Source organism: Chloroflexota bacterium (genome assembly GCA_035652535.1).
Taxonomy (GTDB): domain Bacteria; phylum Chloroflexota; class UBA6077; order UBA6077; family SHYK01; genus DASRDP01.
The window spans coordinates 57,672-114,067 of sequence record DASRDP010000082.1; the positions used below are offsets into that span (position 1 = coordinate 57,672).

At 67.2% G+C, this 56,396-nt stretch carries 57 protein-coding genes and 1 pseudogene (2 of these 58 cut by a window edge); 21 read left to right on the forward strand and 37 right to left on the reverse strand.

The window, feature by feature from the left end:
* On the reverse strand, positions 1-1,552 hold the 5' portion of the coding sequence (locus tag VFC51_09000) for a sulfatase (GenBank protein ID HZT07154.1). The gene continues 500 nt to the left of window position 1, outside the view; only the first 1,552 of its 2,052 coding nucleotides appear in the window; its start codon is at positions 1,550-1,552; its stop codon lies off the left edge, out of view.
* A 260-nt stretch (positions 1,553-1,812) separates the two neighbouring features.
* Between VFC51_09000 and VFC51_09005 the strand changes: the two genes are divergently transcribed.
* Positions 1,813-2,550: a M23 family metallopeptidase gene (locus tag VFC51_09005; GenBank protein ID HZT07155.1), complete on the forward strand. Its 738-nt coding sequence runs from the start codon at positions 1,813-1,815 to the stop codon at positions 2,548-2,550.
* 52 nt (positions 2,551-2,602) lie between these two features.
* Here VFC51_09005 and VFC51_09010 read toward each other — a convergent pair whose 3' ends face one another.
* Positions 2,603-4,072, reverse strand: coding sequence for a HAMP domain-containing sensor histidine kinase (locus tag VFC51_09010; protein HZT07156.1), 1,470 nt, complete (start codon positions 4,070-4,072; stop codon positions 2,603-2,605).
* Positions 4,073-4,074: 2 nt separating this feature from the next.
* Positions 4,075-4,752, reverse strand: a complete 678-nt coding sequence (locus VFC51_09015; GenBank protein HZT07157.1) for a response regulator transcription factor — start codon at positions 4,750-4,752, stop codon at positions 4,075-4,077.
* A 26-nt stretch (positions 4,753-4,778) separates the two neighbouring features.
* On the opposite strand from VFC51_09015, the gene VFC51_09020 reads away from it, so the two are divergent.
* Complete coding sequence (locus tag VFC51_09020; protein HZT07158.1) at positions 4,779-5,522, forward strand: hypothetical protein; 744 nt, start codon at positions 4,779-4,781, stop codon at positions 5,520-5,522.
* A gap of 7 nt (positions 5,523-5,529) precedes the next feature.
* Here VFC51_09020 and VFC51_09025 read toward each other — a convergent pair whose 3' ends face one another.
* From VFC51_09025 to VFC51_09060, 8 genes are all read right to left on the reverse strand, one after another.
* Positions 5,530-5,946: a M67 family metallopeptidase gene (locus VFC51_09025; protein HZT07159.1), complete on the reverse strand. Its 417-nt coding sequence runs from the start codon at positions 5,944-5,946 to the stop codon at positions 5,530-5,532.
* An 8-nt stretch (positions 5,947-5,954) separates the two neighbouring features.
* The gene (locus VFC51_09030) at positions 5,955-6,875 is read right to left on the reverse strand and encodes a cysteine synthase family protein (GenBank protein ID HZT07160.1); all 921 of its coding nucleotides are present in this window, start codon (positions 6,873-6,875) and stop codon (positions 5,955-5,957) included.
* Between the two features lie 33 nt (positions 6,876-6,908).
* Entirely contained in the window at positions 6,909-7,187 is a 279-nt protein-coding gene (locus VFC51_09035; GenBank protein HZT07161.1) for a ubiquitin-like small modifier protein 1, read from the reverse strand.
* A 99-nt stretch (positions 7,188-7,286) separates the two neighbouring features.
* Entirely contained in the window at positions 7,287-8,132 is an 846-nt protein-coding gene (gene moeB, locus VFC51_09040; GenBank protein ID HZT07162.1) for a molybdopterin-synthase adenylyltransferase MoeB, read from the reverse strand.
* A 43-nt stretch (positions 8,133-8,175) separates the two neighbouring features.
* Positions 8,176-9,081, reverse strand: coding sequence for a cysteine synthase A (gene cysK / locus VFC51_09045; protein ID HZT07163.1), 906 nt, complete (start codon positions 9,079-9,081; stop codon positions 8,176-8,178).
* A gap of 143 nt (positions 9,082-9,224) precedes the next feature.
* Complete coding sequence (locus VFC51_09050) at positions 9,225-9,662, reverse strand: RrF2 family transcriptional regulator (protein HZT07164.1); 438 nt, start codon at positions 9,660-9,662, stop codon at positions 9,225-9,227.
* An 89-nt stretch (positions 9,663-9,751) separates the two neighbouring features.
* Positions 9,752-10,873: a tripartite tricarboxylate transporter substrate-binding protein gene (locus VFC51_09055; protein HZT07165.1), complete on the reverse strand. Its 1,122-nt coding sequence runs from the start codon at positions 10,871-10,873 to the stop codon at positions 9,752-9,754.
* Between the two features lie 30 nt (positions 10,874-10,903).
* On the reverse strand, positions 10,904-11,956 hold the full coding sequence (locus tag VFC51_09060; protein HZT07166.1) for an amidohydrolase family protein: 1,053 nt from the start codon (positions 11,954-11,956) through the stop codon (positions 10,904-10,906).
* 17 nt (positions 11,957-11,973) lie between these two features.
* Here VFC51_09060 and VFC51_09065 point away from each other — a divergent pair, with 17 nt between their 5' ends.
* Positions 11,974-12,426, forward strand: coding sequence for a hypothetical protein (locus tag VFC51_09065; GenBank protein ID HZT07167.1), 453 nt, complete (start codon positions 11,974-11,976; stop codon positions 12,424-12,426).
* A gap of 332 nt (positions 12,427-12,758) precedes the next feature.
* Here VFC51_09065 and map read toward each other — a convergent pair whose 3' ends face one another.
* Positions 12,759-13,556, reverse strand: a complete 798-nt coding sequence (gene map / locus VFC51_09070; protein HZT07168.1) for a type I methionyl aminopeptidase — start codon at positions 13,554-13,556, stop codon at positions 12,759-12,761.
* 95 nt (positions 13,557-13,651) lie between these two features.
* Here map and coaE point away from each other — a divergent pair, with 95 nt between their 5' ends.
* From coaE to VFC51_09085, 3 genes are all read left to right on the forward strand, one after another.
* On the forward strand, positions 13,652-14,254 hold the full coding sequence (gene coaE, locus VFC51_09075) for a dephospho-CoA kinase (protein HZT07169.1): 603 nt from the start codon (positions 13,652-13,654) through the stop codon (positions 14,252-14,254).
* 75 nt (positions 14,255-14,329) lie between these two features.
* Complete coding sequence (locus tag VFC51_09080; protein ID HZT07170.1) at positions 14,330-15,556, forward strand: C45 family peptidase; 1,227 nt, start codon at positions 14,330-14,332, stop codon at positions 15,554-15,556.
* Positions 15,557-15,628: 72 nt separating this feature from the next.
* Entirely contained in the window at positions 15,629-16,678 is a 1,050-nt protein-coding gene (locus VFC51_09085; GenBank protein ID HZT07171.1) for a Gfo/Idh/MocA family oxidoreductase, read from the forward strand.
* Here VFC51_09085 and VFC51_09090 read toward each other — a convergent pair.
* The 3 genes from VFC51_09090 to VFC51_09100 form a co-directional block, all read right to left on the reverse strand.
* Positions 16,611-17,849: an FIST N-terminal domain-containing protein gene (locus tag VFC51_09090; GenBank protein ID HZT07172.1), complete on the reverse strand. Its 1,239-nt coding sequence runs from the start codon at positions 17,847-17,849 to the stop codon at positions 16,611-16,613. The two genes, VFC51_09085 and VFC51_09090, sit on opposite strands and share 68 nt — an antisense overlap.
* Before the next feature lie 146 nt (positions 17,850-17,995).
* A complete protein-coding gene (locus tag VFC51_09095) occupies positions 17,996-19,084 on the reverse strand; it encodes an AI-2E family transporter (GenBank protein ID HZT07173.1) in 1,089 nt (362 codons plus the stop codon).
* 192 nt (positions 19,085-19,276) lie between these two features.
* Positions 19,277-21,682, reverse strand: coding sequence for a glycosyl hydrolase family 65 protein (locus VFC51_09100; GenBank protein ID HZT07174.1), 2,406 nt, complete (start codon positions 21,680-21,682; stop codon positions 19,277-19,279).
* A gap of 352 nt (positions 21,683-22,034) precedes the next feature.
* On the opposite strand from VFC51_09100, the gene VFC51_09105 reads away from it, so the two are divergent.
* Together VFC51_09105 and VFC51_09110 are read left to right on the forward strand one after the other, a co-directional pair.
* Positions 22,035-22,616: a sigma-70 family RNA polymerase sigma factor gene (locus tag VFC51_09105; GenBank protein ID HZT07175.1), complete on the forward strand. Its 582-nt coding sequence runs from the start codon at positions 22,035-22,037 to the stop codon at positions 22,614-22,616.
* Between the two features lie 81 nt (positions 22,617-22,697).
* Complete coding sequence (locus tag VFC51_09110) at positions 22,698-23,480, forward strand: zf-HC2 domain-containing protein (GenBank protein ID HZT07176.1); 783 nt, start codon at positions 22,698-22,700, stop codon at positions 23,478-23,480.
* Between the two features lie 9 nt (positions 23,481-23,489).
* Here the strand turns inward: VFC51_09110 and VFC51_09115 are convergent, their stop codons facing one another.
* The 3 genes from VFC51_09115 to VFC51_09125 form a co-directional block, all read right to left on the reverse strand.
* On the reverse strand, positions 23,490-24,668 hold the full coding sequence (locus tag VFC51_09115; GenBank protein ID HZT07177.1) for an aromatic ring-hydroxylating dioxygenase subunit alpha: 1,179 nt from the start codon (positions 24,666-24,668) through the stop codon (positions 23,490-23,492).
* Positions 24,669-24,733: 65 nt separating this feature from the next.
* On the reverse strand, positions 24,734-25,402 hold the full coding sequence (locus tag VFC51_09120; protein ID HZT07178.1) for a hypothetical protein: 669 nt from the start codon (positions 25,400-25,402) through the stop codon (positions 24,734-24,736).
* An 8-nt stretch (positions 25,403-25,410) separates the two neighbouring features.
* Positions 25,411-26,436: a hypothetical protein gene (locus VFC51_09125; GenBank protein HZT07179.1), complete on the reverse strand. Its 1,026-nt coding sequence runs from the start codon at positions 26,434-26,436 to the stop codon at positions 25,411-25,413.
* 101 nt (positions 26,437-26,537) lie between these two features.
* Here VFC51_09125 and rfbC point away from each other — a divergent pair, with 101 nt between their 5' ends.
* Together rfbC and VFC51_09135 are read left to right on the forward strand one after the other, a co-directional pair.
* Entirely contained in the window at positions 26,538-27,101 is a 564-nt protein-coding gene (rfbC, locus tag VFC51_09130; protein ID HZT07180.1) for a dTDP-4-dehydrorhamnose 3,5-epimerase, read from the forward strand.
* A 29-nt stretch (positions 27,102-27,130) separates the two neighbouring features.
* Positions 27,131-27,238, forward strand: a pseudogene (locus tag VFC51_09135) (ribbon-helix-helix domain-containing protein).
* A gap of 201 nt (positions 27,239-27,439) precedes the next feature.
* Here the strand turns inward: VFC51_09135 and VFC51_09140 are convergent.
* From VFC51_09140 to VFC51_09175, 8 genes are read right to left on the reverse strand one after another with little or no spacing between them, the layout of a single operon-like run.
* The gene (locus tag VFC51_09140; protein HZT07181.1) at positions 27,440-28,822 is read right to left on the reverse strand and encodes a cobyrinate a,c-diamide synthase; all 1,383 of its coding nucleotides are present in this window, start codon (positions 28,820-28,822) and stop codon (positions 27,440-27,442) included.
* Positions 28,819-30,696, reverse strand: coding sequence for a precorrin-3B C(17)-methyltransferase (gene cobJ, locus VFC51_09145; GenBank protein HZT07182.1), 1,878 nt, complete (start codon positions 30,694-30,696; stop codon positions 28,819-28,821). Before cobJ ends, VFC51_09140 begins: the two co-directional genes overlap by 4 nt.
* A complete protein-coding gene (gene cobM, locus VFC51_09150; GenBank protein ID HZT07183.1) occupies positions 30,671-31,519 on the reverse strand; it encodes a precorrin-4 C(11)-methyltransferase in 849 nt (282 codons plus the stop codon). The genes cobJ and cobM overlap by 26 nt, the downstream gene beginning before the upstream one ends.
* A 7-nt stretch (positions 31,520-31,526) precedes the next feature.
* On the reverse strand, positions 31,527-32,249 hold the full coding sequence (gene cobI / locus VFC51_09155; protein HZT07184.1) for a precorrin-2 C(20)-methyltransferase: 723 nt from the start codon (positions 32,247-32,249) through the stop codon (positions 31,527-31,529).
* The gene (cbiE, locus tag VFC51_09160; protein HZT07185.1) at positions 32,246-33,526 is read right to left on the reverse strand and encodes a precorrin-6y C5,15-methyltransferase (decarboxylating) subunit CbiE; all 1,281 of its coding nucleotides are present in this window, start codon (positions 33,524-33,526) and stop codon (positions 32,246-32,248) included. The genes cobI and cbiE overlap by 4 nt, the downstream gene beginning before the upstream one ends.
* On the reverse strand, positions 33,519-34,664 hold the full coding sequence (locus tag VFC51_09165) for a cobalt-precorrin-5B (C(1))-methyltransferase (protein HZT07186.1): 1,146 nt from the start codon (positions 34,662-34,664) through the stop codon (positions 33,519-33,521). Before VFC51_09165 ends, cbiE begins: the two co-directional genes overlap by 8 nt.
* Before the next feature lie 60 nt (positions 34,665-34,724).
* Entirely contained in the window at positions 34,725-35,312 is a 588-nt protein-coding gene (locus VFC51_09170; protein ID HZT07187.1) for a precorrin-8X methylmutase, read from the reverse strand.
* Positions 35,230-36,171, reverse strand: coding sequence for a sirohydrochlorin chelatase (locus VFC51_09175; protein ID HZT07188.1), 942 nt, complete (start codon positions 36,169-36,171; stop codon positions 35,230-35,232). Before VFC51_09175 ends, VFC51_09170 begins: the two co-directional genes overlap by 83 nt.
* Positions 36,172-36,281: 110 nt before the next feature.
* Between VFC51_09175 and VFC51_09180 the strand changes: the two genes are divergently transcribed.
* From VFC51_09180 to VFC51_09190, 3 genes are all read left to right on the forward strand, one after another.
* Positions 36,282-37,136 (forward strand): metal ABC transporter ATP-binding protein, encoded by an 855-nt coding sequence (locus VFC51_09180; protein HZT07189.1) that lies wholly within the window; start codon positions 36,282-36,284, stop codon positions 37,134-37,136.
* Positions 37,133-38,002 carry a metal ABC transporter permease gene (locus tag VFC51_09185; protein HZT07190.1) on the forward strand — a complete coding sequence of 290 codons (870 nt, stop codon included), beginning with the start codon at positions 37,133-37,135 and terminating at the stop codon, positions 38,000-38,002. The genes VFC51_09180 and VFC51_09185 overlap by 4 nt, the downstream gene beginning before the upstream one ends.
* Before the next feature lie 77 nt (positions 38,003-38,079).
* The gene (locus VFC51_09190) at positions 38,080-38,505 is read left to right on the forward strand and encodes a DCC1-like thiol-disulfide oxidoreductase family protein (GenBank protein ID HZT07191.1); all 426 of its coding nucleotides are present in this window, start codon (positions 38,080-38,082) and stop codon (positions 38,503-38,505) included.
* Positions 38,506-38,531: 26 nt separating this feature from the next.
* Here the strand turns inward: VFC51_09190 and VFC51_09195 are convergent, their stop codons facing one another.
* Entirely contained in the window at positions 38,532-38,945 is a 414-nt protein-coding gene (locus VFC51_09195; protein ID HZT07192.1) for a response regulator, read from the reverse strand.
* A 307-nt stretch (positions 38,946-39,252) separates the two neighbouring features.
* Between VFC51_09195 and VFC51_09200 the strand changes: the two genes are divergently transcribed.
* Positions 39,253-40,125 (forward strand): metal ABC transporter substrate-binding protein, encoded by an 873-nt coding sequence (locus VFC51_09200; protein ID HZT07193.1) that lies wholly within the window; start codon positions 39,253-39,255, stop codon positions 40,123-40,125.
* Positions 40,126-40,138: 13 nt separating this feature from the next.
* Here VFC51_09200 and VFC51_09205 read toward each other — a convergent pair whose 3' ends face one another.
* Entirely contained in the window at positions 40,139-40,555 is a 417-nt protein-coding gene (locus VFC51_09205; GenBank protein ID HZT07194.1) for a Fur family transcriptional regulator, read from the reverse strand.
* Positions 40,556-40,688: 133 nt separating this feature from the next.
* Between VFC51_09205 and VFC51_09210 the strand changes: the two genes are divergently transcribed.
* Together VFC51_09210 and VFC51_09215 are read left to right on the forward strand one after the other, a co-directional pair.
* Positions 40,689-41,165 (forward strand): Crp/Fnr family transcriptional regulator, encoded by a 477-nt coding sequence (locus tag VFC51_09210; GenBank protein ID HZT07195.1) that lies wholly within the window; start codon positions 40,689-40,691, stop codon positions 41,163-41,165.
* Between the two features lie 128 nt (positions 41,166-41,293).
* Positions 41,294-41,803, forward strand: a complete 510-nt coding sequence (locus tag VFC51_09215) for an FKBP-type peptidyl-prolyl cis-trans isomerase (protein HZT07196.1) — start codon at positions 41,294-41,296, stop codon at positions 41,801-41,803.
* Here the strand turns inward: VFC51_09215 and VFC51_09220 are convergent.
* From VFC51_09220 to VFC51_09235, 4 genes are all read right to left on the reverse strand, one after another.
* On the reverse strand, positions 41,800-42,048 hold the full coding sequence (locus VFC51_09220) for a hypothetical protein (protein ID HZT07197.1): 249 nt from the start codon (positions 42,046-42,048) through the stop codon (positions 41,800-41,802). The two genes, VFC51_09215 and VFC51_09220, sit on opposite strands and share 4 nt — an antisense overlap.
* Positions 42,045-43,772, reverse strand: a complete 1,728-nt coding sequence (locus VFC51_09225) for an ABC transporter substrate-binding protein (GenBank protein ID HZT07198.1) — start codon at positions 43,770-43,772, stop codon at positions 42,045-42,047. Before VFC51_09225 ends, VFC51_09220 begins: the two co-directional genes overlap by 4 nt.
* A 179-nt stretch (positions 43,773-43,951) precedes the next feature.
* On the reverse strand, positions 43,952-44,413 hold the full coding sequence (bcp, locus tag VFC51_09230) for a thioredoxin-dependent thiol peroxidase (protein ID HZT07199.1): 462 nt from the start codon (positions 44,411-44,413) through the stop codon (positions 43,952-43,954).
* Between the two features lie 196 nt (positions 44,414-44,609).
* On the reverse strand, positions 44,610-45,890 hold the full coding sequence (locus VFC51_09235) for an MFS transporter (protein ID HZT07200.1): 1,281 nt from the start codon (positions 45,888-45,890) through the stop codon (positions 44,610-44,612).
* A gap of 485 nt (positions 45,891-46,375) precedes the next feature.
* On the opposite strand from VFC51_09235, the gene VFC51_09240 reads away from it, so the two are divergent.
* A complete protein-coding gene (locus VFC51_09240; protein ID HZT07201.1) occupies positions 46,376-47,980 on the forward strand; it encodes a peptide ABC transporter substrate-binding protein in 1,605 nt (534 codons plus the stop codon).
* Positions 47,981-48,059: 79 nt separating this feature from the next.
* Positions 48,060-48,899 (forward strand): glycosyltransferase family 2 protein, encoded by an 840-nt coding sequence (locus VFC51_09245; GenBank protein HZT07202.1) that lies wholly within the window; start codon positions 48,060-48,062, stop codon positions 48,897-48,899.
* Between the two features lie 72 nt (positions 48,900-48,971).
* Here the strand turns inward: VFC51_09245 and VFC51_09250 are convergent, their stop codons facing one another.
* Positions 48,972-49,802, reverse strand: coding sequence for a DUF1828 domain-containing protein (locus VFC51_09250; protein ID HZT07203.1), 831 nt, complete (start codon positions 49,800-49,802; stop codon positions 48,972-48,974).
* Complete coding sequence (locus VFC51_09255; protein ID HZT07204.1) at positions 49,799-50,116, reverse strand: hypothetical protein; 318 nt, start codon at positions 50,114-50,116, stop codon at positions 49,799-49,801. The genes VFC51_09250 and VFC51_09255 overlap by 4 nt, the downstream gene beginning before the upstream one ends.
* Before the next feature lie 565 nt (positions 50,117-50,681).
* On the opposite strand from VFC51_09255, the gene VFC51_09260 reads away from it, so the two are divergent.
* Positions 50,682-51,131, forward strand: coding sequence for a cupin domain-containing protein (locus VFC51_09260; GenBank protein ID HZT07205.1), 450 nt, complete (start codon positions 50,682-50,684; stop codon positions 51,129-51,131).
* 111 nt (positions 51,132-51,242) lie between these two features.
* Here the strand turns inward: VFC51_09260 and VFC51_09265 are convergent, their stop codons facing one another.
* The gene (locus VFC51_09265) at positions 51,243-52,295 is read right to left on the reverse strand and encodes an amidohydrolase family protein (protein ID HZT07206.1); all 1,053 of its coding nucleotides are present in this window, start codon (positions 52,293-52,295) and stop codon (positions 51,243-51,245) included.
* Between the two features lie 131 nt (positions 52,296-52,426).
* On the opposite strand from VFC51_09265, the gene VFC51_09270 reads away from it, so the two are divergent.
* Positions 52,427-53,254, forward strand: coding sequence for a 50S ribosomal protein L11 methyltransferase (locus VFC51_09270; protein ID HZT07207.1), 828 nt, complete (start codon positions 52,427-52,429; stop codon positions 53,252-53,254).
* Positions 53,255-53,292: 38 nt separating this feature from the next.
* On the opposite strand, the gene VFC51_09275 is transcribed toward VFC51_09270, so the two are convergent.
* Positions 53,293-54,675, reverse strand: a complete 1,383-nt coding sequence (locus VFC51_09275; protein ID HZT07208.1) for a cytochrome P450 — start codon at positions 54,673-54,675, stop codon at positions 53,293-53,295.
* 84 nt (positions 54,676-54,759) lie between these two features.
* On the opposite strand from VFC51_09275, the gene VFC51_09280 reads away from it, so the two are divergent.
* Positions 54,760-55,560 carry an SDR family oxidoreductase gene (locus VFC51_09280; protein HZT07209.1) on the forward strand — a complete coding sequence of 267 codons (801 nt, stop codon included), beginning with the start codon at positions 54,760-54,762 and terminating at the stop codon, positions 55,558-55,560.
* Here VFC51_09280 and VFC51_09285 read toward each other — a convergent pair.
* On the reverse strand, positions 55,557-56,396 hold the 3' portion of the coding sequence (locus VFC51_09285) for an MFS transporter (GenBank protein ID HZT07210.1). It continues 507 nt past the right edge of the window; the window shows 840 of its 1,347 coding nt (coding positions 508-1,347); the start codon falls outside the window, past its right edge — the gene reads right to left on this strand; its stop codon occupies positions 55,557-55,559. The two genes, VFC51_09280 and VFC51_09285, sit on opposite strands and share 4 nt — an antisense overlap.

Sequence of the window (56,396 nt, forward strand, 5' to 3'; positions counted from 1 at the left end):
GCTCGCCAAGGCTCTCGCCGTGGTCCGCGGTCACCACGACGATGGTGTTGTCCAGCATGCCCTGGCGGCCCATGTACCCCAGCACCTGGCCGATGTAGTGGTCGGTGTAGCTCACCTCGGACGCGTACATGGCTCGCAGAAACTCGACGTCGCGCGGCGTCGGATTGAATACGCCCGCGCGCATCTCGTACACGAACCCCATCCCACCATCGTAGGGGCCGTCGTAATCGCGACCGCCGTCGTAGAGCTGGTCCCAGGGCTCGGGTGCGGTCCACGGATAGTGCGGGTCGAAAAAGTGGACCCAAAGGAAGAAGTGTTCGTCGCCGTGGCTCTTCAGCCAACTGATCGTCGCCGAAGCGGAGAGGTCCGCGCGCCCATCGATCTCCGCCTCCGTTCCCTGGCGCATCCCTAGCACCGACTCGACGGCCCCACCCAGGGCGACCTGCTCGGTCACGCGCCGATATACGCCCGCCAGCGCGGCCGTCGCCGGGTTCTTCATCGCCTCCGGCTCGTTCAAGACGAAGGCCTCGTACGTCTCGAAGCCCTGCTGAAATCCGGAAAAAGCGGGCTCGAGACTCGTCCATGGGAGCACGGCGGCTGTAGTGAATCCGTGGCGTTTCAGCTCTTTCGCCAGCGTATCGAACGAGTCCGAGAGGCGGTCCACCATGTGCCGGCGGACGCCGTTGACGGCGGGGTAGGTCGACGTCATGAGCGACGCGAGCGCGGGGTTCGTCTGCGGCTGCTCCGTGTACGTCGTACACGAGACCACCGAGTAGCTGGCGAGCATGTCCAGCCAGGGTGTCCGCATCTCGTCGTTTCCGCAGAAGCCCAGATGATCGGCGCGAAGGGCGTCCACCGTGATCAACAGCACATTCGGCTCCGTCTGCGGGCGGGCGCCTCGCCGAACGAAGCGCATGGCGAGGGCGTTGGTGAGATCCACGGACGGATCGACCTGGAGAGCGTCGACGTCGGCCGGCTGCATTGCGTCGACGGTTTCGTCGCGCATGCTGGCGCTTTCGCGCGCCTCCAGCACGACCTGAACGGGGAACACGGCGCCCAGCACGATGGTGCCGACAATCCCGAGCGTTGCCACGCGCCGAACGGAGGATAGCAACGCGGTGGCGTAGCCCCGGGCGAGCCACTGGACCACGGCACCGAACCCGAGCGAGATGACCAGAATGAGGAAGAGCTGCGGCAGCGGAATGCCGGCGCTTCGGTCCGCGCCGTTCGCGCGAAACGCCCAGACACTGCCGACGGCGAACATCGTCGTCACCGCGGCGGCGCTCACGAAGAGCGCGTCTCCCGTTCGGGCGCTGACTTGTCGGCGCATGAGCCGGAGTACGACCGCGAGCGCCGACGCGATGACCGCCGTAATCCCTGCGCATGCCAGGCCATTGACGACGATTGCATACAGGGCCGCCTCATTCAGAGCAGCGCGCGCGGACGGCGCGTCGCGGATGATGGAAAGCGCCTCGATTCCCCCAGCCAGAAGCCCCCCGATGAGCCCCAGGAGGAGGCCGCGAGTGAATCCGATCCAAATTGTTCGCAGCACGTGACTACCGATTGTCCGTATCATGAGCGCGCGCAAGACGCGCCCATGGCGGGAGCCGTATTGCCATAACCCTACCAGACCTGATTAAGAACGGATTAAGCTTCGTTAATCTTGCGCCACGGCCCGTATCGAGGGCGCGAGCCCGCCGTGCGCTCGCCCGGTTCAGCGCGCTCGTCGCGACGGTAGGATTCGCGGCCACGTCTTCTGGGTCCCGTCCGCTCGTTGTGCGGGGTATGCTCCCGGCCGCTTCGCACGGGCCGGTGTCCGTTGCGGCCGGCCTTGCCGCCACTCCCGCGCCCGAGCCGTCGCCCGCCGCCGGAGCGCCGCTCACCGGCTACCACCTCCCCTGGCGCGCCGGAGACACCGCCATCGTGACCCAGATCGACAATGCGAGCACCGACCACGTCGATCAGGTCGACTTCATCCTGGACGACGGGGACGTGTACGCGGCGAAGCCGGGGACCGTGGTGTACGTGAAGCAGAGCAGCAACGCTGGATGTCAATATCCACCGCGCCTCTCTGAGTGCTGGCGCAAAGCCAATGCCATCGTCATCAAGCACGGCCCCAACGAGTACTCGTGGTACGTGCACATCGCGTACCGAAGCGCGACCGTCTCGGTGGGGCAGGACGTCGGGTACGGGACGCCGATCGCCAGGCAGGGATCGACCGGCTACACCTGCAATGCGGACTGTAGCGGCCCTGGCCCTCACCTGCACTTCATGGTGTCGAGGGCGCACGATGTGGGATCGCATTGTGATGCGTTCGGGTGCTGGCCGGACCCAAACGATCCGGACGACGTCGCCTGGGGGGTCGATATGGTCCCGGTCGACTTCGCCGAGGCCGGGTGGATAGACCTGGCGCCCGGGCAGCGCTATCGGTCCACGAATGCCGTGGCCAATGCCGCCCCCATTCCGAGCCCAAACGCATCCGGGGCTGCCATGACCAACCCGGTTGACCCTCTGGGTTCCTCAGTCGACGCCGAAAATCGTTCACGATGAGCTGGTGGAATGTCTCGCCAGGAGCCGCGTTCGCGCGCTGTACGGGATCCTGCTAAGGCGTGTGAAGGGCCCGGCTCGGTTGCCGCGCGTTCTCGGGAGGGAGCCCGGCGGACGCCTGCTCGCCCTCGGCTCGCGCCAGGAGCGAAATGGCGCCAAGTCGGATCAAGAACGTGGTTCCCTCGCCCAGCCGCGTATCGACACTGATCGTCGCATCGTGCTCGGCAGCGATCCACTGGGCGATCGCCAGCCCCAGGCCGGTCCCGCCGCTGGCTCGGCTCGTGGGTGACCGATAGAAGCGCTCGAAAATGTGGGGGAGATCGTCCGGCGCGATGCCGGAGCCCGTATCGCGCACGCGAAGCGCCGCGGTCCCATCCTCGCGGATCAGGCTTAGGGCCACCGCTCCTTCCTCTGTGTACTTGACACTGTTCTCCACGAGAATCAGGAGGAGCTGCTTGAGCGCGTCCGCGTTGCCCAACACTTCCACCGGATCCACGCGGTCCAGCTCGATGGCGACCCGATGGGGCAGCGCCTGGGCCTCGCGATGGACCGTCCGGAGGACCTCGTCGAGCCTCACCGGCGACCGATCGAGCGCCTGACCCGCGTCGGCGCGCGCCAACGCCAGGAGCCCGTGCACGAGGCGCGACATTCGGGCCGCTTCGGCCGTGACGTCGTCCAGCGCGTCGACCATCTCTGGCCGGACGACTGCACCGCTCCGCCGCAGCAGCTCGAGGTTGCCGCGAATCGTGGTCAACGGCGTACGCAGCTCGTGGGAAGCGTCGGCGACGAATCGGCGCTGGGCCGCAAAGGCGCTGTCGATGCGGTTCATCATGTGGTTAAAGGTGTCGACCAGCCGGGCGATCTCATCGCGACTTCCCTCCGGCGGGAGTCGGCGGTCGAGGCGGCCCGACAGGGCGATGTCCCGGGCAGCCTGGGTGATGCGGCCGATGGGCCGCAGCGAAATGCCTGCGAGGAGCCAAGCGACCCCGACGGAGATCACCAGCAGCACGGCGCCCGCCACGAAGAGCGTGCTGCGCAAGAAGCTGAGGGCGTCCTCCGGCGCTTCGAGGGACCGGGCGACCTGGATGAATCCGAGCCCTTCCTCCTGCGCCTCATCCAGGGACGTCGTAAAGAGTCGGACGTTCTGACCCTCGATCTTTATCGTCTCGAAAACGTCCTCGCCATCGCGGGCCCGAGCCAGCGTGGTCGCCCGGAGCGGCAGACGGCGATCCCCCAGCGAGTCGCTGCGCTCGACGATCCCCCCGTCAGAGTCGAGGATCTGGACGTAGAACGCGGGCGCGGAGAAGACGCTCGGCTGGGGCACCACGCGCTCGCGGGCGCGCGGCGGCAGCGTCGCGCGCGCCTGGTACACGGTCGTGAGGTTGTGCGCCTGCGACTGCAGCGATTCGTCGATGTCTTCGGCGAGGCTGCGTGCCTCGAGGGCGTAGGTGAGTGCGCTGAGGAGGCAGATCGCGCCCACGATAATCGTGGCATTCCAGATGGCGAACCGGAGGCGGAGCGGCATGGTCAGCGCGGCTCTCGCAAGACGTAGCCGGCTCCGCGCACCGTTTGCAGCAGCCGTTGCTCGCCCTGCCCCTCGAGCTTCGCGCGCAGGTAGCCGACGTAGACGTCGACCACGTTGGTGGGGCGATCGAACTCGGGTCCCCACACCGCCTGAAGAATGGCCTCGCGCGAGACCACGCGGCGGGGATGGCTCATGAAATAGTGAAGCAGCTCGAACTCGGTCGTCGAAAGGACGATCTCGCGATCCCCCCGTCGCGCGGTGCGCGAGCTCAGGTCCAGCACGACGTCGGCGAACCGCAACGTCTCCCCGACCGCCACGTCGTGCCGACGAAGCAGCGCACGAATGCGCGCCAACAGCTCTTCCAGGGCGAACGGCTTGACCAGGTAGTCGTCCGCGCCGCTGTCGAGACCCCGGACGCGATCAGCCACTTCGTCTTTCGCCGTCAGGAGGAGCACCGGCGTGTCGCCGCTGCTCCGGAGCTCACGGCAGACCTCGAGCCCATCCATGCCGGGCATGAGAATGTCGAGAACCACGAGGTCCGGACGACGAGCGCGCGCTTCTTCGAGCCCGGAGGCGCCGGAGCTCGCGGTCTGGACGGCGTATCCTTCGAGGCTGAGAGCCCGCTTCAGAAGCTGGGTGATCTTGGGATCGTCGTCGACCACCAGGATATTTGCAGTCATTTCACCTCGAAGTATACTTGGTCTCGATGAGCATCTTTGCGAGCTATTTCTGGCTTTGGTCAATCGTAGGTCTGCTCTGTCTGCTTTTCGTGTCCACGTTGGGCGCAGTTATGAACTTTTTCGGGTTCGTAACGCCGCTTAAGCGCATTGGGCGCTGGGTTGATGACGCGCCGGCGCTTGTGAAGCTCGCGGTGATCGCGGGGATATTCGGCGTACTCGCCTATCCCTCTGTCGTGCATCGACTGTGGGCGGACGCTACGGCGGTCGAGACCCGGCACCGGTTTTCCGCACTCCCGGAGTATCCCGACGCGGTCGCTGGGCCGCCCACGGAACAGATGAACGGCCTGTACGATCCAACCGGAACGGACGGCACCTACATCCTCGGCTGGTACGGGACCGAGCAGTCCTTCGACCAGGTCGAAGCCTTCTACGTGAGCCAGCTCACCCAGCAGGGCTGGACCGAGTTCCAACAGTCGGTGACGGGGCGGCGCGTCGCGTCGACAAGGCGCGTGCAATTTCGCGACCAACCGGAGCCGGCCCGCGCCCACTACGAGCTGCTCGTGACCCAGGTGCCGCCGAATAGCCGCGAAGCGCCGGCATCGCTGGCGGGCAAGCCCACGCTCTTCGCCGTTCGTCTCGGCGTGGTCGATCCACGGGCAACGACCCAGGTATCGTGGTTCATCGACTGCCTGGTGCAGCGTGCGCCGACGTTCCCGAGCTGCGAGGCGATGGGCTGGAATCCCATCGAGAAGTTCATCAGCCCCGAATAGGGCCTGATCAGCCGTCGACGGTGATCGGCTCTTCGGAGATGGAGCCCGCATCGTCGATCCAAAATGCGCGCAGGACGGGGCGGTCCGGCTCCATGAGCGAGCAGATGAAGCACAGCGCGTCGGTACCCCACGTCGCGGTCCACATCGCGACGTCGGTGGGTGACGGATACGCCTGCGTATGTGTATGGGAGTGGTAGAAGCCGATCAGCTCCATCCCGGCGCTCTCGATGGCCCGAATGGATGAGAAGATGTCCCGCGAGTCCATCTCGAATCGGGTCCGCCGCATCTCCGCCACGTTGCGGGCACGGTGGACCGACTCCACGCGATTCGTGCGCCCCCCGAGCACGCCGCACACTTCCTCATCGGGCTGCTCCTGCGCATGCCGCGTGATGGCGTCGATCTGGGCCTGGCTGAGCTGCACCATCCACGCCTCTACCAGAGGAGCTGCGTACTGAGGTCGACGCTGGCCTGCTCGACGTCCTTGGTCCAGACCTGCGTGCTCAAATACTTCCATCCGCTATCGGCGAACAGCACGACCACGTCGCCGCGGTCGAGGCGCTGACCGACCCGGACGGCGCAGGAGAGCGCCGCGCCCGAGGAGATGCCGGCGAAAATACCCTCTCGCGCCACCAACTCCTTGGTGAATCGAATCCCGCTCTCACTGGAGACGACCATCTTTCGGTCCAGCATCGCGAGGTCGAGAATCGGGGGAACGAAGCCCTCGTCGAGATTGCGGAGCCCCTGGACCAGGTCTCCCAGGTTCGGCTCCGCGGCGATCACCTGGATGCGCTCGTCGTGCTCCTTGAGGCGGCGCGACACGCCCATCAACGTGCCGCCGGTACCGAGGCCCGCCACGAACGCCGTCACGGTCGGAACGGCTTCGAGAATCTCCGGCGCGGTGGTGTCGTAGTGCGCCAGAGGGTTTGCCGGATTGCCGTACTGGTAAAGCATGACGTATTCGGGCTGGGCCGCCGCCATCCGCTGCGCGACCTCGATGGCGCCGTTCGAGCCGCGCGATCCGTCGGTGAGCACCACTTCGGACCCAAACGCCTGAAGAATGTGACGTCGCTCCTCGCTCACGTTCTCGGGCATCACCGCGATGAACCGATAGCCGAGGACGCGGCACACCATGGCGAGGGAGATGCCGGTGTTTCCACTGGTGGGCTCAATGAGGGTGGCGCCCGGCTGAATCCGCCCCTGGCGCTCTGCCTCTTGCACCATCCGGAGGGCAATGCGGTCTTTCACGCTGCCCGTCGGGTTGTGCCCCTCGAGCTTCGCGAAGATCCGAACGCCCTCCTTGGGCGAGAACCGCTTCAGCTCGACCATCGGCGTCCGCCCGATGGTCTCGAGAATGGAGCCGCTGGGTTTCAGAATGATCGGAACCTCTCAGCAGCCGCCCGCGACGGCGGGAAGGATGGCCACCTGATCGCCATCGGCGACCGTCGTATCCAGCCGCTGGAGATAGCGAATGTCCTCGTCGTTGACGTAGACGTTGACGAACTGGCGCATCTGGCCCGCTTCGTTGACCAGCTCGCCTTTGATGCCGGGGAACTGACGATCGAGATCGTCGATCACCGCCGCGACGGTCGATCCTTGGGACTGCACCACTCGCGCCCCGCCGGTGTGCTTTCGCAGAACCGTGGGAACACGCACTTCCACACTCATTGGCTCGCTCTCCTCACTGCCGGTGGACTGGCCACCACGGTCGGCGACACGTTTGCATGGCGCTTTCTCGCCGGGCCGCGATTTGGGCGCCCTCCCGGCTCAGCTGAGCGCCGATGCCGCGGGGCCGCCGCAAAATGCCTCGTAATCGATCAGCTCGGTGATGGTTGGCTCGTCGCCGCACACCGGGCAGCTGGGATCGCGCCGGAGCTTCACCTGGCGAAACTCCATCTCCAGCGAATCGAAGATCAGCATGCGATTCACCAGCGGCTCTCCCTGGCCCAGGATGAGCTTGATCGCCTCCAGCGCCTGGATCGACCCGACGATCCCCGGCAGAACGCCCAGGACGCCGGCGTCGGCGCAGCTCGGGACCGCGCCCGGTGGCGGAGGCTCCGGAAATACGCACCGATAGCAGCCGCGTCCGGGTAGGTAGGTCGTCGCCTGGCCTTCGAACCGAAAGATGCTGCCATCGACAAGGGGCTTCTTCAGAAAAACGCACGAGTCATTGACCAGGTACCGAGTCGGGAAGTTGTCCGAGCCATTGACCACGATGTCGAAGTCACCCATGATGCGAAAGGCATTGTCGGACGTGATGGGCTCGTTGAACGCCGCGATCTTGACATCAGGGTTGATCTCGCGCAGCGTGTCGGCGGCGGACTCGACCTTTGGCCGTCCCACATCGCTGTGGCCATGAAGCACCTGTCGATGGAGATTCGACAGGTCGACCGCGTCGAAATCGACGATGCCCAGCGTTCCAACCCCCGCGGCGCCCAGGTACAGCGCGGCTGGCGACCCGAGGCCACCAGCGCCGATCAGCAGGACGCTCGCCTCGAGCAGCTTGCGCTGGCCAACGCTCCCGACCTCCGGCATGATGATTTGCCGCTGGTAGCGGCGAATCTGGTCCAACGTCAGCGTTCGCGTCCCGGCTCCATGCAGCTCGACAGCCATCTATTCTGTTCCTTCCTGGCCCAGCGCCAAGTCGCTGGGCCCCCTAAAAGTCGACGCTGAGGTACCGCTCGCCGGTGTCCGGCAGCACGGTCACGACCGTGTGGTTGGGCCCCAGGTCCTGCGCTTCTTGCACCGCCGCGTACACGTTGGCGCCGGCGGAGATTCCGACCAGCAGTCCCTCTTCTCGCGTCAGGCGGAGCGCCATGTTCATCGCGTCCTGGTCCGTAACGGTCACGATTCGGTCGATGACCGACCGGTCCAACACCCGCGGGATGAAGCTCGCACCGATGCCCTGAATTCCGTGGGGCCGCGCCCGGCCGCCGCTCAGAAGCGGCGACGACGCGGGCTCGACGGCCACGATCCGCGTCTCCGGCCGTGCCGCCTTCAGCACCTGGCCCACGCCGCTAATCGTCCCGCCCGTCCCTACGCCCGCCACGAAAGCGTCGATCGGGCCGTCGACGCTGTCCAGGATCTCCCGGGCGGTGGTGCGACGGTGAACCTCCGGATTCGCGGGATTTTCGAACTGGCGCGGCATGAAGTACTCCGAGTGCTTCCGGCACAGCTCCTCGGCTGCTCGCACCGCCCCCGTCATCCCATCCAGGCGAGGAGTCAGGATGAGCTCTGCCCCGTAGCGCATCAGCAATTTTCGGCGCTCTGTGCTCATGTCGTCGGGCATCGTGAGGATCAGATGGTAGCCCTTCGCCGCCGCCACCATGGCGAGGCCGATCCCGGTGTTGCCACTGGTGGACTCGACGATTGTCGCGCCCGGCTTGAGCTGTCCCGAATGCTCCGCGTCCTCCACCATCGACAACGCAATGCGATCCTTCACGCTTCCCGCCGGGTTCATCGACTCCAACTTGGCGTAGACCGTCGCGCACTCAGCCCCCGGGATGCGCCGAAGGCGGACCAACGGAGTGTTGCCGATCAGGTCGAGGACGCTGTCGGCAATGCGCGGCGTCCCGCCCGGTCGGTCCGCATCGCACCGGTCTGCGCCTTGCTCACCCAGCGGTCGACGCGCTTCCACCACCGTGGGACGCTCCCGCGGTTCCGTTTCGCCGCCCTTCGCCACGTTCGCTCCTGCTCAATCAGCGGCTAAATGTAGTACATATTGCGCGACTCGCGCTCTGCCTGCCGTGCTGCCAGCGACTCGATGGTAATCCCGTGGACCAGCCGCTGGTAGCTCTCGGCCAGCTCGCACCAGACGTCCTGCAGCACGCACGCGCCGGTGACTGTGCAGGATCCCGTGTCGTCCATACAGGAGCTTGGCGTCGCGATCCCCTCCAGCACGTCCAGCACGTCCCCCAGCGACAACTCGGCCGGGTCCCTCGCCAGCTCATGCCCCCCTGACGGACCGCGAACGCTCCGAACGAGACCCGCCTTTCGCAAGGCGGCGAGGAGCTGCTCGAGGTACGACTCGGGGATGTGCTGACGCGCCGCGATTTCAGCGGTCTGGACCAACCCGCCCCCTTGATGCTGAGCGAGATCGATCATCGCGCGCGCGCCGTAATCGGCGCGCATGGAGATGCGCACAACCACCCCCGAGAAAGTTGACTATTTTACTCTGAATTATAGAAATCCTGCTCTCGCACCGTCAATCGGTCCCCCTGAGAGCGGCTCCGTCACTGCGTCGCCTCCAGGTACTCCTTCAGCCGCTGGGCAACGTTCGGCGGGGAGTCCAGGACCTGCGCCACGATCTTCTCGACCTGCTCCGGCGACTTCACCGACAGATCGATGTTGGACTGCTCAGCGTCCGCGATCAGCTCGGGGTCCTTCATCGTCTCGACGAAGGCCTGACGCAGCGCGGCGACCCGCTCCGGAGGAACGCCCGGCGGCGCAACGAGCGGCTTCGACATGGCGAGGGTGCTCGTTGCGGCTCGGATCACCTGGCGCTGCTCGTCATTCTGGGCGAACTCTTCGGCGAGTGGCACGTTCGGCAGGTCTGGATGGCGCTCGGTCCCCTGCTGGACGAGGATCGTCGCGAAGGGTGGGCTCCCCTCGAACCAGTGGGGTCGACTCACTTTGACCGATTCCCACGGTGTGCAAATGCCCTGGACCTCGCCACTCTCGACGGCCAGGGAGATGTCCGCGGTGCCGGGGTAGCCAGAAACCAGCTTGAAGTTGGCGTTCAGCGCCCCACGGAGCGCGGCGGGGAAATCGTGGATGTTCGACCCCGGCCCCGTCGTGCCGACGATAAGCTGCGACCCGCCCGGCTGCAGTAGCTGCTGAAAATTGGTGATACCGGAGTCCGTCCGGGCGATACAGAGATTCGTCTGCACCTGCGTGCTGCCGAGCCAGTTGAAATTGCGCGCGTCGAACTGCACGCCGTCCGCCTTGAGGAGCTGCCCCTGGAGCCCGGGCTCGGAGAACACGGCGATGACCGTCCCATCCTTCGGCGCCGCGCTATAGACATAATTGGCAGCCACCAGACCGCTCGCACCGGGCATGTTGTCGACCACGATCGTCGGGTTGCCCGGGATGTGAGAGCCCAGGTGGCGCGCAACGAGGCGGCCAAGGGTGTCGAATCCGCCACCAGCCGTGAACCCGACAATCAGGTGAACGGTCTTTCCCTGATAGAAGGCCGCCGCGGCCGTCGGGTTCGGAGTGACGTTCGCCGGGGCCGGCGAGGCCGCCGATCCGGTTGGGGCGGCGCGGTTCGCCGGTGTGCATGCGAGCAGGGCCAGCGCGACGACGGCCAGGGCGCCTGCGCGGTTGACGGACCATCGGACTCCGGATCGATTCACCCATACCTCCCCTGTGACCCCGCCATCGGATTAGCGGGGGTCGAGTCGATAGAAGGACACTGCGCTGTCGACGGCGATGCTGTGCTTCATCTCTTCCGTCAGGTCGGTCCGCTCCCAGAACTCGTCGATCTCGTGGATGATGGAAGAATCCGGCTTCTCGTGTGGATAGTCGGAGGGAAAGAGGATACGCCCAGCGGGAAATCGCTGAACGACCAGCGGCAAGGACGCCTCATCGAGCTCGCAGGAGACGTAGACGTTTCCCCTGGCGATGTAGTCGCTCGGTGCGCGGCGCACGCCGCGGGCTTCAGCCTGCGCACGGTACGCCCCCTCCCACTCGTAGTCCAGGCGGTCCATCATATACAGCATCCACCCCGACCCCGCTTCGAGAAACGCGACGCGGAGATCGGGAAATCGCTCGAGCGCTCCATCCAGCACAAAGCTCGTGAGCTGAATGATCTGTGAGACGGGGTGGGAGAGCGCGTGGGTCTTGATCATATTGTCGAAATAATCAAATCCAAGTCCGCGGCTGGGCGCGCCGTGGACAGCGAGGGCGCACCCCAGCCGCTGCGCCTCGGCGTAGATGGGATCGAACCATTCGTCGCCCAGTGGCCGCCCCACGACGTGGACGGCGGGGAGGAGCCCTCCCGCGAGGCCAAGCTTGGTGACCGCTCGACGCAGCTCGTCCACAGCGGCTGGGATGTCCTGGACGGGTAGGAGCGCGAGGCTGTGGAAGCGCGGCGAGGCGCGCACGTACGTGTCGGAAATCCAGTCGTTGTAGGCCTTCGCCAGCACCGTGGCCCACTCGCGATTCTGCACCAATCCGATGGAGAGTCCGCCCGTGGGGTACAGCACGGTCTCATCCAGGTGGGCTCGATCGAGGAATTCGAGCCATCGCTCCGGGCTCGTCGCGATGGTCTTCCCGCGCCCACCCCCACGCGGAAATCCGTCGAGAGACGGGAACATCCCGTAGACAGCCGGACCGTCGTACGCCGGAGCGTAGTGACGGATGCGCTCCCTCAGCGCGTCGACGTCCTCATAGATGTGCCCGTCGGCATCAATGGCGCGACCCGAGGCGTGCGGCATGGCGGCCCCCAGACGAAATGACTGAGAAAGCATACCGCGAAGGCACCTTCCCGTATGGGCAGATGGCGGCCATCGACGGTTCGCGACAGTATCTGGTTCGCGGACGAAAATCGCCTCCGTCCCCCTCGTATCTGATCACACGGGCGTGGACGCCCGGGAGCTACTTCGATCGGCTCCGGTACTATCCGGGCGGGGACGGCACCTCGTTCGTCCAGGAGGACGGCGTGGCGCGCGCCCTGGCCGACGCCGGTGGCAATGCGCTCCAGAACCAGTGGTTTGCCGTCTCTCCTGCCGCGGACAGTCTGCTGCGGCAGGTGATCGCTGGCTCAGAAGGGGCGGAACATGACCGGCCGCCCGATCCCAGGGCCACGAGTGCACTGCGCGGGGCAATTCTTGCCATCCCGGTCATTGCGGCGTCCGTTGCGGCCGTGACGAGGCGATCGCGAAGTCGCGTCTCCGCTGCGAGCTGACCGGCCTCTTCCCATCACCGGCGGCGCTGGCGCCGCGACCAGCAGTGCTCGGACACGTGGCTGGCGGAGCTCGATCCATTGCGCACGCGTGGCCCGCGGTGCTTCGAAGCTCGCCAAATCCAAGAGATGAGGACGATCGTACGTCCTCCCGCCGGGTTCGGAGAATCGCTGGACCGGGGCTCAACGTCACCGCGTATGGCTCCGCTCTTTCGGAACCCACCCACGAGGCTGATGGCATCCACGCATGGGAATTGCACTAAAGCACACACCGCCCGATGACGCGCGACGCATCCTACCGTCTGAACAGATTGTCGTCGGGCGCACGGACCTGGCTAGTTCAGGCCCCAGTCGGTGAGGACCTTGGGTCCGTTCTCGGTGATCGCGACCGTGTGCTCGAAGTGCGCCGAGAGCGAGCCGTCGACCGTAACGGCCGTCCAGCCATCGGGCAGGAACTTGACCTGGGGTGAGCCCAGCGTGATTTGCGGCTCGATGCAAATGACCATACCCGGGCGAAGGAGCGGCCCGCGGCCGGGCGGGCCCCAGTGGGGCACTTGAGGCGGTTCGTGCATTGCTCGGCCGATTCCGTGGCCTACGAAGTCGCGCACCACGTTCATCCCGTGCGCTTCCGCGTGCTCCTGGATCGCGTGGGACACGTCCGAAAGGCGATTCCCCGGCCTGGCCTCGGCAATGCCGGCGTACAGCGCGTCGCGGCACACCTCGAGGAGGTGCTGCTTCTCCTCACTGATCGTTCCCATGGGAAGCGTGACGCAGGTATCGGCGAAATACCCCTTGTGGCTGCACGCAACGTCCAGCGAGACGATATCGCCGTCCTTGAGTCGGCGCGGCCCGGGGATCCCGTGTACCACGACCTCATTAATGGATACGCAAATGTAGCCGGGGAAGCGATTTGAGGGGTCACCATACCCGTACGCGCCGGATTTCAGCTCGTACTCGCGGCACTTCTGCCCCGCGTACTCGTCGATCTGCTTCGCCGTCACGCCCGGCTTGGCGAAGGCGACGAGGTCCTTCATCAGAAGGCGGAGCCGCCGTCCGGACTCCTGCATCATCTGGATCTCGCGCGGAGATTTGATCAGGATCGAGTTGTCACTGAGTGGCTTGAAACGAACCATTACCGTTTTCCATAACGTTCCGTGTACGCACTATACCACGGTGTTCCGCTACCTCGCCGACGCTGGCGGGACCACCTGAGAGGAGAGCCGCGGCCTTGGAGCATTTCGTCATCGGGCTCACCGGCAACATCGCAAGCGGGAAGAGCGCCGTCGCGGCCATGCTGGCGGAGTGGGGAGCCGAAGTCATCGACGCCGACCGCGTGGCCCACGAGACGTTGGAAGGGGATCCCGAGCGCTCGGCGGTTGTCGCGCGATTTGGGCCAGGAGTGCAGCGTCCCGATGGAAGCATCGACCGCGCCGCCCTCGGGCGGATCGTCTTCGCCGATAGATCGGCGCTCGCCGACCTCGAAGCCATCCTTCACCCCGCGACACGACGTCGGATCCTGGAACGCGCCGCCCGGAGCGCCGCGCCGGTGGTCGTAATTGAGGCGATCAAACTCCTGGAAGGACCACTCGTCGACGTCGTCGATGCCGTGTGGGTCGTGACCGCGCCCCGGTCTGAGCGGATCAATCGTCTGGTGAAGACTCGACACATGGCGCGCGACGAGGCCGAACGCCGCGTGGACGCGCAGAACCCCGAGTCGGACAAGGTGCGGCGGGCGGACGTGGTGCTGGACAACAGCGGGTCGCTGGAAGACCTGCGCCGCCGGGCGCGCGCCGCCTGGGATGCCATCCCGCGACCGACGGCCGAGCGATAGACGGGCTCACTCCAGAGTTGCCGAGGCGGATGAATTGGTCGCGCTCTCGTGTTGTGCGGTACGCTGCAAGAAGCCATGGAGACATCGAATCCGCCATTCTCCACGCTTGATGTTGGCGGCCGGGACCGTAGCAGCCGTTCGGCCATTCTGCCGAGCGACACGGCGCTGCGCCGCGATGGGTTTCTCCAGCTTCGCGTGGCTGGATCGCCGCGCGAGATGGGTCTCCAGCACGGAGAGCTTCTGCGCGATGAGATTCGGAGCCTCATCGACGCGGTGTACCACCACGTCTTGTACGGTCAGCCAGGCGTCGCGGGCTGGGGGATCCGTCGGGCCGTGCGCACGGTCGCCGGGATTATGGCGAGCCAAATCGCTCCGCGATACCGGGAAGAGATGCGGGGCGTCGCCCACGCGGCGGATGTCCCCTACGCCGACATCGTGCTCGTCAATTCCTTCGACGATGTGCTGGCGAATCTTCGTCTCCTCGGCACGCTTTTCGGTCGACTCGGCTGTTCGACGTTCGCGGTGTTGCCGTCTGGCGCGAGCGGCGGCGCCCTCGTGTGCGGGCGCAACCTCGATTACTTTGTCGAGAGCGCCGCCGGCGATGACCCCTGGGCAGCCACGCGGTTCATGAAAGAGCACCTGACCGTCACAGAGTTCGCTCCGACGGATCGCCAGAGCTTCGTGGCCGTGGGCTGGCCCGGATTCGTGGGCACGGTCACCGCCATGAGCTGCCGCGGCGTTGTTGTGGGCTCGCTATCCGTGCCCACGTTGCGCAACACGCCCTTCGCCACGCCCGCTCCATTTCTGTACCGGAGCATCGTCGAGCAGGCGACCACGGTGGACGAAGCGGTCGACCTGATGCGACGGACTCGCCGGACGCAGGGCAACAACGTGCTGGTCGGGTCGGCCAGCGACCGAGCCGCGGCCGTCGTGGAATTCACTGCGCGCCGGCTGGCCGTCCGCCACCCAGAGCACGACTGGATCGTGGCGACGAACCACTTCGCCCATCCAGACCTGGCCCCGCGGTCCACGAAGGCCCCCTTCTTCAGCTCCAGCCAGCGATTCATGCGCCTCCACGACTTGTGCAGGTCAGCGGTCCCCAACGGATTCGACGCCGCCCGCGCGCGCGAGTTCCTGACGGACATCACCCGCTGGAGCCCGGACGCCAACGAGTACTGCACGATCCTCAACCCGTGCACCGTCTACAGCACGGTCTTCGCGCCATCCGAGGGGCGGATGTGGGTGCGCGCCGCCGACAGAGTCGACCGCGAATACGAGGAGGTCGAGATCCCCCTCTCCTGAGACGCGGGGGTCCGGCGACTGCGCTTATAATCGCGGACGACCCCGCCGATACACCCGTAGGAGAGCCTTGCGATGTGCGCCGTCCGCGTGGGAATCATCGGAACAGGATTCGGCGCGGCCGTCCAGGCGCCGGGCTTCCGTTGCGTCGACGGCGCCGAACTGGTAGCCGTGGCCAGCAGCCGCATCCAGCGGGCGCAGGCGGTTGCACAGGAGTTTCGACTTCCTCACGCATTTGACGACTATCGCGCCATGCTGCGCTCGGTTCCGCTCGACCTCGTGAGCATCACCGCGCCGCCCTACCTGCACCGCGAGATGACGTTGGCAGCTCTCGAAGCCGGCGCCCACGTGCTGTGCGAGAAGCCAATGGCCATGAACGCGGACGAGGCGAACGAGATGCTCCGCAAGGCCGAGCGCTCGGGCCTGGTCCACGCGATCGACTTCGAGTTCCGGTACATCCCGGCGCGCGCGGCGCTGACACGCTTGCTGGCAGCGGGAGCCATCGGCGAACCGATCCTCGTCCGCGTCGCGGACCTGGTCCATGCCCGAGTCGACCAGCCCTACGGTTGGTTTTTCGACCGCGCGCGGGGCGGTGGACTCCTCCAGGCGATCGGGTCCCACTACATCGACGCGGTTCGCCTTTGGCTCGGCCCGATCGCGTCGGTGACTGCGGACCTGCGCGCGGTCCGGGCGGAGCGGCCGCGTGACGACGGCGGCGGACACGAGCGGGTGACCGCGGACGACACGGCCAGCGTTTCGCTTCGACTCGAACGCGGCATCTTTGGCCGCATCGACTTGAGCGTGTGCGCACCCGGCGGCTATCGGCGAACCGAAATCTTCGGGAGCCAAGGCGTGCTGACCCTGGAAGGGACCAAACTCTACCGCGGCGCCGACAGCGGCTCTGAGGAGGTTGCGCCGGAGGCAGAGGACCAGGGACGGCTCGAGGACCCGCGTCTTGGCCCCTTCGTCGAGCTGGCCCAGCGAGTCGTCGACCGGATCAACGGCCGTGACGGGCGGCCCTTCCCGACCTTTTCCGACGGACTCGCCGTTCAGCGCGTCATGGACGCGATCCACCGCGCGTCGGACGAGGGTCGCGAGGTACGAATCTCCGAGGTGACGGCGTAGCGTCGCGGGGAACGAAGAGGGCGAGGCTCGCCGTGAACCCGTGCAAGTACGTACGGCCGCCCACCGGCCCGATCTCTCCGTTACAGAAGAAGCCGGCGATGGGCACGGGCCCGAATTCCGCGGCCACGGCCCGCGCATCGTGGTCCGGGCTGCCAAAAAGCCCCACGCCGCGTCCATTGCAGGTGCACAGCAATGCGCCGGCGATGAGATCTGGATCGACAGCCTGCCGGGTTTGCAGGAGCTGCCTCTTGAGATCGAAGTCCGCCGCCTTGGCGTCGCGAATCTGGAACTGGATCGTTTGCCCGACCTCGGGCATCGCTCCAATGGCCATAGCGCCGGATTCTGGGTCGACTCCCAGCAGGTTCCGTATCAGGAAATCCCCCTGTTCGAATCGCTCCCGGTACTCGTTCATGGCGAGTCCGACCAGCAGGTTGCGGGCGGCGCGCCCGCGCTCCTCCTCGGACAAGGCGTTGAGCGTTTCGCGCAGCACTTCGAGGGCAGGCCGGTTACCGATCTTGCGCACGATGTTTCGATCCACGGACGTAATGGTCCATGGCTCGCCGATCGGCGCGGCGCCCTGCGCCACCACGGATCGCACCGTGTAGGCGCCCCCAATGCCTAAGATCACGGCGCCATCGCCATAGTGCGCGCCGTTGAGAAACAGATGCGTGCCGTGCTCAGATGCCAGACCGGACGCCAGCCCACCGGCTATCGTCGCTCGCGGGTACGCGCTCGTGAGCCCGTCGATCAACGCCTCGACATCGAACGTGAACGGGTCGGCGAGCACGATCCACGCGTTGAGGCTCTCTACCGGAACGCCGGCCCAGCGGAGCCAGTCCTCCGGGCCACGAAGGCGCGCCAGTTCGTCGGGCGTGATGTGTCTCGGGTGCAGCTCGGCGCCCGGGAGCTGCACGTGCAGGACGGAGAGCGCTTCTTGGCCCTCTACCTCGCGATTCGGGCCGATGATTCCCTGGCCAGAGCACCCAATGAGCACGGAGGCCGCGCTCCGTCGATACGCTTGTGCCACGAGCGTCTCGAGATCTTCATAGGCGGGGCTGGCGAAAAAGAGGGTCAGGTCGGGCGCCGGCGCGGGCGCACCGTCGCCCAGGCCAACCGCCGCGAGCGCTTCCGACCATCGCGGGTTGTCGGCGATGGCCGCTGTCGATTCCATGTGCACTTCTCCGACTGAGGCTGCACGGATTCAGCGGGATGCGGCGCACCGGCGCCGCCGGCATGTGACTCCTTGGACCAGGCCCGTCAAGCCAGTGTAGCAAAACGCGTCGCCGCCGTTCGCGGGACCGCATGCCGCGGCGCCTGCTAGTCCGCGGCGGGCGGCAGCCTCTCGGGGGTGGGAAGCGGGAGCTGCCGCGTGTCCGGTTCCTCCGCTGGCTCGGCGTCGGCAGCCTGCGATTCTGCGACGATGTCGTCCAGAATGATGCGAATGGCCGCCGCGATGGGGACCGCCAGAATGGCGCCCAGGGCTCCCGCGGTCGCCGCCCCCGTCAGCACGGCGAAGATGGTGACGAGGGGGTGAAGGTCGACCGCGCGCCCGACGACGATCGGCATGATCAGCTGGTCTTCCGCCTGGCGCAAGACGATGTAGGCCACGATGACCCAGATCATGAGCTGGGTCCCGCCTTGAACCAGCGCGACCATGGCCGCCGTCGCTCCCGCAGTAATGGGTCCCAGCAGCGGAATGACTTCGAGGACACCGGTCAAGATCGCAATGGGCAGCGCGAACGGCAGGCGAAAGAGCGACGACAATACGAGGTACGTCACGACGGACATGAGCACAATGAGAAAGAGCTGGCCACGGATGTACTGGCTGAGGGTATTGTGCACGTGGCGCCCGACCTCCTGGACGCGCGCTCGTCTGCTCTCGGCGACGAAGCGCAAGAGGTATGGCCCCAGTCGATGACCGTCAAGAAGCAAGTAGAAGAGCGCGATAAGCGACAGAAACATCTTGAGAACAGTGTCGAGGGCGCGCTCTGCTACCCGGAGCGCATCGGCCGGCGCAGCCACCACGTCGGAAATCCGGCTGTTCGTCCAGTCCGCCAGGACGTGGGCGTCGATGCGCTGGCCGGCGAGCCGAAACGTTTCCGTCCCGAGAAGGCGCACGTAGGCCGCGTCGACCAGATCCGGGCCTGCTCGACCGAGAAGACGAACCTCGCGGATCAGTCGAGCCCCCAGCAGCCACGCGCCCAGGCCCACGACCGTCAGCAGAATGACGTAGACGGCAGCCACGACCACGATGCGCGGCAGCTTGAGGCGCTCCGAGATCTCGCTGACGATCGGACTGAACACGTAGGCGAGGACTGCCGCGATGACGAAGGGGGCCAGGACCTCGCGGGCGAGGTACAGGACGACCACGAGTACCAGCGGGGGAATCCACCATCGGGCTATCATTCGCGATCGTCCCCCGGGGATCCCGCTGGGTTCGGAGCGCCCTGAGTGTACCCCAGTCTGCGCGCGGCATGGCGCGGCGCACCGGAGACAGAAGGCTGCCGCGTGCGAAACCTCGTGCCTCGCGTTCGTCGTCTCCCCTGGCGCGGGGTACGGGGGCGATCGGGCCTCTGGCGCAACCTCTCGAGCGGGGGCCTATCGCGCGAGCGCGGGCCTTCGGGACGATCGCCGGACTTTGCCCGGGCCTGTCGCCTGGCCACGCCGCGGCTCCTCCCCCCACGGACCGGTCCACGTTTCGCCGGCGGCGAGTCGGGTCGGGTCGCCCGTCGTGCCGACAGCCATCGGTTCGCCGCTGAGCAGCTGCACCGTGATCCTTCGCGGCTTCGCCGCGATACGCACCCGCAGCCGCCGTCCACGCCACTGTACCGAGTACGCCAGGGCGCCCCACTCGTCCGGCAGGTGCGGGGTGAAGCGAAGCCCATCCGGAGCCATGGAGAGGCCGCCAAAGCCAAGAACCGCCGCCTGCCAGAGCCCGCCATGCGTGCCAATGTGAATGCCCAGCGCGGCGTTCCCCATCGTGTCATCGATGTCGATCGCGGCGGCCTGCCGAAAATAGCGGAGCGCCAAGGCAGTGCGGCCCAGACGGGCTGCCACGAGAGCGTGAATGGCTGGCGACAGCGAGCTCCCATGCCCGCATTGCGGCTCGTAGTAATCAAAGCCGGCCTCCACCTGCGCCGCGGTGAAGCGCTCCCGGAGCAGCGCTTCCAGCATGACGACATCGGCCTGCTTGATGACCTGCGAGCGGCGTGTGCGCTCGGGCCCCAATAGGATGTCCAGGGGTTGCGAGCGCGGTGAATAGACCGCGAGATCGACCGGCTCGAGCCCAAAATAGCCGGCGAACTGCTCGACTACCGGGCCACCGGCGTCGAGGCCCGTCACAATATCGCGGGCAACCTCGCGCCAGTGGTCGATCTCGCGCTGCGTCACCCCGAGCCGCTTGCGCAGCGGCCGCCACGCATCCGGCCAGCGATCCTCCACCAATTTCACCGTGTCGACGGCGCGCTCGATGTTCCACTGGGCCATAAGGTTGGTGTACGCGCTGTCGTCGACATTCTCGTGGTACTCGTCGGGGCCGGTTACGCCGCGAATGTGACAGCGACCGTCCGGCTCCCGCTGCGCCCGGCTGACCCAGAAGCGCGCGGTTTCCAGGATGATCTCCGCGCCGGCCTCGAGCAAGAACGGAACGTCCTCGGTCGCCTGCCAGTACTGCCAGCACGCATATGCGACGTCCGCGCTGATGTGTTGTTCCAGGACGCCGGTGTTGATGGGCACGACGCGCCCGTCCGGGCCGACGACCTCTGCCGGCGCCGTCTCGTCCCCGCTTGATGCCGACTCCCACGCGTAGAGGGCCCCCCGATATCCGAGCCGAGCGGCCTTTGCCCGTGCGGCGGGAAGCGTGTGGTAGCGGTACATCAACATCGCCCGCGCCGCCTCCGGCCAGGTCAGCGTGTAGAAGGGGCCGGTGAAGATCTCAGTGTCCCAGAAGACGTGGCCCCAGTAGGCCTCGCCCGTCAGCGCCCGCGCGCCGACGGATACGCGCGGATCGTCTGGGTTCGCCGCGCTGTTGAGGTGATAGATGGCAAACCGAAGGGCGCGTTGGGCATCCAAATCCCCCTCGACGACCACGTCGCTCGCGGCCCATCGCTCGCTCCACGCGCGCACGTGCTCGTCGAACACGCGATGAATTCCATTGCGACGCGCCTTCCTGAGCAGCTCGAGGGCACGCGGACTCGCGTCGTCGAGCCCATCGCCTCGCACGAAGGCGACGAAACGCGAGAACCGCGCGGGCTCCGTCGATTGCCACTCCCACGCACCCGCGAATGAGCGAGATGGACGACCGCCTGCAGGAGATTGCCCGCCTGCGTGCAAACGCGCGTCGTGCGCGACCGCAAGCACTTGACCCGCGTTCTGCGTGCGCCAGACCAGGATGTTGGACCCAGCATGGAGCAGGTCCATCCACTGGGGCAGCTCTATCCATGCGCGCAGCGCCAGGCTGGTTGGCTGCTTTGGCTGCACCTCTGCCACCTGAACCGCGAGTCCACGGTCCGCGAATGACACCAGGCGCCCCGTTCGAACGACGATGATCCGGCCATGCGGATCGCGTTGGCTCCACTCCCGCCACAGTACACCGCGGCTGAGGTCGATGACGCGACGGTGATTCAGCGGCTCGCCGCGATCGATCTGAATCGGTCCGCCATCGGCCCAGACCTGGAGACGCATCCAGCCCGGCCCCGGGACGAGCGCCTCGATGGGGCGCGCGGCCGGCAAGACATCGTACAGGCCGGCGATGTAGGTGCGTGGGTTCGACTCGGCGGTGGGCTCTTCGACGGACCCGCGAACGCCAATAAACCCGTTGGAGATCGCGAGACGGGATTCGATGCTCTCCTCGCGGGCCGCGTCGAACCCGTCTTCCGCTATGGTCCAGGCCAGATCCAGATCCGTCGCCCAAGGTCCAAGAGCGAGAATCCTCGCTTCAAGGCCCTCGCCGTCAGAACAGCAGGGAGAAGGCGCCGTTCCGACCTTCGAGAACCTCTCCGGCACCCCGTCGTCGTTGGCGGTGATGCGGCCATACGATGTGTCTTGCGGGTTCTGCGGACGCGTTGCGTTCGGCTTGTCGCTATCGGGTGGCGGCGATGATCCCGGACCCTCGGCCCTGGAATGTATCTCCGTTTCGCCTCGCGCCATCGGCGCCTTTCAGCTCCTTCCGCTCTGCGCATCCGATCTATGCTCGGTCTGCGCGACTCGCCATTGAGTCTTCACGTTTATCATCGCTCGTTAACATCATATCCGGCGATAGCCAGCGCCAAAATGCATGAACTGAGCGCAGGTTGTGACTGGCGGTCGCTCGGCCCATGGTCGCAGGTGGCGCGCGCGTCTCGCGCCCGGGAGGACGGTGAACAACCCGCTCGTTGTCTTGAGCGAGGAGCGGTGGATTCGCGCGGCGCGGCAAGGCGACGTCGACGCCTTCAATCGCCTCGTCGAGGCCTACCAGGACATTGCCTTCGCGGTGGCTCTGCGAACGACGGGGCATCCGGATGACGCCGCGGACGCCACGCAGGAGGCGTTTCTCGATGCGTTCCGATCGATCTCCCGGTTCCGCGGGGGATCGTTCCGGGCCTGGCTCGTGCGAATCGTCGTAAACGCCTGCTACGATCTCCATCGATCGGCGCGCCGGCGCCCCGCCCTGTCTCTTGACGGTCTGCTGGAAGCATCTGACGCGGAGCCGTGGACTGACGGTAGTAGCCCAGACCCCGAAGGGGTCGCCCTGACCCACGAGACGCGCGCCGCGATCGAACGGGCGCTCGCCGCGCTTCCGGATGAGCAGCGCCTCGCCATCGAATTGGTCGACGTTCAAGGATTCTCCTACGAAGAGTCAGCGGAAGCTCTCGGCTGCGCAGTGGGCACGATTCGGTCCCGTTTGGCGCGCGGTCGCGCTCGCGTGCGGGACGTCCTGAGCATGGAAGGGAACCTTTGAACACCCGCGACCGTCTGCTTATGGGTCGGCATCGTTGGCGTATGCGCCGGACCCGCCGCTCTACGCAACGGGGGAAGACGAGTGGACGCTGACCACGCGACGACGGAACAGCTCTCCGCTCTCATCGACGCGGCCTTGCCACCCGACGAGCTTTCCCAGGTCGAATCGCACCTTGCGCAGTGCGAACGGTGCAAGAAAGAGCTTCGCGAGCTGCGACAAACCGTTGCGCTCCTCCGCGCGGTCCCACCCGCCGCGGCGCCGCGCTCCTTCAAGCTCCCGTCCGATGACGACCGCGCAGAGCCCCCCGGCCTGGAGAGAGCCGGCGGGGCGCTTCCTCGCGGCCTCCTTCGAGCGCTCAGCGGTCTCGCGGCGGCGCTCATGATCGTCGCCATCATTTCCGAGACCGGGATGCCGGGGGCGCCGCCAACCGCGCGCTTCGGGTACCCTGGCGGCGGAGCGGCATCCGGCTCGTCTCCAAGCGCCGCCGGGAGCGGCGCGGCGTTGGCCCCGACTCCCGCCGGGGCAGGCGATCAGGCGCCCGCGGCAGCCAAGATCCAGTCCCAACGGTCGGCGTCCGGAGCGCCGCCGCCAGCCGGCGCCGCCGACGGCGTGGTCGATGCCAACCCGGATTCCCGCGCGAGCAGGGGCGCCGCGGCGCCCCGGGAGCCGCCCGCGATGGGCCCCCCGACGTCGGCGACCACGAATGAAACGACGCGGAGACCGCCCTCGGATCAGTTCACGAGCCCGACCAGTGGGCCACCTCTCGCCGCTGGCTGGCTGGCAGCGATCGGGCTGGGCGCCGTCGCGATCGTGCTCCTGGTCCTGAGCTTCACCGCGCCCTGGCGCGCGCGCCGAACGCGGTGAGCCGTCGTCTCAGCGAGCCGCGCCGGCCAGCGGACGGGCCACGTCCGCGAGACCGCTGCCGGGCACACGACCGACGGTGTGCTCGCGCTCGATCACGATCATCGGTTCGTTCACTTCCGGGTCTCGGATCACCCCGAGCGGGTCCTGGCCCTGCGCCACCTTCTCGATGTTCTCCAGCAACAGCTTGCGGTAGAGCAAGACGCCCCGGTCCGACGTGACCGGGTGCTCGGTGGATCGATCGGAGATGGCGCCCTGGGTGATCCAGGCCATCATGTCCTGCCCCTTCGTGGTCTCCACGATCAAGCGCCCATCATCGTCCTGGTAGGGAAACTCCGAAACCGGGATCGTCTCCTGCGGAGGCGCGCCGGCTTCCCTGGTCGTGGTCAAATACCAGAAGTGCAGCGTATTCGCATCGTCGACGGGGACCCGTATCTGGAACGATGGACGTCCCACGTCCGTCAGGGTCAGGATGTTTGGGAACAGGACCGGATGGCCGATCCGCCAGTCGTCCGCCTCTTCAGTCTGGCCCTCCATCAACCGGCGCTTGATGATGCCGAATTCGAACACCTCGAAGTCGATTTTCGCGGTCTTGGGCATCTCTGGCATCGTCGGCTTGCCCTGCCGTCGGAGAACGAACCGTCCATATCGGTTGTGCAGGTGCTCGAAGTGCATGGGGTCCATGGAGTTCTCCATGGGCTGAAGCCAGTTGCACGGCAGGCGAGTCACGCCAATCGTTCGAACCAGGTCTTCTCGGACCAGCAGGTCCCAGCGGGGAAGAAGGGGCGCCGGCTCAGGTCCGAGGTAGGCCCAGACGAGGCCGCCGAGCGCCTTCACCGGGTAGCCGGGAATGCGGAGCGGGAGGACCGACGGCTCCGACGGCTGCTCGATGCAGCGACCCTCCCGATCGTAGAGCCACCCATGGTACGGACAACGAATGCCGTTTTCCTCGGGGATGCCATACGCCAGCGACGCGCCGCGATGGGCGCACCGAGCGCGCACCAGACCGAGCGCGCCATCATCGCTTCGATAGAGGGCCAGGTCCTCGCCCAACAGACGGACGCTCATGACCGGCTCGCGGTCCAGCTCGGCCGTCGTGGCGACCGGATGCCAATAGCGGCGAAGAAGCGCCCCCATCGGCGTCCCCGGGCCGACCTGGGTCAAGCGTGCGTTCTCTTCGGGCGTCAGCATCACATCCCCCTCCCGTCTGCGCTGGGCATCTACCTTACCACGACGGTTGGATGCCGGTGCGGCGCTCAGCGATCAGACGAATCGGCACGCCGACGAGCTGGGACGGGCGGAACGTGATCGCGGATGAGATCCGTCGCGGTGAGCCGATGAGGCGGCTCCACGATGGGCGCCTGGCGTCCGCTCCCGGGATCGACAAGCCAGCGATCTCCGCCCTCCGGAAGGAGAGCGTCGTCCACTCCGTGCAGCAGCCTCCGAACCCCCTCCACGTCTACGCGCTCGAGCCGCACCATGCGCCCAAAGCGATCGATGAGGGTCTGGGCCAGGCGCTCGGCGTCGGGTGGTTCGCGGTCGAGAGTGAGCGTGAGGACGGCCGCGTCGGGAGACAAACGCGCATCGAGGAGGCACACGCCAGCGCCAAGTGTGTCGAGGACGGAGGCCGCGATGAGGCTGGCATCGAGAGCCGCCGCCGCTTCCCTGCCGAGCGTGATCGCGTCCGCGGCCTCGGCGACACGGAGCGCGCGTCCCACTCGTGGCGGCGGCTGCTCAACCCGGGCTTGGCCGCTCCCGATGACGACGGTTGCGAGCCAGACGTAGGACTCGCCCGTGGGCCCGGTCGATTCCACCACCACGACGGTGCCCGGCGCCAGGGTCAGACCGCCGGCGTCCACAAACAGGACTCGCCCGCTTCGACCCCGTCGAACCCCAACAAAATCGAGCGCAGCGGGCTCGTGCACCGGCAGTCTCAGTCGAGGCCAGACCCGGCGGGGCGCGGGAGTCCCATCATGTAGGCCTCGAGCGCGAGCCGTGGGTTCGCGTTGTGATTGAGACCGTCCTCGACATCAAGCGTGCGCGCCAAAGCCCGGCGCACCGTGCTCGCGTCCAGACGTTCGGAAATCATCACCGCCTCTCGACGGATGGCCGAGGCGCATCGAGTGCCCTGAAACCCGTGTTGAACGAGGAGCGCGGCCTCCCATACCTCCGCCCAGATCTCGAGTACGTTGCGCACGTTCTCTGGATGGCTGCTCCATTGCTCCGAAAGCTCGTCGGCATACCGGATGCGGCTCAGGACGTCGCCATCCAGGGCGCCGCGAAGCTCCCGCGCGCACCGAACGCGATCCTCCAGGATCTCCGGACGGTCCACCGCGAGGATCGCCCAACCGGGCAGCCCGCCGCTCTCGGATGCGGCGGATTGCGCCCGGTCAGCATCGATCCCGCGCCCGCTGATGAGATGCTCCGCGATCACGGCGGGCGGAACGCGGTGGAGGGTGATGACCTGGCACCGAGATACAACCGTGGGGAGGAGGGCGGACGGATCAGCGGCGGTGAGCAGGAGCGTCACGCCGGCGGGCGGCTCTTCGATCGTCTTCAGAAGCGCCGTGGCTCCGTCTTCCGCGAGGTTCTCCGCATCTGGAATCAGGTACACCTTCCGAGTCGCCTCGAGGGGTTTGAGGGCGATGCCGTGGAGAAATTCGTGGACGTCTTTGATGGGTATGGTCTTCCGGTCGGTGGGCAGCGCCAGGATGCGCATGTCGGGATGCGCGCCGCGGGCGGCATGTCGGCAGTGGCGGCAGGTGCCGCACGCCGGATTCGAAGGACACAGGAGGAGACGGGCGATCGCCATCGCCGTCGCGAGTTTGCCGACGTGCTCAGGTCCGGTCAGCAGGTAGGCATGGGCCAGGGAGGAAGTCTTGATAGCGCGCGCCAGCGCGTCGAGAGCCCACTGATGGCCGATCAGCTGCGCGGACCCCTGGGCATCCGGGGAGGTCATAGGCGATTCTACCAGCGGCCCGGAGCGGCACGGTATAACAGCCAAATGTGACCCGTTCGCAATGAGCCTCGAACCGTTTCCCCGCGTGGCTCGGGAGGCATATGGCAATTCGGCGCTGCGCCATCGATGGCCTACTCATTATCGAACGCCCGACCTTCGCGGACGATCGCGGGTTTTTCCGGGAGTCATTCCGCTTGAACGAGCTCGTTGACGCCCTGGGACAGGCGCCGTGCTTCGTGCAGGAAAACCATTCGCGATCCCGGCGGGGGGCGCTCCGCGGGCTGCACGCCGAGAACTGGGAGAAGCTGATCTACGTGCCGCGCGGGGAGGTCTTCACCGCGGTGGCCGATATTCGCGCAGATTCACCGACGTTCGGAGCGGTCGAAACGTTCATCCTCGGCGAGACGAACCGGCTCAAGCTCTTTCTCCCGCGCGCGGTCGCCCACGGCTTCTGCGTGCTGAGCAGCGAGGCCGACTACGTCTATCAGGTGACGGCCTATTACGACGGGTCCGACATGCAGGCCGTTCGCTGGGACGATCCGGATCTCGCGGTGGCATGGCCGATCGCAGACCCCATCCTTTCGCATCGGGACCAACACAACCCGGCGCTTCGGGAGATTCGCCCGGAGCGGTTCGCGACGCCGAGGTCGCCGAGGCGAGATTGAAGAGCGCGACATAGATAGCCTGAACCACGATGAGAAAAACCACTCTGTACATCCCGGACCTTCTGCACGAGAGCCTGCGCGCCGCTTCTCGGCGGTCGGGTCCGCCCCAGGCTGAGATCGTCCGCGAGGCGCTCGAGGCCTACCTCGAGGCCAAGGGTCCGCCGGCGCTCGAGTCCCTGGATGCGGAGCGGTACCGAGACATCCCGCTCGGCTTCGCCGACGCCGCGGTCATCGCGGGCGCCGATCGCCGCGGCGGCGCGGTCCTGACGCTGGACATGCGACACTTCAGCGTCGTGGCGCGCGAGCGGCGAATCCGGGTCGTTCCGGGCTGGCGAACGTCACACCGGTGCGTCGACCGCGACGCAGCGCTCCACGAATCGGCGCGCAATGGCCGCGTCGTGGGCGAAGTGGACGTGTACGTACGACGCAAGCACGTTGTCGACGGCGTAGCCCTCGAGGCCGCCGCCACGCTCGGCGATTCGATACGCGGCTCGTTCGGGTGGGGCGGGAGCACCCAGAACCGAGTAGTGAAACTCGTGCCCCGTGACTTCGGCGCCGACCGGCAGCAGGGGGCTCGGGCGTAACGCAGTGACGGTCCGGTACCCGAGGACTGCGCGCCGCCACTGCATGGCCGAGTCGAGTGGAACGATGCCCGCCATGGGGTGCGTCCGTCCATCCAGGTCGACGAGCGACCTCCCCAGATACATCAGGCCGCCGCATTCACCGTAGATCGGGAGCCCCCGAGCGGCGACGTCGCGAACCGACGCGACCATCGGGGAGTTCGCGGCGAGCTGCGCGGCGTAGAGCTCAGGGAACCCGCCGCCCAGATATACGCCCCGCGCCGCCGTCGGCACGCGATCGTCCCACAACGGACTGAATGGGATGACCTCAGCGCCCCAGGCCGCGAGCAGATCGAGCGCGTCCTCGTAGTAAAAACTGAAGGCCAGGTCTCGCGCGACCGCGATGGCGGTGCGCGGCGCGAGGGGCTCGTCCGGATAGAGCCGCGCGCTGTTGGCCGCCGCAGGAGCTGGCTCCGGCGCGTCGGCAATCGACCAGACACGGTCGAGGTCGACCGCGCGCGCGGTCGCGGCCGCGAGGCGATCGAAGAACGCCGGAGCCGGCGATGCTTCCGCAGCCGGGACGAGCCCCAGGTGGCGCTCCGGGATCGACAGATCCGGGTCGCGCGGGAACGCGCCGAGGACCGGAAGTCCGGTCGCCTGCTGAATCGAGTCGGCCGCCCATCGCGCATGGTCGGCGCTGCCGACGCGGTTGAGAATGAATCCGGCCACCTTGAGATCCGGATCGAAGGCAACGCACCCGAGGGCGAGGGCTCCCGCGGTTCGCGACGTCTTCGCCGCGTCGATGACCACGACGACCGGCGCATCGATGAGCTTCGCGATCTGGGCCGTCGAGCCGGCCTCGCCCTGCCCGCCCCGGCCGTCGAAGAGCCCCATGACTCCCTCGACGATGGCGATATCGGCCGACCGCGCGGCTCGCTTGTAGATAGCGCGCAGGTTCATGTGGGGCACGAGCACGCTATCGAGCGTACGGGATGGGACGCCGGCGGCAGCGGTGTGGTGGCTCGGATCGATGTAGTCCGGGCCCGCCTTGAAAGGTTGGACGTGAAGGCCGCGCTGGCGATAGGCGGAGATCAGGCCACACACGACGGTCGTTTTGCCAACGCCGCTCGATGTGCCCGCGATGACGAGTCTCCGAGTCATGAAATCGCATACCCGCGGCGCGTGGTGAGCCGGCTGCCCGCGCGAACCGTGGCGCTGTTTCCGACGATGACGATGGTGAGCATGTCGATCGGACGATCGAGGAGGTGGGCCAGGTCTGTAACCTCGATTTGCTGATCCCGACGCGCGGCGTTGCGAACCAGGCCCACGGGTGTGCCCGGGTCCCGATGGCGCAGGAGAATCGCGTGCGCACGCTCGAGGGGCGCCCGGCGCCGTCGGCTGGCCGGGTTGTACAGCGCGATGACCATGTCGCTGGCCGCCGCGGCCTCGAGGCGACGCTCGATGACGGCGAGTGGGGTCATGAGGTCGCTGAGACTGATGGTCGCGAAGTCGCTCATGAGGGGCGCCCCCAAAAGCGCGGCAGCCGTGCTCGCCGCCGACACGCCCGGCACGATCTCTAGCCGCTCCAGCTCGTCATCGGCCCCATCCGCCGCCAGCAGCTCGATCACGATGCCGGCTGTCCCATACACGCCCGGATCGCCGCTGGAGACCAGCGCCACCCGCCGCCCATCGCGAGCCAGCGCGACGGCGAGGCGGCAGCGCTCGATCTCGGCGCCGATCGGGCTCCCGTGATAGGTGGCGTCCGGAAGCCACGGGCGAATGAGATCGAGGTATCCGTCGTACCCGACGACCGCCTCGGCCGATTCGAGGGTTCGGCGCGCGCGCTCGGTCATCTCGGATTCGGCCCCGGGCCCGATTCCGACAACGCTCAGCGCCCCGTTTCGAGTGCTGGCGCGGACCCGCGCGACGGCGACCGTCACGCGCGGTGTTCGTGTTTTGGCGGCGACCAGCTCGGCGCCGGGGCCAGCCGCGAGAAGAGCTGCCGGCTCGCAGACGGCCGGAGCGCCCACCGCTTCCGCCACGACAGCGGAGACGCCTGACGGCGCGGGAGCCGCGGCCAGCTCGGCGGGCTCGAAAAATCGGAGCGGCCGGCCGCGCCGCTCGGCGGCCTCCCGAATCCCGCGCTCCTCGCGCTTGGCGGCGATCGTCGCGATCTCGCGTACGCTGTTCACCGCGAGACGATGGCCCGCCAGAGTCGAACCGATCAGGTCGAGGATCTCCTCAGCGGTGGCGCCGCGAACGCAGCCGACGCCCACCGAGAGCGTCCTCGGTCGAAAGACGAGCGCGGGGCCGTCGCCCTCGAGCGGATGAATCCGATCGCTGATGATCAGTCGCGCCGAGAGCCGGGCGCCGTTCAGGGCCTCCACGCTGGCGTACCGGACGATGTTTCTCGGCGCCTCGCGCCACCACGCCTCGTCTCCCGCGTCCTGGTAGCAGCCGACCGGCTCGCCGTCGATGACCGCGGCGCTGGCTCGTGTCATGCCGCCGTCGTCTTCCAGCGTCCACCCCCAACGCCCGGCCATCAGGTCAAGCGCGATGGAGCCGAGGGCCTCAGCGGCCGTCGTGATGACAGGGCGCGCGCCGATCGCCGCGGCCACCCGTCGGGCGAGGTCGTTCGCGCCGCCCAGGTGCTCGGAGAGCACCGGCACGACGTGGGCTCCCGCCTCGTCTATGGCGATCACGGCTGGATCCTGGCGCTTGTCGACGAGCAGCGGCGCGACGAGCCGCACGACTGCGCCGACGGGGAGGACGCACACGAGCGCACGGTCCGCGGCGAACTCCTCCGCGACGGCTTCGCGAATGCCGCCTTCCGGGAAAGCGGTCGTCGGCGGCTGGTCGCTTGCCCCCGGCTCAGATAGGGCCCCGGGCGCTCGGACATCCCCGCCCAGGCATCTCTGGAGCCGACGAGCGATCTCCAGCCCGCGTCGGCTGACGGCGAAGATCGCCGGCCCCGGGCGGACGTTCGGCGCCCCTGGGACGCCGGCTGCGTCAGGCCCCATGACGATCGTCGCCATTGCTGGCGTCGGCGGCACGCGGAGCCGCGGCCTGACTGCGCTGACGCCGCCTGGCCTGGCGAAACAGATGCGTGTAGTCCCCGGCGTAGAGACGGGACCGGCGCCCGTCCGCCGCGTCTGAGTCCAGGGCCGGACCAATGAGAATCAGGGCCTGACGCGTCCACTTGGCTGCGCGGACCTTCGCACGGATGTCCTTCAACGTGCCCCGGACTATCTCCTCGTCCGGCCAGCTCACCCGGTACACCGCGGCGACGGGCGTCTCGGGCGGATAACCTCCGGCGAGAAGCTCCCGAACGACACGGTAGATGTGGGCGATGCTGAGAAAGAGCACGAGGCTCGTACCATGGGCCGCCAGGCTCCGCAGCGACTCACCGGGAGGGACGGGGCTCGCTCTTCCGGAGATGCGCGTCAGGATCACGCTCTGCGCAACGCTTGGAACGGTCAGCTCCACTCCGAGGGCGGCCGCCGCCGCGAATGCGGAGCTGACGCCCGGCACGATGGTCCACGGGACGCCGGCCGCGTCGAGCCGCGCGATCTGCTCATGGAGCGCTCCATAGATGGCCGGGTCGCCGCTCTGCAGCCTCGCGACCGTCTGCCCCTCCCGAGCGGCCGCGATCATCCGGTCCGACATCTCCTCCAGCGTCAAGCCCGAGCTACCGATCACCGTCGCGCCGGGGCGAGCCACCTCGCACACGCGGGGATCGACGAGCGAGTCTGCGAAGACGACGAGGTCGGCCTGGCGAACGAGCGACTGTCCGCGCACCGTCATGAGGTCGGGAGCGCCGGGTCCTGCCCCGATGAAATAGACGTGGCCGAGGTTCACCGGATCCTCACCGGACGCGCCGAACGACGAGCGTCGAGAAATAGTCGAGGCGCTGACCCCGAAGCTGTTCCACATCTCGGACGACGCGCTCGTCTGCGCAGCCGCAGCGCGAAACCAACACAGCCGCGTGGGAGTCGCCGAGCGCCGCGAGCGCGTCGAGCACCCGATCGAAGCGTCCCGCGACCTTGAGCAGGACGACCGTATCGAATTGGCGCAAGGTGTCTTGCAGGGCGCCGTCGTCGTACAGGGCGGGAAGAATCGCGATGCGCTCCTCCCCGTCGGCGAGCGGAACCCCCGCCGCCGCGGCGGCCGCGTTCACCGACGAAACGCCGGGGACGACGCGAATCGGCGCACCGGGCAACTCCGCGGCGAGGGCGGACGAGACGTGCATGAACGTGCTGTACAACGTCGGGTCGCCCTCGGTCACGAAAGCTGCGTCGCGCCCGACCAGTAGCTCACGCGCGATGAGCCGCGCGTTCTCGCGCCAGCGTTGAACCTGGGCCGGGCGCTCTCCCCGCATGGCAAAGAGCAGCTCCACGACCCGCTGGCGTTCGAGGTCGAGATGAGGTCGGATGGTGGCAGCGGCGAAGCTCTTCGCGCCCTCGCGGGCGATCGGGACGAAGACCGTCCGGACGCGCTGCAACACCCGCAGCCCCTTGAGGGTGATGAGCTCCGGATCCCCCGGGCCGATGCCAATCCCGTACAGGGTGCCAAGCGGCTCCTGGCTCACCGCGCGGCCCCCTCCGCCACGCGTTGAAGCGTGACCACGAAAACGGGATTGCGGGCCTCCAGGCGGGTGATGCCGGCCGTCACGGTCGAGCGCGCGACGCTGACCTCGACGATCTCGGCGTCCCAGCCGTGGGCGGCGGCCCATCGACGGGCCTGCTCCAAGTGCTCGAGGGCGACCAGGTTGGCGACGACGCGTCCGCCCGCGGCGAGCGCCAGGGCGACGGCGTCCAGGATCGCCTCCAATCGGCCCCCGCTGCCGCCGACGAACACGGAATCCGGTCGCGGCAGCGCCCCCAAGGCCGCGGGCGCCTCCCCGTGAACCATCGCGACGTTTCCGGCTCCGAAGCGCCGGCGGTTCTGTTCGAGAAGCGCGAGTTGCTCCCCGTCCCGCTCGACGGCGTATACGTGGCCGTGGGGAAGGAGCGCCGCTGCCACGATGGACACGGAGCCGCAGCCTGCTCCCACGTCCCACAGCGTGGCGCGCTCGTGGAGGACCAGTTTCGAGAGGGAGATGGCGCGCACCTCTGGCTTGCTGATGAGCCCACCCCGGTGGAGAAAGCGGTCCTCATGGATCCCGATGGGCCACGGCGGCGGAGTCGCCTCGCGCCGCAGCACCATGAGGTTGAGCGGCGCGAACTGCTGCCCGCGGATCTCGCTCAGCAGGCCGCAGACATGCCGCTCAAGCGGCCCGCCCAGATGCTCGAACACGTCAACCCGCACGTCCGCGTCTCCGGCCGCGAGCAGCGCTTCCGCGATGGCGGAAGGTGAATTTCGGGAATCCGTGAAGACGATCGCCGTGCGCGCGCGGAGGGCCCGCGGCAGGATCGCGTCGAGCGGCCGCCCGTGGGCGCTCAGCAGCGCGGCGTCTTCCCACGCGATCCCGAGCCGGGCGCATGCGAGCTGCGCGGCGCCGACGTTCGGCAGGATGCGCACGCGGTAGCGGCCGAGGCGCTCGGCCAACAGGGGGCCGATGCCGAAACAGTCGGGATCGCCCGACGCGAGTACCACCGTCGGGCGCGACTCGCCGCGAAGGCGTTCGACCACCTCGTCGATATTTGCCTTGAGCACGATTCGCTCGTCTCCGCAATCGGGGAAGAAGGCGAGGTGTCGCTCGCCACCCACGAGGACCGACGCTCGCTCGACGAGCGCCCTCGCCTCGGCGGTCAGGCTCGCGGCCCCCGCATCGGTGACCCCGACGACGCAGATGGTGGCGAGCGCCGGGTCGTGGACGGACGGCGCCGTTGCGCTCGCCGATCGTCGCCGCGACGCGTCAGCCATCGACCGACCTCGTGGCGGCGGTTGTGGACGCCCGTCCCAGCTCGTGGCCGTCGAAGTCAAACATGATGGCTTCCACATCGAGGGACCGCTTCACGTGCGCCGAGCACTGATCGACGACGCACCGGGCGATCTCGCGAAAGAGCGAATCGGGCCCCTTCTCCTGCGCCAGCTCCTGCACGTGCCGAGCGGTATTCGCGGACCGGATCTGTCGAGCGAGATCCTCGCTTGCGCCGCAGCGCGCGGCAAGCTGGGAGAGGAAGGCGATGTCCACCTGGTTTCCCGCGACGTGCGTCTGGAGGTGCCCCTGCGCGAGCTTGGAGAATTTCCCGATCATGCCGGCGAGGGTCACAGCTCGGACTCCGCGCTCCGCGCACCGCCTGAGGGCGCGGCCCGTGAAGATGCCCATCTCCACGAAGGCCACCTCGGGAAGCGGGATGCGCGCCATGGCGAATTTCTCGCTGCGGCCGCCGGTCGTGAGGACCACGTGGGTCTGCCCATTGGCCGCCGCGACGTCGATCGCCTCCTCGACGCTCGCCCGCCACGCGGCCGTCGACCAGGGGTGCACGATCCCGGTGGTCCCCAGGATAGAGATGCCGCCCACGATCCCAAGACGCCCGTTCAACGTTTTCTTCGCAAGCTCGGCGCCACGAGGCACGCGAATCTCGACGTCGAGCCCGCGATCTGCGAGGAGGTCGCCCGCGGCCTCGGCCACCGCCTCGCGGATCATTCGGCGCGGAACGGGGTTGATGGCGGGCCCGCCCACTTCGATGCCGAGCCCCCGGAGGGTCACCACCCCGACGCCCTCCCCACCGCGCAGGGTGATTCCCGGACCAGCGCCCCAGCCGACAGCGGCACAGATCTCCGCCCCGTGGGTCACATCGGGATCATCGCCGGCGTCCTTGATCACGGAGCACATCGCCGACCGCTCCTCAACCGCACAGGCGTGAATCGCGAACGTCGCGTCCACGCCCACCGGGAGGTGGATCGTTACGGAATCGACCGGCTGCTGAGCGATCAGGGCTTGGGTGGCCGCCTTGGCGGCCGCGGCGGCGCAGGCACCCGTCGTGAAACCGGTGCGCATCCCGCGCCGTCGCACGCTGACCCTGCCCCGCGCCTGCGACACGTCCGATGCCGTCACCGCGTAGGCCCCACGAGCCCACGTGTTGGGCGCCGTTTCGGTCGACCTTCCACGCGATCCTCACTCCTCATCATGGAAAATCGCTCGGCGGAGCAGCTCGTTGACCAAGGTGGCGGCGAGCGCTGCGCCGCCACGCTCCCCTTCGATAGTAATGAACGGCACCGGACGACTGACCAGCTCCGCCTTCGCCTCGGCCGCGGCCACGAAGCCGACGGGTGTCCCGACGATGAGCGCAGGTCTGACCGCGCCGGCGTCCACCAGATCGAGGACCGCCAGAAGGGCGGTGGGCGCGGTGCCGACCGAGACGACGCCCCCGTTCATCGACGCGGCGAGCGTGCGCATGGCGACGACGGCCCGGGGAAGCCCCAGTGCATGCGCCTTACGAGTGACCGATTCCCGATCGATGGCGCACGCGACACGACAGCCCAGGCGCCGGAGCGAGCCGCGATCGAGGGCAACCTCCAACATCCGGACGTCGACGACGATCGGGCAGCCGGCGCGGAGCGCGGCGATGCCCCCGGCGATGGCTTCGGGGTGCACGCGGACGCGCTCGGCGAGAGCGGGGTCACCGCTCGCGTAGACGACGCGACGAATGATCGCGCGCTCTGCCGGCGGCCACCGACTCAAGTCCCCGATCACGGCGTCCACCCGCTGCAGGCTCAGCGCCTCGATCTCCTCGGGCGCCCTCGCGTGACGTTCCACCAGGGTCCGGGGGTCGCGGTCCATGCTCCGTGGCTCCGATTCGAAGGTCTTCGATGCGATCCAGGATAAGCCGAACCAGATTCGGATGCACGCCCATGGGCTCACCGATCGCCAGCTCGATCCCCGGGTGATCCGCCACGGCGCTCGCGGCCTGGCTGGCGATGCGCTTGACCAGCACACCAGTATGGAGAAAATACGGCACCACGACGATGCGGCGCGCGCCCAGGCGGACACAGCGGTCGACGCCGAACGGCACCGTCGGCTCGGTCAGGCTCACAAAGCAGCATTCGACCAGCAGCCCGCGGTTGCGCTCCCACAGGAGCCGACCGATCTTGAAAAAGTCGCTGTTGGCTCCGGCATCGCTCGTACCGCGCCCGACCAGCAACATGGCGGTGCCGGCATCTTCATGGTCGAGAAGCTGCAAGCGGGCATCGCGAAAGCGTCCCTCCACGATATCGAGCAGCGCATCGGAGATTCCCAACGCATCCGACATCACGAGGCGCAGCGCTGGGTGGCGCGCTTGGGCATCCCGCGCCTCGCGGGGCATGTCGGCGTTGGTGTGGTTGGCATCGTGGAGCAGGACGGGCACCGCCAGGAGTTCTCGCACCCCGTCGGCGACAAGGCCATCGACCGCGTCCCGAATGAACGGGAGCATAGGCCCGCCGAACTCGAGGAAGCCGGCCTCCACTCGAACGCCGCCCGCCGCGGCGCGCACTGCCGAGAGGAGATCGACGAATTGGGCGGCCCCATCGAGGTCACGGGTTCCGTGGCCCATGAGGAGAACCGCCTGGGTCTTGCTCGCCATCCTTGCGTCCTATCGTTGCAGTTGCAACGGATTGCGTCTTCGATTCGTACAGGCTATGATAGCTTCCATCGCCACCGGTCAACCCATTCTCGATCTGGCACGGAGCGCGAATGGACTGGAGCCTGGCCGGCTCAAGTGAGCGGCCAAGACAACCCATCATCGAGCTGGACCAAGCGAGTTGCGGGTATCAGGGCACGACCGTCCTGCACGACGTGACCCTGCAGATCTTCGAGGGCCAGCTCACCGGACTGGTGGGTCCGAGCGGCGCCGGAAAGACTACGCTCCTCCGCACGATCCTCGGCCAGGTTCCGCTCCAAAGAGGACGCGTTCGGGTCATGGGCGATCTCGTGGGCCGCGAACCGCCGAAGGGGGTTGGATACGTCCCGCAGCTCGAGGCCATCAACTGGCACTTCCCGGTGACGGTGGAAGAGGTGGTCCTGATGGGACGCGCCGTCGGCGGCGGTCCGTGGCCGTGGCCGAGACGTGAGGACCGGGAATCGATGGCGCAGCTCCTCGATCGCCTCGGCATGTACCCGTACCGGCATCGCCACATCCGAGAGCTGTCCGGAGGGCAGCAGCAGCGAGCCTTCCTTGCCCGTGCGCTGATGCGCAGCCCGCGCCTGCTGATCCTCGACGAGCCGACGACCGGCGTCGACATCAAAACACGGCACGATATTCTCCACCTGCTCCACGAGCTGAACGCGGGCGGGGTCACCATCGTCCTAACGACCCACGACTTGAACGCGGTGGCGACGCACCTTCCGGACGTCGTCTGCCTCAACCATACTGTCGTCGCTCAAGGCCACCCACAAGAGATATTCACCCCTGACATACTGGGCCGCACGTACGGGGCTGAGATGCTCGTGCTTCGCCAGGACAACCTGATCGTCGTGGCGGACCGGCTCACGGCGGAACGGGAGACACCGAAGGAGGCCCAAACCCCCCAGCTCATCCCGGTACCGTGAGCGCGATTGCCGAGCCCTTCGCGTACGCATTCTTCGTTCGCGGCATCATCGCAGCCACCCTCGTCGGGGGGCTGTGCGGGCTGCTCGGGGTATTCGTCATCCTGCGCGGGATGAGCTACATCGGCCACGGGCTCAGCCACGCGGTCTTCGGCGGCGCCGTCGTCGCGTACGTGCTGGAGCTGAACTTCTACGTTGGAGCGGGGCTGTGGGGCTTTGTCTCCGCGCTCCTCATCCACGCCGTGACCCGCAAGCGGCAGATCGGCGCCGATGCCGCGATCGGCATCGTGACGACCGCGAGCTTCGCCATCGGCGTCGCCATCATCAGTCGAGCGCGACGATTCACGAAGAATTTCGAGGCTGCGCTGTTCGGAAACATCCTCGGAGTCACGAACGCGGACCTCGCCGTGCTGGCGTGTGTCACCCTTGCAACGATCCTCCTCGTGTTCTTCCTCTACAAGCAGCTCCTGTTCGTTACGTTCGACCCGGACGTCGCCGGCGTGTACGGAATCCCCGTGAACCGGGTCGACGCGCTCTTCGCGCTGATGCTCTCCGCGGGAATCATCGCGTCGATGCAGGTCCTCGGCGTGACGATGATCGCCGCCGCGATCGTTATCCCCGCCGTCGTCGCGCGCCTCCTCACCAATCGATTCAGCACCCTGCTGTGGCTCGCCACGGCCCTCGGCGCCGGGTTCGGAATCGCTGGGCTCTACGCGAGCTACTACCTCGACATCTCGTCGGGCGCGACGATCGTCCTCGTGGCAGCCGGCGGCTTCATACTCACGCTGCTGGCATCTGGGCTGCGCCGGCTTCCCAACCAGCGCGTGCGCCTCGATTCGTCGCGTCTCGTCTCGACGCCCATCGATTGACGCGGCAATGCGCCTCGTACAATTTCATCGAGCGGCCAATCTTCCCCGGAGCTGCGGGCGCACGGGCCGGAGGCGAGGTGAAAAGCGAGGCGAGGACCGGCGCCGACGTTCGCCTCCCCATCGTTTTCTTCGACGGCGAATGCGGCCTCTGCAACGGGACCGTCGACGTGCTGCTGGCCGTGGACAGGCGCGCGGTGCTGCACTTTGCCCCGCTCCAGGGCGTGACCGCCCGGGAGCTGCTTCCGCCTCTTCCGCCCGACGAAGCGACCTGGTCCATCGTATACCTGGACGAGCGCGGCGCCTTTGAGCGCGCAGATGCCGTCATCGAGATCTGCCGGCGGCTTGGGGGCGTTTTCGCCCTCGCCGTCGTCGGGCGTGCGCTGCCTGTGCCCCTGCGCGACGGCATCTACCGTGCTATCGCCCGAGGCCGGTACCGCCTCTTCGGCCGCCGCGCAACCTGCCGAGCGCCGAGCGAGCGCGAGCACGCTCGCTTTCTGGAGTGAGCGGCACGCGCCCCCGCCGAGGGCAGTTACGACGGGCGCTGTTGCGCGACCAGGTCCACTAACTCAAAGGATTCGAAGGGCTTCGCCAGGATCGCGTCCGCGCCGAGCGCGGTGGCCCAGCGGCGCGCGTGTTGCGCGGCCGTCATGACCACAATCTTGACGTCCGCTCCCCGATCCCGCAGCTCGCTCACAAACTCCGGCCCGTTCATGCGCGGGAGCCAGATGTCGAGCAGGATGAGCCAGGGCGAGCATCGACCCAGCACGCGCAGCGCGTCGACCCCATCGCGCGCGCCGACGACCCGGTAGCCCTCGTCCTCGAGTGTCTGCGCAACTGATCGCCGAAGTATGGGATCGTCCTCCACGACGAGGACGTCGCACTCGCGCGCACCTCTCGGCGTGTGCAGAAGAGTCACCAGACCGGACGGAAACACTGGGAGCATCAATTTCGGCACCTGGGTGAAAGATCAATGATTGCGAAACCATAGCAGAAAATTAAGAAAACGATAAGAAGGGGCGTATGCAAATAATTGCAAAGCATCGCAATTGCATGCCATTGCGAATATCTGTTATCTTCCGCTCGTGCACGAGAATCGCCCACGTTTGAGTCTCCTGTCGTCGTTCCGAGCGCGCGGCGCTCGAGTTCCTGCCGCCGCGGCCATCGTCCTGGCGGTGGTCCTGCCGATCGCGTGCGCGTCGCTCTGGAGCGCTCCCACTCTGTCCACCCCTCCGCGGCAACAATTGAAGGTCGTGGCGAGCGTCGCACCCCACGCGGATCTCGTTCGTGAGATCGCCGGCTCGCGCGTCGATCTCACCCAGCTCATTCCGGACGGCACCGACTCGCACACCTTCGAGCCGCGTCCGTCCGACGCGCGGGCGCTTCGCGAGGCCGACCTCATCGTTTTGAATGGCCTCCACCTCGAGGCCCCCACGCTGGCGATGGCCGAGGCCAATCGCAGCCCGCGATCGCAAATCCTCCTGCTCGGCGACAGCACGATTGAGCCGACGGATTGGATCTTCGACTTCTCGTTCCCGGCGTCCCAGGGCGATCCGAATCCCCATCTGTGGCTCAACCCGGCCTACGCCAAGCGCTACGCGGAGCTGATCGCGGCAAAGTTGGAAGAGATGGATCCGCCCGATGCGGCCTATTTCCGGGCCAACGCGGCGATCCTCGTCGATCGCATGAACCAGCTCGACGCGGCGATCTTCCAGGCGGTCGCCGCGCTTCCCCCGGACCGCCGCAAGCTTCTGACGTATCACGATAGCTGGGCCTACTTCGGCCGGCGCTACGGCATGGAGGTCATCGGCGCCATCCAGCCCAGCGACTTCTCGGAGCCTTCACCCCGTGAGGTGGCCGTCCTCGTGGACCAGATCCGTGCCAACCAGGTGCCGGCCATTTTCGGCTCGGAAGTCTATCCATCCACCGTGTTGGAGGTCATCGGACGAGAGACCGGTGCCCGCTACGTCGACAAGCTGCGGGACGACGAGCTGCCAGGTGACCCGACGAGCCCCAGCCACACGTATCTCGGCCTCATGCTCGAAGACATGCGCGTGATGTTCGGCGCGCTGGGCGGGCCCATCGACATGTTTGACGGGATCGATCCGAGCCCGGTCGCCGGCTGAGCCCGCCGGCCCGCTACGCCGTTCGACAGGTGCTACAGAGGCCGATGATGGCGAAGTGCGCGAAGTGCGCGTCGAACCCGTACCGCTCGCGCAGCTCGTGGGCGAGCGGCTCGAGGAGTTGCAGGTCCAGCGCCAGCTCCGCCCCGCATCGCTCGCACACGAGGTGTTGGTGCTGCGCCTCCTCCGCCCGATGCCACTTGGCTACGCCGTCGTGGATGTGCGTATGGGTGACGAGCCCCTCCTGCTCGAGCAGCTCCAGCGTGCGATACACCGTGGACACGTTGACCTGAGGAAATCGGCCGTGGATCCGACGGTACACGTCGTCCACCGCGATGTGACCGGAGATGGATTCCAGAGTGTCCAGGATGATCTCGCGCTGCAGGGTGAGGCGGTGCCCCCGCTCCCGCAGAGTCGCGCTTAACTGTCCCATCCTGACCTTCGCCCGGCAATCACGCCGGTTGGGCCATTATAGCGCGACATTTTTTCGAGCTAGTTTGAACGCGGGACACCGGCGACCGTGTAACACTTGACATTCGCGGATTGGCGAAGCAAAATCCCGCGTTATGGCAGAAGCGGTCATCGCTCCGTCCGAACACTGGCTTTTTGCGGGCGTCCCCGAAGGTGTCCTCCGGCCGGCCATCGAGGCGGGGCACGAAAGCCGATTTCTCCCGGGCGAGGTCATCTTCCACGAGGGCGACGAGGCCGACGGTCTCTATTTGCTGACGGCAGGCGCGGCTCGCGTCGCGGCCATGGGGGACGACGGAGAAACGTTCCTCGCGATCGTGAAGGCGAACGAGGTTCTCGGAGAGATGGGCGTCCTCGACGGGGAGCGTCGCTCCGGTACCGCCACCGCCATCTCGATGTGCGCCACCTACTTCATCCCCAGCGAGCCGTTTCTCGATCTGCTCGAAACCTCGAGCGCTGTCTGCATGCGCCTGCTCGCGCTCCTCACCCAGCGTCTGCGGAGGGCAAACGGCCGGCTCGGCGAGCTGCCGCCGACGACGACCGTGGGCGTGGAAGAGCTGTCGCCCGAAGCCTGATCCGGACGACGCGGGAGGCTCGACCGTCGGGCCCAAGATCGCCTGGGGAGCAGGCCGACGCCGGCGCCCGTCAGGTCCGTCGAGCCCGAACCACTTCGTCAACCACCTCGTACAGTCTTGGAGTTCGAATGCGCAATTCTCTTCGTGCTGTCCTCTTGCTGGTGTCCCTCGCAGCGATGACGCTGGCCTGCAGTAGCGCGCCGGACAACTCCGGGTACCGCCCGCCCCGGAACACCGCCCCCACCGCGCAGCCGACACCCGTCGCCCAGAACATTCCGATGCCATCGGTGAGCGGCGCTGAGACGACGACCGCCTCCGGCCTTCGCTACATCGACGTCGTGGAAGGGACGGGCCCCATGCCGCAGGCGGGGCAGACCGTGGATGTCAACTACACGGGGTGGCTCGAGAACGGCCAGATGTTCGACACATCGCAGAAGCGGGGCACGCCCTTCGAGTTCCGCCTCGGAGCCGGACAGGTCATCAAGGGGTGGGACGAAGGGGTCGCCACGATGAAGGTGGGTGGCAAGCGCCGCCTCATCATCCCGCCCGACCTCGCCTACGGGGACAAGGGCGGCGGCAGCGCGATTCCCCCTAACGCCACGCTCATCTTCGACGTGGAGCTGGTGAAGGTCAGCTAGAGGCGTTGATCTGCGCCGAACCGGTCGCGACGCTCCACTCGGGCGCATTCCACGAGATCCGCCCATCCTCGACCTTCCGGCTCGTCACGTTCACCATTCGGCTGCTGATCAGGCTCGGCCCGCGCCACCAGGGTCGACGGATCGGGCGCCTCGATGTTCTCGATCGACTGGTACGCGACGTCACGGTAGATGGGGATCGTCGGATCCCGAATCACGCGTACAGCGGCGTCTCGCACGGCGGTCACGGCGCGGCGATCTCCCACTGATACGCGTTCCAGGTCTCGGTAGACCCTTCGGCGCGGCCGTACGCCTTCTGAATGCGATTCGCGATCATGTTCTGGTCCGTCGCGTACAGGATGCCCAGCGCCGTGACTTGGTCGGCGATGATCGACACGATCTGGTGGGCGACCGCCAGACGCTCAGGCAGCGGAATCGTGACGAAGTACTGGTCGATGAGCGTGTCAAATACGGGGCTCGTGTACCGGGAATAATTCGTGCCGCCGGTCCCGTGGAAATTGTTTTCCGGAAGCCGCGCGGCGCGGCTGTGGAGGTTGGGAAGATCGCGTAAGGTGTTCGGATTGCGGCTCAGCTCGAAAGCCGGAAACTGCGCGCGATACTCCTGGTCCTGGGCCTGCTGCCGCGAAACGACCACCGTATCGACCCCGACGCCGACGCGCTGCCACGCGTCAGCGATGGCGAGATGGATGCGCTCGCGGAGGGTGTCGCCCGTCGTGGTCCGGATCTCGACGCGGAGCGGCTGGTTCGCGGCGTCCCGAAGCATTGAATCCGTCCCCGGGCTGTACCCCCTTGCCTCGATCGCCTGCGCCGCGGCCTGCGGATCGAAGGGGTAGCGCACCACATCCGCGGCCACGGTCTGGTAGTTGGGATCCGTGGGGCTGAGATAGGTGTGGGCGACGCTGCTCATGCCGGCCACGAACGTATCGACCATGGCCTGGCGATCAATCGCTTCCAGCATGGCGCGGCGAAACCGGACGTCGCCGACGATCGATGGGCTCGGATTGATGAACTGGGGCCAGACCATGATCCAGTTCGATGGGCTCGCCACCATGCGTCCGTCCTTCCACTGGTCGCGCATGAGGATCGCCTGCTCCAGGGACAGGCCGCGGCCGAGGGTGAAGTCGATCGAGCCCGCGAGGACGTTGGCGACCAGCGCGTTTGGATCGGGGATGAACCGCACCTCGATCTCGTCGATCTTCGGTCGGCCGAGGACGTAGACGTCGCTGGCCTGCAGGGTGATCGACGTCCCCGGTTCCCACGACGCGAGCTTGAACGGTCCGGTCCCGACGAACTCCGTCGACCAGTAGGGGAGCTGCGTCAGGGAGCCCTTGTCGTCGCCATAGCTCTCTTGGAGGATGTGCGCCGGGAGCGGCAGGGTGCGGGCCCGCGTCGCGCCGGCGCGGGTGAAGAGCGCGTCCGCGTCAACGTAGGGCTTGCTCCAGCGAACGACGACGGTCCGCGCGTCCGGCGCGTCGACGCTCGCCACCGAATCGAATGCGGGGTCGCGGAGCTCCGGGACCTCGCGATCGTGGGCGACCGCGGCGGTGAAGACGAGATCGGCCGAGGTGAGCGGCTGACCATCGTGCCACCGCGCACCATCCCGAATTCTGTAGGTCGTCTGCATGCCGCCGTCCGAGAGCAGCGTCCACAAACCGTTTTCGAGGGACGGCACGGCTTCGCCCAGCATGGGGATGAGGGACCCGGAGTGGTCGAGGGTGGCGAGCCCGACGTTCACCAGCTCTTCGAGGGCGTCGGATCCGCGCACCGACGGGGCGCTGAGCTTGCTGCTCATGACGACCGGGTCGTCCATCATCGTCACGGTGATCCGTCGGGGCGTCGCTGGCGCAGAGGCAGCCGCCCCGCGGCCGGACGGCGTGGCAACCGGTCCGCAGGCGGTGAGGGCGACCATGAGAGCGAGAGCGGGCACGGCGCGCAAGCGCGGACCGCGCATGGGGCCTCCCAGACGAAGATACCGACCGCAGCATGGCGGGCTTGGGCCAGAGTATCCGCGTCCGCGCCCGGGGGTCAAGCGAACCCGTGATGCGCGCGTCGTCCCAGATTGGGAGAACGAACGCCGGCTCCACGCGTCCGTCCGCCACACGGCGACGCCGCGGGCGGGCGGTTGGCGTCCTAACCCAGCGCTTTCAGCGCCTTCGTCGGACTCTCGGGCGCCTTCACGTTGTAGGCGACTTCGGCCAGCTTCCCGTTCTCGTCGATGACGAAGTGGCTCCGGACGATCCCCATGTACTTCTTGCCCATCATGGACTTTTGCTGCCAAACGCCGTACGCCTCGGCAATGGCATGGTCCCTGTCGACGAGAAGCGGAAACGGCAGGCCGAACTTGTCGCGAAACTTCACGTGTGACTGAGCGCTATCCGGGCTGACGCCCAGGACGACCGCGTTCTTCTGGCTGATGGCCGCGTAATGGTCGCGAAACCCGCACGCCTGGGTCGTGCATCCGGGCGTATTGTCCTTGGGGTAAAAGTAGATGATGACCCGTCTTCCGCGCAGGTCACGCAGGCGGATCGTGTTGCCCTTCTCGTCGGCTGCCTCGAAATCGGGCGCCAGGTCCCCCACCTTCAGCTCCGCCATGCGGATCAGCCTCCTTTTCGTTGGTTTGTATTTGGCCGGCGATCATTCTAGGGCAGCGTCTGCCCGTTCGCCTTGAACCCGTCGACGGGCACAACAGGATCGGCCGTTCGCCCTGAGCGCGTCGACGGGCGTGAGCCTGTGGCAGGGCGCAGCACCGCCAGTTTTCGGCGAATTCCTGGACGCGCAGATCAGGTTCTCACCCGGGGGCGGCAAGCTCGCGGGGCGCGCGCGATGGCGTGGCGACGACCTGTTCGACCGGCCCTCTGAGTCCGCGGCTGCGGCTCATCGGCACGAGAAGCGCCAGCAGCGCGGCAGCGCTGACCCCGACCGCGAGGGGCGCGCCCCACAGATCGGCGGCGATCCCCATCGGCAGCGAGCCGACGCGCCACGAGCCCCACGTGCACAGCATGAAGAGGCTCATCACGCGCCCGCGAATCCGCTCGTCGATCACCTCCTGCAGCACGGTGTTGATGATGGTGGTCGATGAGCTCTGGCAGGCCCCGACCACAAAAAGAAGCGCCAGCGCGGCCGGGAAGTTCCGCGTCACACAGAAGGCGATGAGGGCGACGGCAAGGCCAAGGGCGGTCGCGATAAAGGTTCGGACCAGGGGAATGCGACCGGCGACCGCGAGCAGCGCGCCCGAGACGATTGTCCCGACGGCCGGCAGCGTGAGCATCACGCCGAGTCCCTCCGGTCCAACGTCGAACACGTCCCGCGCGAACACGGGCATGAAGTTCGCGTAGGGCCGGGCCAGAAACGTCACCACCGCGACGCTGATGAGAAGGGTGCGCACATGTTGGTCGCGCCACGCGAAGGCCATTCCCTCGCGAATGTCACTCCAGCCGGAGGCCTGGCTCACGCGAGGCGGCATCGGCGGCAGGCGAACGGCGAGGATCGCCGCGAGGCTGACGAAATCGCTCGCCACGTTGATGTTGAAGCTCCCCGGCAGGCCCCAGATGGCAAGGATGACGCCGGCCAGGGCCGGTCCAACGACGGCCGCTCCCTGCCAGGTAACTGAGTTCAATGCCATGGCCGACAGGAGGTCCCGCTTGGGCACGAGGCTGGGAATGAACGCCTGCCGACCTGGTGTGGCGAAGGCGCTGATGGTGGCGGAGACGACTGAGTACGTGAAGACGTGCCAGACCTCGATTCGGCCAGTCATCACGAGCCACGCCAGGAGCGCGTCGGGGATGATCTGCACCACATACGAGGCCACAGTGAGGCGATACCGATCGACCCGGTCCGCGATGATCCCGCCCACGAGTGCGAAGGCGAGGATGGGGACGGCCTGAACGACGGCGTTGAACCCGAGGAGCGCCGGCGAGTTCGTGAGCTGGAGGACGAGCCAGCCCGTCGCCACCATTTGCATCCAGGTGCCGACGTTGGTGGTGACCTGACTGATCCAGTACCAGGTGAAATTGGGCGACCGGAACGCCCCCAATCGGGCCACGCGGTCCTGTTCGGTCAGTTCGTCCACGCGCGCTCCACGAGCAAGGATGAGGCGGAGTTGACGTCCCGGGCCGCCAGCGGGCAGCGGCCGCCAGGAGTAATCGTAGTGGCTGGCTTTGTGACGCGGCAAACGCACCCCGTCTGCTCCCCAAGGGCTTGTCACAAAGCAGGCCACCCCACGGCGTTTGAGGAATGGTCATCCCGAGGGCAAAGCCCGAGGGATCTCATCTTGGCGAGGTGCTTCGCTGCGCTCAGCATGTCATTTCTTCGGCGGCGCAGAGTCCGGCGACGGCGGGCGTTCAACTTGTGCAGTCGTTCAGGTTGACGCGCGCGCGGCGGGCAATCGATGATGTCACCACCAACGACGGACAGATCCCATTGAATCGGAGCGCTTCTGTGCCATCGGCCCGCAAGCTGGCCGGGCTCGCTATCCTCGGGGTTGCGCTGCTCGCCGCGTGCGCCCCGTCGGTCCCCGCGCGCGGTCCTGGGTCCGGCTCCACGAGCGGAGGCACCGTGACGCGCGAGCAGAAGACGCTCACCATCGCCGCCAAGCGCGAGCTGAAGAGCTTCGCCCGGTTCACGGGGGCGGCCGCCGGCGGCGGCTCGCCCGGCGCTGGCAACAACTCCATCGCCAAGATCGCCCACAACTATCTCGCCGTGCGAGACGGGAGCAGCGAGGAGTTCCACCCGCAGCTCGCTCTCGCCCTGCCATCCGTCGAAGATGGCACGTGGGTCGTCAACGGCGACGGAACGATGGACACGACGTGGCGGCTGCGGAGCGGAGTCAGCTGGCACGACGGAACGCCCTTTACGGCTGACGATCTCGTCTTCGGCCTCCGGCTCTTCAGCGACACGGAGTTTCCGGTGCCGCCGACCGAGCACGTGCGCCAGATGCAGTCGGCGACCGCGCCGGACCCGACGACCTTCGTGATCCATTGGGCCTCGCTGGCGGCGACCGGGGCTGACCCTACTGACGTGGACCCGCTGCCCAAGCACCTGCTCGGGGCGCTCTACCAGACCGACAAAATGGCGATCCTGACCACGCCGCTGCTCACGAGCCAGTTCGTGGGCCTCGGTCCGTTCCGCGTCGTGGACTGGACGGAAGGCGTCGGCGTCACCTTCGAGCGGTTCGACGACTATTACCTCGGGCGCGCGCCCATCGACCGCGTTATCGTCCGATACGTGGCGGATGCGAACGCCATGCTCGCCGGCGTGCTCGCCGGCGCGGTCGACGTGGTGCTCTCTCCGAGTGTCGAGCTGGACACGGCGGCGGAGCTGAAGCAGCGATGGGAGGGGACGGGAAATCGCGTGCTCACATCGCTGTCCGGGTCGCAGCAGTTCCTCCGCCCGCAATTCCGAACGGAGCTGGCCCAGCCCCACAACGGATCGCCGAACCTCACGGTTCGCCGTGCGCTGCTCCATGCGATCGACCGCGTCGCCGTGGCCGAGGCGAGCAGCAACGGCCTCGCTCCGCCCGCCGACAGCTGGTTCGCGCCGAGCTCGCCACTGCGTCCGGAGGTCGAGTCCTCCATTCCGCAATATCCCTACGACCTCGCTCGGGCCCGGCAGCTCCTAGCGGACGCCGGGTGGGCCCCTGGTCCCGACGGCGTCCTGGTCGACGGGGCGAGTGGCGAGCGGTTCGAGAGCAGGATCGCCGGCCGCCCGGCGACCGGGGCCGACCGAACGCTCGCCGTGGTCGCGGACGGTTGGAAGCCGCTCGGGATCGACGTGGGAATCGAGATCCTCTCGCCGGCGGCGGCCGCCGATCGCAAGACCATGGGGAGCGAGCCGCTCGCGCTCCTCAGCTCGTTCCCGGCCTCGCCCACCATGCTGCCCCCCATGCATTCGTCGCTCCTCGCCTCGGACGCCAATCGCTGGACCGGAACGAACTTTCAGGGCTACAGCAATCCGCGCGTCGACGCCCTCATCGACCGCGTCAACGCCACCATCGACCCGCGCGACCAGATTCCGCTCCATCGCCAGCTTATCCAGGAAGCGATGAACGACGTGGCGCTGATGCCGCTGTACTGGGAGGTCGCGCCGACCTTGATCGCGAAGGGCGTCAGCGGTGTCGTTGCCGACAACACGTGGAACATCTTCGAGTGGGACAAGGGATGATTCTTAGTCAATTCTTAGAAGATGCTATAGTGGCGGCGGTCATGTGTGATACTGGCGCAGCCCGCTCCTGGAGATGAGCATGGACCCCGTGCCCGCCGCCCCGTGCCACCGAAGCCTCTCGGCATTCTTTCCGTGTTTCAACGACGCGGGGACCATCGCCTCGATGGTCATGGAAGCCCTCACCGTCATGCCCGAGCTGACCGATGACTACGAGGTCGTCGTCATCGAGAACGGCAGCACCGACTATGCCTGGGACGTGCTGGACGAGCTGGAGCGGCTCTACGGCGAGAACGGTGTCGACCCGCAACATCGCGGCCGGGTGCGCACGATCCGATTCAGCCAGGCGCTGGACTACGGCGGCGCACTCCGCGCCGGCTTCGCGTCGTGTCGCGGCGACCTGATCTTCTACACGGACGGAGACGGCCAGTACGACGTTCGCGAGCTGCGCGCTTTGTGGGAAGCGCTCCTCCGCGAGGAAGGGGCCGGGCGGCAGGTCGACGTGGTCATGGGGAACAAGATCACCCGGCGGGACCCGCTCCACCGGCGGCTCATTAGCTGGGCGTACCACCATTCGATGGCGTTCGTGTTCCAATTCAAGGTGCACGACGTGGACTGCGACTTTCGGCTCATCAAGCGCCACGTGTTCGACCGCGTGCTCCTGACTCAGAACACGGGCGCCATCGCCCTCGAGCTGATGACGAAGGTGCAGATGGCCGGCTTCCGCACGGTGGAGGTGCCCGTTGATCACTTCCATCGGGCGTACGGCGTCTCACAGTTCTTCCACGTGCGGCGCCTGATCGCCGTCGCGATCAGCCTCGCGAAGCTCTGGTGGTGGCTGCGCGTTCAGAATGCACCCGGTTCCCCTGCGCCGCTGCCGGAGCCGCTCCCGCCCGGCGCCCCGCGGCCGGTGGTGAACTGACGGTCGGAAACGGGAACGGGCCCGCCGTCTCCTCGTCAACGTTACGATCCGCATCCGCAGAGAAGCGCGGGATCAATGCGAGTCGTGGCCTCTTGGGGTCTCGCCTCGGGACGGCAATCCTGGCTGGTCGTGTGTCAAGAAGTCGAGTAGTCGCTGGCGCTCCGACCACGCGATCACTGCATCCGCGTAGTTTTGCAAGACGTGGGCGGGAATTCCTTCCCAGACGGCGCTCGCGCGTTCACCGCGATCGTCAAGCACCGCGATGCCTTGCGCCTCGGGATGGACGCGCTTGATATCACCCCATTTGAATACCAGGCGCTCGGCCTTTGCCTGCGCTGAGCTCTTGCTGCTTGCCGATACAGGATCAACGAGGCGATTGCCTCTACTGTTGAGATGAAAAGCTACCTGGTGGTCCTTGGTCGCCCCAGCAATCGAATACCCGCGGTCATACTGGAGAGAACCGGCGATCAGGAGCTTCTCTACCTCGTCGGAAAAGTTCGTGACTGCGCGCTCGGCACGACGAAAGACAAGGCATGAGGCCTCATGAGCAGCCGAAATTACGTGCTCAAGTGCCTCTCCAGCCTGATTCGCGGCCACGATTGCCACAAGCTCGCCATCCTCGAAGCCCACTGCAAAGCGACGCGCAATCCGATGCACCTGACGGAGGTGGTTCGGATTCTTGAAGATTTCCAGCCCATTAGCGAAGAGGTAGTCGATGGACTCTCCGGCATCTGATATCCGCAGCCGCCCGTCTGGGTCTTGGGCCACGGTGATCTCGATTGCCTCACCGTCCGGGCGGGAAAACGGGCAGATGATGACACAGTATTCACCAAACTGCTCGCTCCGAAAGCTCCCGCGCAGCCTGGATATGAACTCATCAACCGCATTGGTGCAGGCGCTCATGGACTCCTTGGCATCAACTGGAACTGATACGTACCTGTATAGCGGATTTTGCACTCGGCGAGGAAATCAAGCAGCGCTTGATCCGGGTTGTCCCAGTGCATGTCGTCCGGCACGTATGCCCAGCCGTCCTCGTCGTTCTCGTCCCACCGGTGTTTGTGGGGCTCTCCGATGTGCTGCCCATCGGGGTTCGTATGCTGAAAATGGAGCGTGGCTTTGCGAATCGGCACACCCCGCCACAGGAGCGCGTAGCTGTAGTTCGTCTTGCCGCGGACGCCTTTGAAGTCGAGCAGTTCGGACGTGTCGGGGGCCAACACACGTGCCTCTAGGTAAAGGCGACCCTTCGCGCTGGAGCGCGAACTCCAGCGAAGCGTGCTGGTGATCACTTTGTCCGCTTTTAGAATGGCCTCGACCTCCGCGTTCGTCACTGGCTGGACGGAGTCGCGAAGCTCGCGGGAAACCCCACCGTGTCGACCGCAAGCTGCCTGCCATCACGGAGGCGAAACGGGGCGGTGATCACTGAGCGGGCCTCGCTGAAGCCCATACCTTCTCCAAATGGGCTTAGAGCTTCTCTGACTCCCAGGAACACTTCGATCTTGCCGGGTTGCTTCCGCAGATGTTGAGGTGTCATTTTACCGTCGCCGAGAATATCCCGCGCTAACGTGGCGAATGACACTCGCCCAGCGCTTGCCGTGTCAAACTTTGAGCCGCTCCGTTGGCATTGTCTATTCCACGCACCCGTCGCGAGCTTGACTCGCAATCGAGTGCGCGGGCTGTCGCAGCCGCGGCGGTGATGGCGCGCGTTTCGTTGACTGCTTCCCGCCCGACCCCTATACTCGCGGCAGAACGGGCCGCATGAGCGCGTGCGCGAAAGGAGCAGCCATGGCAGTGTCAGCCCGACCCAAGGCGGAAGTCTTCTCCCTCAAGACGCCCCTCCTCTCCGCGGGGCGAACCACCACCTTCGTCTCTCGAACCGACCTCATGTCCATCGCCATCAAGGTGTACTCCGAGGGTGGGGAGAACGCGCCGCACACGCACCTCGCTGAGGATCACGCCTTTATCGTCCTCGAGGGCGAGGCCACGTTTTATGACGAGAACGAGACGGCGACTGTGGTCAGCAAGTACCAGGGGATTACGCTGCCCCGCGGCGCGTACTACTGGTTCAAGAGCACGGGCGACTGCAACCTGGTGCTCCTCCGCTGCGGCGCCAACGTGCCGGGCCACAAAGGCGATAGCCGGATTGATCCGAAGGGCGATCCGCTACCCGGCGAGTCCGAGGCCAACAAGCACATCGTTGGGGTCCCGATCCCGGGAAGGTTCTTCGGCGAATAGGCGGCCACGCCCGTCGACGGACCCGCCGCCCACTGTCGTGCTGACCGCAGGGAAGCATCTCGGTCGGTGGAGATGCTTCGGGCCCCGGCCTCAAGTTGACCGAGATGTGCGCTACACGGCCGCGGCGATCTGGAGGCCGTAGAGCCGCGCGGCGTTCTCCCGCACCAGGCGAGCCCGCGCGTCGCTCGGCAGCCCGCCCAGGTCCCTTTCGATCACTCGGCGCGAGTTGGGCCACGTCGAGTTGGGGTGCGGGTAGTCGTTGGACCACATGCAGTTCTCCGTTCCCCACCACTCCAGGTTGTGCCCGCCCACGGCGTCGTTGAAGAACGTCGCGTAGATCTGCCGGTTGAAGTACGCGCTCGGCTCCATGGTGATGGGAAGCGGGTTCGCCTCGCGGAAGCGGCGGTAATAATAGTCCCACTGCTGGAGGTAGAACGGGATCCACCCGATCTCGTTCTCCACCACGACGATCTTGAGGCGCGGGTAGCGCTCCAGAATCCCGAAGAAGATCAGGTCGAAGAGCGCGTTCGCCGCGTCGAGCGTCTTCAGGTTCACGCTTCCCCGATAATGCTCGGGCCCGGATCGTCGGCCGACCCCTCCCTTGGAGTAGTTGTGCCCGGTGAGGATGTGTAGGCTAACGGGCATCTCCAACTCCTGGGCGGCGGCCCAGAAGGGGTCGTAGTGGCTCGAGTGCAGCGGCAGATCAGGATGCGGCGCCTGCCAGATGATGGCTCCCCGCATCCCGCCCTTGCGGGTGCGCTCCAGCTCCTTCACGGCGTGGTCGACGTCGTAAATGGCGATACAGCTCACGCCCACCAGCCGTTCCGGCGCCGCCTGACAGTAGTCCATCAGCCAGTCGTTGTAGACCCGAAAGCACGCTTCCTGCAGCCGCGCATCGTCCAGCCCGAAAAGGCTCAGCCCCAGCGTGGGGTAGAGCACCTCGGCGCTCACGCCGTCGGTCGACATCTCAGTCACGCGCTCGGCGGGGTCCCACCCGCCCGGGTGCGCCTGGAACCCCTCGCCCAGCTGGCGTGGCGGGAACTTCGGCGCCTGCTCCCGGAAGGCCGCGGGCAGCCCATCGACCCACAGGTCCGGGTCCTCCGACACATGAGAATCCGCCGAGATGATGATCTCCTCGCTGCCGATGGCCGTGACCGCGCACATAGCTGCCTCCCTCCGCGCGTGCTGCCTCATCATATACCGTCGGCCGGGCCGAAACGGACGCCGTCAGTCGATGCGCTGGGCGGCCGAATCGAGCTGCGATCTGCGCGCCCCGTGGCGCCCATCGGCCGCCGATGAGCGTGGGCAACCTCGCCGTCGTCGCCGTTCGCAATGCGGATGCGACCGCCGTGGAGGCGGCCCTGCGGGACCTGAGCGCGATCCTCCTCCCGCGCCGCGTCGTCCGTCCCACCCATGCGCTGGTCTACGGACGCTTCGCCGACGACGACTCAGCACGGCACGCGGTCGCGGATCTGCGCACGCGCGGCTGGTCGGCCGCCCAGCGCCCGGCGGATGACAGCGGCTGGATCGTCGCGTGGCGCAACCGGACCGCGCCGGTCGACGTCGACGGCGGACGGCTCACGGTCGCCCTTCCCTGGTCGGAGCACCCCCGCGGCGACGGCTCGCTCGTAGAGATCGACCCTGGCGCGGCATTCGGCGCCGGGGGCCATCCGACGACCCGCTTGCTCCTCCAGGCGCTCTGCGACCGAATCCGGGGCGGCGATTCGGTCCTCGACATCGGCTGTGGCAGCGGTGTGCTGGCCATCTCCGCGGCGCGGCTCGGGGCCGACCGCGCCTTCGGGATCGACATCGATCCAGCAGCCGTCGCGGCCACTGACGCCAACGCCGAGTGGAACGGCCTCGCGGATCGGGTCACCGCGGCGCGAGCGCCCCTGGCGGAGGTCACGGGCCAGTTCGACGTCGTCGTGGCCAACATCGGCCGCGACACACTGATCGACATGGCGGCTGACATCGATCGGTTGCTCGCTCCCGGTGGGTGGCTGGGCCTCAGCGGCATCTCACCGGCCCAAATCTCGCTGGTGGGCGCCGCTTTCCGATTCGTCCGGATCGTGGACGCGCCGGAGCTGGACGAGTGGGCCGCCATCATCGCCCACCGCGCGTAGGTCCTCTCCCTCCTGGCAGGAGCAGGGGAGGGAATGGGTCACGCGATCGGGCGCACGCGCATCATGAGGCCGTCGCGCGGCCGAAGCGTGATCTTCGGATCGAGCAGCACCGACTGCCCCGGCGCAAGCTCCAACCGATAGCGCTGCGCCATCATCGCCAGCGCGAGCTGCGCCTCCATCATGGCGAAGCCGTTCCCGATGCACTGGCGCGGGCCTCCCCCGAACGGGAAGTAGGCGTAGCGCGGCCGGCCGGCGGAACGCTCGGGCGAGAATCGGTCGGGGTCCACGCCCTCCGGGTTCTCCCAGAAGTCCGGGTGGCGGTGCGTGATGAAGGGGCACAGGTACACCGTGGTGTGCGCAGGGATGTGGAAGCCGGCGATCTCGTCGTCCTCCATCGCCCGCCGCGAGAGGAGCCAGGCGGGCGGGTAGAGGCGGAGCGCCTCCTGAATCACCATCTCGGTATACGCCAGCCTGGGCAGATCCTCGACCGTGGGCGTGCGCCCCGCCAGCACGCGATCCAGCTCGGCGCGCAGCCGCTCGAGAACCTGCGGGGTGCGCGACAGCAGATACCAGGTCCAGGTGAGCGCTACCGCGGTCGTCTCGTGACCGGCCAGGAAGATGGTCATCGCCTCGTCGTGGACCTGTCGGTCGCTCATCCCCTCGCCGGTCTCCTCGTCCCGCGCGCTCATGAGCATGTCGAGGAGATCGTCGCGCGCCTCGCCCGACGCGCGGCGCTCCTGGATGATTCGATAGACGATGCGGTCGAGAACGGCCAGCGCGCCCTGAAACCGCCGGGTCGAGGGGAGCGGCAGGCGGCCCGGAAGGTCGAAATACGACTGCATGCGGCGGAATGTGTAGTCGATGGAGACGTCGATGGCCCGGCCGATCTCGTCCGCCTCCTGGCGCACCTCTGAGCCCAGGAGCGCCCGAGCAACGACCGCCATGGTGAGCCGCATCATCTCGGCCCGCACTTCGAGCGGCTGAGCGAAATCGACGTACGTCTGCCATCGGCGGAGCATCCGACCGACTTCGTCGGTGATCACCGTCCCCAGGAGCGCCAGCCGCTGGCGGTGGAACGCCGGCTGCGCGAGGCGGCGTTGGCGCAGCCACAAGCTTCCCTCGCTGGTGAAGAGCCCTTCGCCGATGACTGCCTTGAGCTTCTCGTTGTACCAGGGCACCTTGCCGTACTGCGCGTGGGCGTCTTGGAGCACGCGCTTCACGGCGTCCGGGTGGAGCAGCAGGTGACTCACGAACACCCCGCCCATGCGCAACCGCACCACGTCCCCATACGTCCGCCAGGCTTCGATCATGGTTCGCAATGGCGCGCGCCGCAGGTCGGGCGTGCTTCCGAAAAGCGGGTGGCCCCACGGACCTGGCGCCCGGCGGGCACCATGCGGCGTTGCGGATGGCTCTGTGGTCATGGCATTACACTGCGGGCGTCCTGGAATGGCTTTCGCGGTTCAGCATCACAATTTTTGTCGAGTCTTGGCAAGGTAGGAGAGGGAATGGATCTGGAGCTGGCGGGAAAAGCGGCCGTCGTCACGGGCGGCAGCCGGGGCATCGGCAAGGCAACGGCGCGGGAGCTGGCGCGGGAGGGCGTGGACGTGGCGATCGTGGCGCGCACCCAGGCGCCTCTGGAGGCGGCGGCGCGGGAGCTGAGCGGCGAGACAGGGCGTCGGGTCATCCCCGTCGTCGCCGACACCGGTATCGACGCGTCGGTCAAGGAGATGGTGCGCCAGGTGGCGGACGCCTTCGGCCGCATCGACATCCTGGTGAACTGCGCCGCGCAACCCGGGGGCCAGGCGCCCGCGCCCGGGCTCGCCGAGATCACCGACGATCTGTTCTGGGCGGACATCAACGTCAAGGTCATGGGCTATCTGCGCTGCGCGCGCGAGGTCGCCCCCTACATGCAGCGCCAGGGCTGGGGGCGGATCATCAGCGTCAGTGGCCTCGGTGCCCGGCAGGCCGGGTCGCTCCTCACCAGCATCCGGAACGTGTCCGTCGTCGCGATGACCAAAAATCTCGCCGACGCCCTCGGCCGCTACGGGATCAACACGACAGTGGTGCATCCGTCCACCACGCGCACCGAGGCAACGGCGGGGGTCGTGAAGTGGCGCGCCGAGCAGCAGGGAATCACGGAGGAAGAGGCAGAGCGGCAGCTTCACCAGAACAGTCTGATCGGGCGCATGGTGGAAGCGCGCGAGATCGCCTACGTCATCGCGTTCCTGGCGTCGCCGAAGTCCGTGGCCATCAACGGCGATGTGATCGCGGCGGGGGGCGGCGTCCGCGGCCCGATCTATTATTAGCGCGACGCTCGCGAAGCGACCGAGCGCAGGTGGCGCACTTCGGGCGCGAGAGCCGCGACCCCCAGCGCCAGCGCCGCGCAGGAGGCCCCCATCACCTCCACGGTGAGCGGCGCGCCGATCGCGCTGGCGAGCGCGCCCGCGAAGAGGCTACCCAGGGGCACGAGGCCACGGTTCAGGAAGTACACGCCCATGACGCGGCCCCGCACCGACGGATCCGTATGGATCTGAACGATGGTGTTGGCCTGGGTCCCATAGGCGGTGTCGCAGAGCCCGACCACCGACATCATGATCAGTGAGAGGGCAAACCACGCGGAGGCGCCGAACCCGATCATCCCCACACCGAAGACCGCGGCGCCGGCCAGCACGAAGGCGCCCTGGCGCTCCATGTTGCCGGCCGTGGCGATCACGACCGCGCCGGCGAGCGCCCCCAGCCCGAGCGAGGTGAGGAGGAGGCCCTGGCCGCCCGCCCCCACGTCCAGAATGTCGCGCGCGAAGATGGGGAGGAGGCTGGTGAAGGGCTGGCCCAGGACGGCCGGGATCAGCACGATCATCATCACGCTTCGCACCGGTCGATTGCTCCAGATGTAGCGCGCCCCGTCGACGATGCCGGCAAGGAGCGACGATCGCTCCGCTCCCGTGGCCTCCATGGGCCGGGCCGACGACCGCGGCTCGTGGATCTGCGCTGTCCAGATCGTTCCCAGCGAGAAGATCAGCCCCTGGACCACGTAAGAGCCGCCGACATCGACGGCTGCGATGAGCGCGCCCGCGACCCCGGGGGCCACGCTGCGGCATGCGTTGAACGCCAGCGATTGAAGCCCGATGGCGTTGGCCAGGTG

Bases quoted from the DNA above. Each gene is read 5' to 3' on its own strand.
- VFC51_09010 (HZT07156.1), bottom strand. From the start codon at position 4,072: ATGCCGCTCCGCCTCCGGTTCGCCATCTGGAATGCCACGATTATCGTG.
- VFC51_09015 (HZT07157.1), bottom strand. From the start codon at position 4,752: ATGACTGCAAATATCCTGGTGGTCGACGACGATCCCAAGATCACCCAG.
- VFC51_09020 (HZT07158.1), top strand. From the start codon at position 4,779: ATGAGCATCTTTGCGAGCTATTTCTGGCTTTGGTCAATCGTAGGTCTG.
- VFC51_09025 (HZT07159.1), bottom strand. From the start codon at position 5,946: ATGGTGCAGCTCAGCCAGGCCCAGATCGACGCCATCACGCGGCATGCG.
- VFC51_09035 (HZT07161.1), bottom strand. From the start codon at position 7,187: ATGAGTGTGGAAGTGCGTGTTCCCACGGTTCTGCGAAAGCACACCGGC.
- moeB (HZT07162.1), bottom strand. From the start codon at position 8,132: ATGGCTGTCGAGCTGCATGGAGCCGGGACGCGAACGCTGACGTTGGAC.
- VFC51_09060 (HZT07166.1), bottom strand. From the start codon at position 11,956: ATGCCGCACGCCTCGGGTCGCGCCATTGATGCCGACGGGCACATCTAT.
- VFC51_09065 (HZT07167.1), top strand. From the start codon at position 11,974: ATGACTGAGAAAGCATACCGCGAAGGCACCTTCCCGTATGGGCAGATG.
- map (HZT07168.1), bottom strand. From the start codon at position 13,556: ATGGTTCGTTTCAAGCCACTCAGTGACAACTCGATCCTGATCAAATCT.
- VFC51_09080 (HZT07170.1), top strand. From the start codon at position 14,330: ATGGAGACATCGAATCCGCCATTCTCCACGCTTGATGTTGGCGGCCGG.
- VFC51_09085 (HZT07171.1), top strand. From the start codon at position 15,629: ATGTGCGCCGTCCGCGTGGGAATCATCGGAACAGGATTCGGCGCGGCC.
- VFC51_09090 (HZT07172.1), bottom strand. From the start codon at position 17,849: ATGGAATCGACAGCGGCCATCGCCGACAACCCGCGATGGTCGGAAGCG.
- VFC51_09095 (HZT07173.1), bottom strand. From the start codon at position 19,084: ATGATAGCCCGATGGTGGATTCCCCCGCTGGTACTCGTGGTCGTCCTG.
- VFC51_09115 (HZT07177.1), bottom strand. From the start codon at position 24,668: ATGCTGACGCCCGAAGAGAACGCACGCTTGACCCAGGTCGGCCCGGGG.
- VFC51_09125 (HZT07179.1), bottom strand. From the start codon at position 26,436: ATGACCTCCCCGGATGCCCAGGGGTCCGCGCAGCTGATCGGCCATCAG.
- rfbC (HZT07180.1), top strand. From the start codon at position 26,538: ATGGCAATTCGGCGCTGCGCCATCGATGGCCTACTCATTATCGAACGC.
- VFC51_09140 (HZT07181.1), bottom strand. From the start codon at position 28,822: ATGACTCGGAGACTCGTCATCGCGGGCACATCGAGCGGCGTTGGCAAA.
- cobJ (HZT07182.1), bottom strand. From the start codon at position 30,696: ATGGCGACGATCGTCATGGGGCCTGACGCAGCCGGCGTCCCAGGGGCG.
- cbiE (HZT07185.1), bottom strand. From the start codon at position 33,526: ATGGCTGACGCGTCGCGGCGACGATCGGCGAGCGCAACGGCGCCGTCC.
- VFC51_09175 (HZT07188.1), bottom strand. From the start codon at position 36,171: ATGGCGAGCAAGACCCAGGCGGTTCTCCTCATGGGCCACGGAACCCGT.
- VFC51_09180 (HZT07189.1), top strand. From the start codon at position 36,282: ATGGACTGGAGCCTGGCCGGCTCAAGTGAGCGGCCAAGACAACCCATC.
- VFC51_09195 (HZT07192.1), bottom strand. From the start codon at position 38,945: ATGCTCCCAGTGTTTCCGTCCGGTCTGGTGACTCTTCTGCACACGCCG.
- VFC51_09205 (HZT07194.1), bottom strand. From the start codon at position 40,555: ATGGGACAGTTAAGCGCGACTCTGCGGGAGCGGGGGCACCGCCTCACC.
- VFC51_09210 (HZT07195.1), top strand. From the start codon at position 40,689: ATGGCAGAAGCGGTCATCGCTCCGTCCGAACACTGGCTTTTTGCGGGC.
- VFC51_09215 (HZT07196.1), top strand. From the start codon at position 41,294: ATGCGCAATTCTCTTCGTGCTGTCCTCTTGCTGGTGTCCCTCGCAGCG.
- VFC51_09225 (HZT07198.1), bottom strand. From the start codon at position 43,772: ATGCGCGGTCCGCGCTTGCGCGCCGTGCCCGCTCTCGCTCTCATGGTC.
- bcp (HZT07199.1), bottom strand. From the start codon at position 44,413: ATGGCGGAGCTGAAGGTGGGGGACCTGGCGCCCGATTTCGAGGCAGCC.
- VFC51_09245 (HZT07202.1), top strand. From the start codon at position 48,060: ATGGACCCCGTGCCCGCCGCCCCGTGCCACCGAAGCCTCTCGGCATTC.
- VFC51_09250 (HZT07203.1), bottom strand. From the start codon at position 49,802: ATGAGCGCCTGCACCAATGCGGTTGATGAGTTCATATCCAGGCTGCGC.
- VFC51_09260 (HZT07205.1), top strand. From the start codon at position 50,682: ATGGCAGTGTCAGCCCGACCCAAGGCGGAAGTCTTCTCCCTCAAGACG.
- VFC51_09265 (HZT07206.1), bottom strand. From the start codon at position 52,295: ATGTGCGCGGTCACGGCCATCGGCAGCGAGGAGATCATCATCTCGGCG.
- VFC51_09270 (HZT07207.1), top strand. From the start codon at position 52,427: ATGAGCGTGGGCAACCTCGCCGTCGTCGCCGTTCGCAATGCGGATGCG.
- VFC51_09275 (HZT07208.1), bottom strand. From the start codon at position 54,675: ATGACCACAGAGCCATCCGCAACGCCGCATGGTGCCCGCCGGGCGCCA.
- VFC51_09280 (HZT07209.1), top strand. From the start codon at position 54,760: ATGGATCTGGAGCTGGCGGGAAAAGCGGCCGTCGTCACGGGCGGCAGC.